32 protein-coding genes and 3 pseudogenes are annotated in these 45,785 nt (G+C 70.8%); 23 read left to right on the top strand and 12 right to left on the bottom strand.

Annotated features, from left to right (window positions below; genetic code table 11):
- Positions 1-82: 82 nt before the first annotated feature.
- The gene (locus ABEA26_RS14180; protein ID WP_345592463.1) at positions 83-2,035 is read right to left on the bottom strand and encodes an SMI1/KNR4 family protein; all 1,953 of its coding nucleotides are present in this window, start codon (positions 2,033-2,035) and stop codon (positions 83-85) included.
- Positions 2,036-2,219: 184 nt separating this feature from the next.
- Between ABEA26_RS14180 and ABEA26_RS14185 the strand changes: the two genes are divergently transcribed.
- Positions 2,220-2,432 (top strand): hypothetical protein, encoded by a 213-nt coding sequence (locus ABEA26_RS14185; RefSeq protein ID WP_345592464.1) that lies wholly within the window; start codon positions 2,220-2,222, stop codon positions 2,430-2,432.
- 22 nt (positions 2,433-2,454) lie between these two features.
- Here the strand turns inward: ABEA26_RS14185 and ABEA26_RS14190 are convergent, their stop codons facing one another.
- Complete coding sequence (locus ABEA26_RS14190; protein WP_345592466.1) at positions 2,455-2,877, bottom strand: DUF2267 domain-containing protein; 423 nt, start codon at positions 2,875-2,877, stop codon at positions 2,455-2,457.
- 290 nt (positions 2,878-3,167) lie between these two features.
- On the opposite strand from ABEA26_RS14190, the gene ABEA26_RS14195 reads away from it, so the two are divergent.
- Both ABEA26_RS14195 and ABEA26_RS14200 read left to right on the top strand, forming a co-directional pair.
- Positions 3,168-3,875, top strand: a complete 708-nt coding sequence (locus ABEA26_RS14195; RefSeq protein ID WP_345592467.1) for a dienelactone hydrolase family protein — start codon at positions 3,168-3,170, stop codon at positions 3,873-3,875.
- Between the two features lie 19 nt (positions 3,876-3,894).
- Positions 3,895-4,557, top strand: coding sequence for a phosphoribosyltransferase (locus ABEA26_RS14200; protein WP_345592469.1), 663 nt, complete (start codon positions 3,895-3,897; stop codon positions 4,555-4,557).
- Between the two features lie 273 nt (positions 4,558-4,830).
- Here ABEA26_RS14200 and ABEA26_RS14205 read toward each other — a convergent pair whose 3' ends face one another.
- Entirely contained in the window at positions 4,831-5,865 is a 1,035-nt protein-coding gene (locus tag ABEA26_RS14205) for a LacI family DNA-binding transcriptional regulator (protein WP_345592470.1), read from the bottom strand.
- A 138-nt stretch (positions 5,866-6,003) separates the two neighbouring features.
- Here ABEA26_RS14205 and ABEA26_RS14210 point away from each other — a divergent pair, with 138 nt between their 5' ends.
- From ABEA26_RS14210 to ABEA26_RS14230, 5 genes are all read left to right on the top strand, one after another.
- Positions 6,004-7,308, top strand: coding sequence for an ABC transporter substrate-binding protein (locus tag ABEA26_RS14210; protein ID WP_345592471.1), 1,305 nt, complete (start codon positions 6,004-6,006; stop codon positions 7,306-7,308).
- Positions 7,309-7,318: 10 nt separating this feature from the next.
- A complete protein-coding gene (locus ABEA26_RS14215) occupies positions 7,319-8,275 on the top strand; it encodes a carbohydrate ABC transporter permease (RefSeq protein WP_345592473.1) in 957 nt (318 codons plus the stop codon).
- Positions 8,272-9,090 (top strand): carbohydrate ABC transporter permease, encoded by an 819-nt coding sequence (locus ABEA26_RS14220; RefSeq protein WP_345592474.1) that lies wholly within the window; start codon positions 8,272-8,274, stop codon positions 9,088-9,090. The genes ABEA26_RS14215 and ABEA26_RS14220 overlap by 4 nt, the downstream gene beginning before the upstream one ends.
- The gene (locus ABEA26_RS14225) at positions 9,087-11,468 is read left to right on the top strand and encodes a beta-xylosidase/alpha-l-arabinosidase (protein ID WP_345592476.1); all 2,382 of its coding nucleotides are present in this window, start codon (positions 9,087-9,089) and stop codon (positions 11,466-11,468) included. The genes ABEA26_RS14220 and ABEA26_RS14225 overlap by 4 nt, the downstream gene beginning before the upstream one ends.
- Before the next feature lie 177 nt (positions 11,469-11,645).
- On the top strand, positions 11,646-12,263 hold the full coding sequence (locus ABEA26_RS14230; protein ID WP_345592478.1) for a DUF6629 family protein: 618 nt from the start codon (positions 11,646-11,648) through the stop codon (positions 12,261-12,263).
- Between the two features lie 4 nt (positions 12,264-12,267).
- Here the strand turns inward: ABEA26_RS14230 and ABEA26_RS14235 are convergent, their stop codons facing one another.
- Positions 12,268-13,926 (bottom strand): PucR family transcriptional regulator, encoded by a 1,659-nt coding sequence (locus ABEA26_RS14235; protein ID WP_345592480.1) that lies wholly within the window; start codon positions 13,924-13,926, stop codon positions 12,268-12,270.
- A gap of 360 nt (positions 13,927-14,286) precedes the next feature.
- Between ABEA26_RS14235 and ABEA26_RS14240 the strand changes: the two genes are divergently transcribed.
- The 4 genes from ABEA26_RS14240 to ABEA26_RS14255 all read left to right on the top strand — a co-directional run bounded on the left by ABEA26_RS14240 (position 14,287) and on the right by ABEA26_RS14255 (position 22,468).
- Positions 14,287-15,555, top strand: coding sequence for an aspartate aminotransferase family protein (locus ABEA26_RS14240; protein ID WP_345592482.1), 1,269 nt, complete (start codon positions 14,287-14,289; stop codon positions 15,553-15,555).
- A 211-nt stretch (positions 15,556-15,766) separates the two neighbouring features.
- Positions 15,767-17,206, top strand: coding sequence for an NAD-dependent succinate-semialdehyde dehydrogenase (locus ABEA26_RS14245; protein ID WP_345592484.1), 1,440 nt, complete (start codon positions 15,767-15,769; stop codon positions 17,204-17,206).
- 45 nt (positions 17,207-17,251) lie between these two features.
- A complete protein-coding gene (argG, locus tag ABEA26_RS14250) occupies positions 17,252-18,697 on the top strand; it encodes an argininosuccinate synthase (RefSeq protein WP_345592486.1) in 1,446 nt (481 codons plus the stop codon).
- Positions 18,698-19,084: 387 nt separating this feature from the next.
- On the top strand, positions 19,085-22,468 hold the full coding sequence (locus ABEA26_RS14255) for a CARDB domain-containing protein (protein ID WP_345592488.1): 3,384 nt from the start codon (positions 19,085-19,087) through the stop codon (positions 22,466-22,468).
- A 90-nt stretch (positions 22,469-22,558) separates the two neighbouring features.
- On the opposite strand, the gene ABEA26_RS14260 is transcribed toward ABEA26_RS14255, so the two are convergent.
- The 5 genes from ABEA26_RS14260 to ABEA26_RS14280 form a co-directional block, all read right to left on the bottom strand.
- Positions 22,559-24,799, bottom strand: a complete 2,241-nt coding sequence (locus ABEA26_RS14260; RefSeq protein WP_345592490.1) for a phosphoinositide-specific phospholipase C-related protein — start codon at positions 24,797-24,799, stop codon at positions 22,559-22,561.
- Positions 24,800-24,899: 100 nt separating this feature from the next.
- Positions 24,900-25,919, bottom strand: a complete 1,020-nt coding sequence (locus ABEA26_RS14265; protein WP_345592492.1) for an oligopeptide/dipeptide ABC transporter ATP-binding protein — start codon at positions 25,917-25,919, stop codon at positions 24,900-24,902.
- Positions 25,916-27,892 carry a dipeptide/oligopeptide/nickel ABC transporter permease/ATP-binding protein gene (locus tag ABEA26_RS14270; protein WP_345592494.1) on the bottom strand — a complete coding sequence of 659 codons (1,977 nt, stop codon included), beginning with the start codon at positions 27,890-27,892 and terminating at the stop codon, positions 25,916-25,918. Before ABEA26_RS14270 ends, ABEA26_RS14265 begins: the two co-directional genes overlap by 4 nt.
- Complete coding sequence (locus ABEA26_RS14275) at positions 27,892-28,842, bottom strand: ABC transporter permease (RefSeq protein WP_345592495.1); 951 nt, start codon at positions 28,840-28,842, stop codon at positions 27,892-27,894. Before ABEA26_RS14275 ends, ABEA26_RS14270 begins: the two co-directional genes overlap by 1 nt.
- 265 nt (positions 28,843-29,107) lie before the next feature.
- Positions 29,108-30,661, bottom strand: coding sequence for an ABC transporter substrate-binding protein (locus ABEA26_RS14280; protein ID WP_345592496.1), 1,554 nt, complete (start codon positions 30,659-30,661; stop codon positions 29,108-29,110).
- A gap of 216 nt (positions 30,662-30,877) precedes the next feature.
- Between ABEA26_RS14280 and ABEA26_RS14285 the strand changes: the two genes are divergently transcribed.
- From ABEA26_RS14285 to ABEA26_RS14310, 6 genes are all read left to right on the top strand, one after another.
- Positions 30,878-31,597, top strand: a complete 720-nt coding sequence (locus tag ABEA26_RS14285) for a FadR/GntR family transcriptional regulator (RefSeq protein ID WP_345592498.1) — start codon at positions 30,878-30,880, stop codon at positions 31,595-31,597.
- 274 nt (positions 31,598-31,871) lie between these two features.
- Positions 31,872-32,888: an acetylxylan esterase gene (locus ABEA26_RS14290; protein WP_345592500.1), complete on the top strand. Its 1,017-nt coding sequence runs from the start codon at positions 31,872-31,874 to the stop codon at positions 32,886-32,888.
- Between the two features lie 26 nt (positions 32,889-32,914).
- Positions 32,915-34,387, top strand: coding sequence for an exo-alpha-sialidase (locus ABEA26_RS14295; protein WP_345592502.1), 1,473 nt, complete (start codon positions 32,915-32,917; stop codon positions 34,385-34,387).
- Positions 34,388-34,524: 137 nt separating this feature from the next.
- Positions 34,525-35,484 carry a dihydrodipicolinate synthase family protein gene (locus tag ABEA26_RS14300; RefSeq protein ID WP_345592504.1) on the top strand — a complete coding sequence of 320 codons (960 nt, stop codon included), beginning with the start codon at positions 34,525-34,527 and terminating at the stop codon, positions 35,482-35,484.
- Entirely contained in the window at positions 35,481-36,428 is a 948-nt protein-coding gene (locus tag ABEA26_RS14305) for an ROK family protein (RefSeq protein ID WP_345592506.1), read from the top strand. The genes ABEA26_RS14300 and ABEA26_RS14305 overlap by 4 nt, the downstream gene beginning before the upstream one ends.
- Positions 36,425-37,105: an N-acetylmannosamine-6-phosphate 2-epimerase gene (locus ABEA26_RS14310; RefSeq protein WP_345592508.1), complete on the top strand. Its 681-nt coding sequence runs from the start codon at positions 36,425-36,427 to the stop codon at positions 37,103-37,105. The genes ABEA26_RS14305 and ABEA26_RS14310 overlap by 4 nt, the downstream gene beginning before the upstream one ends.
- A 204-nt stretch (positions 37,106-37,309) precedes the next feature.
- Here ABEA26_RS14310 and ABEA26_RS14315 read toward each other — a convergent pair.
- Together ABEA26_RS14315 and ABEA26_RS14320 are read right to left on the bottom strand one after the other, a co-directional pair.
- Positions 37,310-37,531: pseudogene (locus ABEA26_RS14315) on the bottom strand (transposase family protein); the annotation flags it as partial.
- 131 nt (positions 37,532-37,662) lie between these two features.
- A complete protein-coding gene (locus tag ABEA26_RS14320) occupies positions 37,663-38,442 on the bottom strand; it encodes a class I SAM-dependent methyltransferase (protein WP_345592510.1) in 780 nt (259 codons plus the stop codon).
- Positions 38,443-38,590: 148 nt separating this feature from the next.
- On the opposite strand from ABEA26_RS14320, the pseudogene ABEA26_RS14325 reads away from it, so the two are divergent.
- The 5 genes and pseudogenes from ABEA26_RS14325 to ABEA26_RS14345 form a co-directional block, all read left to right on the top strand.
- Positions 38,591-39,127, top strand: a pseudogene (locus tag ABEA26_RS14325) (transposase); the annotation flags it as partial.
- Positions 39,128-39,577: 450 nt separating this feature from the next.
- Positions 39,578-39,943, top strand: a complete 366-nt coding sequence (locus tag ABEA26_RS14330; protein WP_345592512.1) for a hypothetical protein — start codon at positions 39,578-39,580, stop codon at positions 39,941-39,943.
- 29 nt (positions 39,944-39,972) lie between these two features.
- Entirely contained in the window at positions 39,973-40,653 is a 681-nt protein-coding gene (locus ABEA26_RS14335) for an ABC transporter ATP-binding protein (RefSeq protein ID WP_345592514.1), read from the top strand.
- Positions 40,653-43,253 (top strand): hypothetical protein, encoded by a 2,601-nt coding sequence (locus tag ABEA26_RS14340; protein WP_345592516.1) that lies wholly within the window; start codon positions 40,653-40,655, stop codon positions 43,251-43,253. Before ABEA26_RS14335 ends, ABEA26_RS14340 begins: the two co-directional genes overlap by 1 nt.
- Before the next feature lie 300 nt (positions 43,254-43,553).
- Positions 43,554-44,929: pseudogene (locus ABEA26_RS14345) on the top strand (IS1380 family transposase).
- A gap of 375 nt (positions 44,930-45,304) precedes the next feature.
- Here the strand turns inward: ABEA26_RS14345 and ABEA26_RS36335 are convergent.
- Positions 45,305-45,616 carry a LysR family transcriptional regulator gene (locus ABEA26_RS36335; protein ID WP_425587838.1) on the bottom strand — a complete coding sequence of 104 codons (312 nt, stop codon included), beginning with the start codon at positions 45,614-45,616 and terminating at the stop codon, positions 45,305-45,307.
- Positions 45,617-45,785 lie beyond the last annotated feature (169 nt).

Genomic DNA, 45,785 nt, shown 5'->3' on the forward strand with positions numbered 1-45,785 from the left:
CGGGGTTTCCGCTCGGCCTGCTTACCGTCCGCCCTTGAGCTGCCGCGGCCGGGCGTTCGTCCTCTGCGGTCCGGGTGGGTCTCTACCTGCTTCCTGGCTCCTGATCTGCCGCGCGCTCGCCGTCCGCCGAGCGCACGGGTTCGTAGTGCGTGCTGATCACCGTGTACGTCTCGCCGTCCATCGGTGGCCGTGTCCAGGAGCGGGTGGTGAACGTGTGCAGCCGTCCGCTCGTGATGGCATGACGCGGCAGACGGGTACCGAACTCCCCGGCCACCGCTTCCAGCAGCGAGTGCTCCACCTCGGCGCGGTCTTCCAGGTCGCCGAAGAACCGGCTGGGGTCCAGGGCCTGCGGTATTTCCCCACTGCGCCGGATCTCTCCGTCCGCGTAGGTGAACGCGTACTGCTCGGCTCCGTCCCGCGCCACCGAAAGATGGAAGAACGGTTCCCCGTGCCGTGTCCTCAGGCCGCTCCACACCACCACTGCGCGGGTGCCCGTGCTGGCAATCGGGGCGGGGGAGACGAAGCGCCGCCGGCCGAACGGGGCGGGGTCGCCGTCGAAGGCGAAGCTCCAACGGGGGCCGGCCCGCCCGACCGCCATGAGCGCCCTGTCGTCGTAGGACGAGAACTCCCTCTGGTCGTGCGTCAGCCTCTGGCGCGCCTCCCGGAGGGTCATGGGTTCGTTCAGCATGGTGCCGTCCCCGTCCGAAAGACGGGCGGGCAGCTCCTCCGGTCCCACCCTCTCCACCAGGACGAGCCGGTAGGACGCGCGGTTGTCGCCGGGGTCGTGCTCCGCGAGCCACGCCAGGCCGCCCGGGTCGGGCCCGGCTGCCGGCTCCGGTGCCTCACCGGTCTGCCCGCCCCGTGGGGCGGACAGCAACTCGACGCCCCGCTCGGGCGTCAGCAGCGGCCCGAGTACGGGGTCGGCCACCCACCCCAGCGGAGCCAGGTGGTCCGGTCCCAGCGGTTCCCACAGGGGCAGAGCGTTCCTCAGCGTCCGCCATGCAGTGTCGGTGTCTCCCCACCGTGCCCGCTCCCGAGCCCGCTCGACCGCTTCCCCGAACGGTCCGGTCGCCGTGTACCGGTACGTGCCGCCGCGCACCTGCTCCAGCGTCGTGTAGGCCAGCGCCACCAGGTCGTCGTCGGCGCCCCGCAGCGGGAATCTCAGCGTGGAGTCGTCCCAGTACGAGTGAGCCGCGTGCTCGGCGACCAACGGCGGCAGGAGTTCGGGCGCGTACCGCGGGTCCGTCACCAGGTCGTCGAAGTGCACCATGGAGGTGTGCCCGAGCAGTCGGCGTATCTGGTCGCCCAGCCCTGCGGCCCGCGGTCTGCCGTACGCCTTGGCCTCGTCCAGCGCCTTCACGGCCCGTGCCCAGCCGCCCCGCAGCGCCTCCAGCCGGGCCTCCTCCACCAGGGCGTCCAGCCTTCGCGTCGTGTCGTTGACGAACACCGGCTTTCCGTCACTCGGTTGCGCCCGCAGACGGTGGAACTGCCGGTGCATGTCCCGCATGAACGCGAGGAAGCTCGCGTGCCGCTCGGGTGACTCGGCCCGCCAGCCCGCCCACGTGTACACGGCCCACTCACCGTCCTCGTCCACGTCCTCGGGATCCAGGAGGACGTAGGTGGCGTCGGACTCGACGTCGAGCTGCAGCCCTCGCCGCCAGAGGTCCGCCTCCCGCCACTCCTCGGGCTCGGATTCCTCGTCGAGGTCTTCCTCGAACAGGTCCGCGAGCTCGGACTCGTTGTCGTGCCAGTGCGCGCCCTCGGTCCCCGCCAGCAGCGACACGAATCCGCCCGCGTGCCGCCACCCGTCGCTGACCGCGAGGAACTCCCGGTAGGACGGGGGCATCCGGCGGCCGAGGCGCTCCTCCATGAACGCGATCCGCTCCTCGGACGCGGGCGGGAACCCCAGCCACCGCGCCTGCCGGGCGGCCTCTCGATCCTCGACCCGTGTCTCGTCGTCCGGGAGGGAGTCCACCCACTCCCCGCTCCACCTGAGCAGGAAGTCCCGCCAATCGAATGCCGTGGTGTCCTTCATGCGCCCGATGTTGCCACCCGCCACTGACAGCGCTCCGCGGTCTGCGCGGGTGTTGTTCTTCGATGGGGTGTCCTCGGCAGAGGGAGGGGACCTCCGGTGTGTCAGTGGGGCGGGTGAGTCACTGAGTCAGGAGACGCCGGTGAACGTCCAGGTCCCGGATCGCGCCGGGCGTCGCGGGGGCTGGGTGAGCGACGCGCCGTCGGAGGCGCACGCCGTCGGTGTTTCAGCCCCGGATGCCGACGGCGCAGTGAGCCGGTTCGCGCTCGCGGAAACCGTCGGCCTTGTCGTACTCGGCGAGGGCACTTTCGGTGTGGTGCGGACGATCGTGTCGCCGCCGATGTCCGAGACGGTGTTGCCGCGGATCACGACGCCGGTCTGCGGTGTCCACGTACCGTAGGTGGACCCGCAGTAGGCGTTGGTCAGTCGCCGTCCACGGTGCGGCCGGCCGGCAGGAGTTCGCGGATGTCCGCGGGCAGTGCCCCGGCCACCTTCTCCGTCAACTCCGGAGTGAGGGCGGCGTCGAGCACCTCCAGCACGGCGGCGGCCTCGCGCAGGGCCTGCTCCTCGTCCGTCGCCGCGCGGCTTGCGATCCGGCCGGCGAACACGGTGAGGTCGAATCGTTCGGCCGACGTGTCCGAGTGGCCGTCGGTGAAGGAGCCCGTCACCTGTCGCATGGCGGTGGCCAATGGGGGAGGCAGCTGGGCGGCCGTGTGATCCGCGAGCCCGGACGGCAGCCGCTCGGCCAGTGTCTCCAGTACGGCCCGCGTCGCCTGCTCGGCAGAACCCCGGTCGGGCAACTGAGCGAGCGCCTGCACTTTTCCGATCATTTCGTCGTGCTGCATGAGGTGGGTGTCCTTCCCCATGGTGCGATCCGGCCGGGAAAGGCCGGTAGCCGGTTCAACGGGCGAGTACCCGGAGTTCCGCCGCTACACCGGAGGTCCGGGGGGAGGACGGGGCCGAGCGTCGGGCCTCGCGTGTCTTCCTCGTCGACCCGGCGTCGCGGCGACCCGGCCGGTATGCCTGGCCGTCCGCATGCCCGTGCATCCGATGTGCCTGGTATGTCCGGTGTGCCCGACCGCTCAAGCGGGTACTCGTCAGCGGCATCGAACAGCACCAGGGGAGATGAACCCGCGTGATCTCCGAATCCGTACTGGTCACCTCGGGCGACGTCGCGCTGGACGGAGACCTGGTAATCCCCGGCGGGGCGCGGGGAATCGTCCTGTTCGCGCACGGAAGTGGCAGCTCGCGCCTCAGTCCCCGTAACCGGGCGGTCGCCACCGGACTGCGCAGGGCGGCCTTCGGCACGTTGCTGCTGGACCTGCTGACCGGGGACGAGGAGCGCGAGGACGTGGCGACGGCCGGGCATCGCTTCGACATCGCGCTGCTGGCCCGGCGACTCGTGGATGCCGTCGACTGGCTGGAGCGACGCCCGGACACCGCGGACCTGCCCGTGGGTCTGTTCGGGGCGAGTACAGGGGCGGCGGCCGCCCTGGTGGCCGCGGCGGAGCGGCCCAAGCAGGTGGCGGCGGTGGTGTCGCGGGGTGGCCGGCCGGATCTTGCCGGTGACGTGCTGCCCAGGGTCGTGGCCCCGGTCCTGCTCGTCGTCGGCGGCAGCGACGCGGTGGTGCTCGACCTCAACCGCCGAGCCGCGGAAAGACTGTCCGTACCCCACCGGACCCGTGTCGTGGCCGGGGCCACGCACCTCTTCCCGGAACCCGGTGCTCTGGATCAGGTCACCGAGGCCGCCGCGGACTGGTTCCGCGACCACCTGACCGAGCGGGCGGACGACGAGCGCTTCGGCAGGTCACGCAACACCGTGCGAGGCCACTCTCCCCCGTGAGAAAGGCAGATACCCGGTCATGCGATTCCACGACCGCCGGGAAGCCGGCCAGGCACTCGCCGTCCGCCTCATGGAACGGGCGTCCGGCGGCGACTTCCCCAACCCCCTCGTGCTCGCGCTGCCCCGGGGCGGCGTCCCCGTGGCCGCCCAGGTCGCCCGGGCGCTCGGAGTGCCACTTGACGTGCTGGTCGTACGGAAGATCGGTCTTCCGGGCCGACCCGAGACGGGCATCGGCGCGATCGTGGGCGAGGACCCGCCGCTGTTCGACCGGCGGGCACTCGACATGCTCGGCCTGGACGAGGACCGCCTCATTGCGGACGTGGCCCGCGAGCGCACCGAACTGCGCCGACGCGCACTGCTGTACCGGGGCGAACGGCCACCGCCCCGGGTCGAGGACCGGACCGTGATACTCGTCGACGACGGACTGGCCACCGGTGCCACCGCCCGCGCCGCCCTGCGCCACCTGCGCCGTCTGCGTACCGCCCGACTGATCCTCGCCGTTCCCGTCGGCGCTCCCGAGACCGCGGCCGAGATGGAATCGGAGGCCGATGAGGTGGTCTGTCCGCACCGGCCGCCGGACTTCCGGGCGGTCGGCCACTGGTACGAGGACTTCGAGCAGGTGAGCGACGACGAGGTCATCGAGGTTCTCCACGAACACGATGCCTCTCCTCAAAGGGACTGATGCCGCCGTCACAAGGATTGCTGCCGCCCTCACAAGGACTGCTGCCTTCCCGTAGTACAACGGCCGGAGTACGAGGCCGTGTTGGCCGCCCGGGCTGCTTGTCGCCCGTCGCCCGCCGCGGGTGGTGACCGTCGGGGTCGGCCGCCGCCGACTCCGCCCGGTGGGGTTTGTGTCCCCGGTGCCTTCAGCCGCACCCCCGCCGAGGAACGGAACCGGTCCCGCAGAATGACGAGTAGCCCCCGGGGGTGGCCGGCGGTGACGGCCAGTTCTTCGTCAGGCGCCGGCGGCACCTCCTTCCGGTGGCGCAGTGCTCTGCCGTACGACGAGGTGCGAGGCCAGTTCGATGCGCTGGGCGGCGCGGCCCGGGCCGTCCGGGCGGAAGAGCATCCGGGTCGCCTCCTCGGCCATGTGCCGCAGTGGCTGGTGGACCGTGGTGAGTGGCGGGCTCGACCACTGGGCCAGCGGTACGTCGTCGTAACCGACGACCGAGAGGTCCTCGGGCACGCGCAGGCCCCTGACCCGGGCCGCCTCCAGCACGCCGAGGGCATGCAGGTCACTGCCCGCGAAGATCGCCGTCGGCCGGTCCGGGCCGGCCAGCAGGTCCATCCCGTGCTCGAAACCGCTCTGCACGTCGAAGTGGCCGAAGCGGACGAGGCGCTGGTCGATCGTCAGGCCCGCCATCGTCATGGCCGACCGGTATCCGTCGAGACGGGCCAGTGAGCACAGCATGTCCTCGAACCCGGTGATGATCGCCACGCGTTGGTGTCCGTGGTCGGTGAGATGACGCGTCGCGGCGAGACCCCCGGCCCAGTTGGCGGAGCCCACGGACGGTACGTCGGGGTCCGGGTCGCCGGCCGGGTCGACGATGACGAAGGGGATGTCCCGCGACCGCAGTCGGTGTTTCATCTCGGCGGGGAGCGACGAGAAGACCAGCACCACGCCCAGTGGCCTGCGCCGGAGCACCCCCTCGATCCAGTCGGGCGCGGGTGCGTGCCGGGTGCCGCTCCTGGTGAGCACCACGGTCGCCCGGTTCGCCTTGGCGGCGGTCTCCACACCCTGGACGAGTTCCATCGCCCAGACGCTGTCCAGCTCGTGGAAGACGAGTTCGACGAGCGGGGAGCGTGACGGACTCGAGGTCCGGCGACGGTAGCCGTGGGCCTCCAACAGCCGCTCCACCTTGACCCGGGTGGTGCTGGAGACATCCGAACGACCGTTGAGGACCTTCGAAACTGTCGGAGGAGAGACCCCCGCTTCTTTCGCCACCTCGGCCAGGGTGACTCTCGCTCCCACCTCAACTTCATCGTGCATGCAGGCAGGATAGGCCATCCGATCGATAACGTTTTGAGTCGGCACCCGCACGACCATTGACCGGAAATCCCGTCTGACTTTACTGTCCGACCAGCATGGACTTTCGGTGTTGATGCCGAAACTTTCGAAAGGCGAACGATGAAGACACGTGCGCGCTTGCCCAGACTGGTCGCCACCGGTGCGACGCTCGCCATGGCGCTGAGCCTGTCCGCCTGCGGTGACGGGAGCGGCGGGGCGTCGTCCGACGACGGCAAGATCCATGTCCTGGTCTACGGGGACGCCACCAACAAGGTCGAGCAGAAGATCGTCGACACGTTCAACAAGACGTCCGACGTCAAGGTCGTCCTCGACACCATCCCGGGTGCGGACTACCAGAAGAAGCTGCAGACGATCATCAACACCCCCCAGGCTCCGGACGTCTTCTTCAACTGGGGCGGCGGCAGCATCAAGCCGTTCGTCAAGGCGGACCTGCTGCTGCCGCTCGACGACTTCATCAAGAAGAACCCGGACCTGGAGAAGAAGTTCCTGCCGAACGTCTTCGAGAGCGCGGTCGTCGACGGCAAGCCGTACGGCATCCCGATGCGCGGCACCCAGCCGGTCCTGCTCTTCCACAACAAGGCGGTCCTCGACAAGGCCGGCGTCCAGCCGCCGAAGACCTGGGACGAACTGCTCGCCGCGGTGGAGAAGCTCAAGGACGAGGGCGTCACGCCGATCGCGCTCGGCGGCGGCGATGTCTGGCCCACCCAGATGTGGTTCCAGTACCTCTACGACCGCATCGCCGGCCCGGAGCTGTTCGCGAAGGCCGTCGGGGGCGACAAGGCCGCCTGGGAGAGCGCGGACAGCAAGGAGGCCCTGGACAGGATCAGGGAGCTCGTCGACGCCGGCGCCTTCGGCAAGAACTACGACTCCGTCAAGTACACCAACGGCGGCTCGGTCCAGCTGGTGGCCTCGGGCAAGGCCGGCTTCGAGCTGATGGGCTCCTGGTACTACTCCCAGCAGCTGACGGACCACCCGGACTTCGCCGAGAAGGACCTCGGCTACACCGCCTTCCCGGCCGTCGAGGGCGGCAAGGGCGACCCGGGCAACGTCGCCGGCAACACCAACAACTACTACTCGGTGATGAAGAAGACCAAGCACCCCGAGGCCGTCGCCGAGTTCCTGAAGCTCATGTACTCCGACGACTTCGTCAAGGCGCAGTTGGACATCGGCAACCTGCCGACCACGACCAACACGGACAAGTTCATCGAGACCTCGGGCACCCCCGAGTACTCGCGCTTCCAGTACGACCTCGTCTCCGACGCCCCGTCGTTCCAGCTCTCCTGGGACCAGTCGTTCCCGCAGAAGGCGAGCTCGGACATGCACAAGGCCATCCAGCAGTTCTTCAACGGACAGCTCGACACGGACGGCTTCATCAAGGCCATGCAGGCCCTCCCGACCGAGTGACGAACGGCTCATGACCACACAGATCACGAGCGCCCGGCCGGCCGCCGGACCCCGCAAGGGGTCCCGGCGGCGGCCGCCCGCCTCGTCCGCAACGCAGGTAGGCCGCCCGGGCTTCGCCTGGGCGCTGCCCGCCGCAGTCTTCTTCGCCCTCTTCGCGATCGTTCCGCTGATCATGGTGGCGGTGCTGTCCTTCATGAGCTGGGACGGGCTCAGCTCGCCCGAGTTCGTGGGCATGGACAACTGGTCGCGCCTCATGGACGACCCGGTCATGCTCAAGAGCATCTGGCTGACCCTGCTGCTGACCGCGCTCGGCGTGGTCCTCCAGACCCCGCTGAGCATCCTGCTCGGTGTCTGGGCCGCCGGTCACCAGCGCAACCGCGCCGTCCTGTCGGTCATCTACTTCATCCCACTGCTGCTGTCCGCGACGGCCGTGTCCGTGCTGTGGCGGGCGCTGCTCGACCCGAACTTCGGCATCCCGGCCGAGGCCACCTGGCTGTTCGGCGACGGCAACCTGTTCGGCGAACAGGCCACTGCCATCGGGGTGCTGGCCTTCGTCAGCACCTGGCAGTTCACCCCGTTCCACACGCTGATCTACCAGGGTGCCGCCCGCGCGATCCCGCCGGTGCTGTATCAGGCCGCGGAGATCGACGGGGCGGGCCGCTACCGGCAGTTCTTCCACATCACGCTGCCGCAGCTGCGCACCTCCATGGTCACCTCGGGGATCCTGATGATCGTCGGCGGTCTGACCACGTTCGAGACGGTCCTCATCCTGACCCAGGGCGGCCCCGGCACCGACACCACTATCAGCGCCTACTACATGTACGACAAGGCGTTCAAGAGCTTCGACTACGGCACCGGCTCCGCGATCGCCCTGGCCCTGGTCGTCGCCGCCACGATCATCTCGCTGATCGTCGTCCGGGTCTCCGGCTACGACAAGATGCGCGGCTCAGCGGAGGGTGTGTCATGAGACGCCGACCGAACTACCTGGCCGGCGCCGGCTCGCTCTTCTGGCTCCTCCTGGTCGGCCTGCCGCTGTACGTGATGCTGTCCGCGACCCTGCGCACCCGTCAGGACTACGCCGAGAACGGCCCCGTGTCGTTCCCGGACAGCTTCACGCTGGACAACTTCACCGGTGCCTTCGACTCGGGCTTCGGCCAGTACTTCTTCAACACGCTGGTCGTCACCGCCTCGGTGATCGGCATCGTGCTGCTGCTGGTCCCGCCGCTCGCCTACGCGATCGTCCGCAGCCGCGGCCGGACCACGTCGGCGATCTTCCGGCTGTTCCTGCTCGGCCTCGCCATCCCGGCCCAGGCCGTGATCGTGCCGATGTTCTACCTGATCAGCGAAGCCGGGCTGTACGACAACCTTCTCGGCGTCATCCTGCCCACGGCCGCGTTCTGCCTGCCGATGTCCGCGCTGATCCTCAGCGGCGCGATGCGTGACATCTCCGCGGAGCTGTACGAGGCCATGGCGATGGACGGCGCCAGCCCGCGCCGCATGTTCTTCCAGCTCGTCCTGCCGCTGTCCCGCGGCGGACTGTCCACGATCGTGGTGTTCTCCGCGCTCCAGGCGTGGAACGGCTTCCTGTTCCCGCTCGTCCTGACCCAGTCCGAGTCCACCAAGGTGGTCACCCTGGGCCTGTACAACTTCCAGACCGCGCACGGCATCGACATCCCCGGTCTGCTGGGAGCCGTGGTGCTGTCCATGGTGCCCATCCTGCTCGTCTACCTGTTCGCCCGTCGCGCCCTGGTCCAGGGTCTGATGGGTGCCGGAGGAAAGTGACCGCCAACGTGGCCGTAGAGACCACCCCCGAAGTGCCCCTCTGGAACGACCCCGCCCGATCCCTCACCGACCGGGTGTCCGCGCTGATCGAAGCGATGACCCCCGAGGAGAAGATCGCCCAGCTGTACGGCGTGTGGGTCGGCGCGTCCAACGAGGGCGGAGACGTCGCCCCCCATCAGCACGACATGGAGGAGGCCGTCGACCTCGACGCCCTTCTGCCCATCGGGCTGGGACAGCTCACCCGCCCCTTCGGCACCGCCCCCGTCGACCCGGCGCTCGGCGCGCTCTCCCTCATGCGTACCCAGGCCCGTATCGTCTCCGAGAACCGCTTCGGCATCCCCGCCGTCGCGCACGAGGAGTGCCTGGCCGGCTTCGCCGCCTGGGGAGCGACCGCCTACCCCGTCCCGCTGTCCTGGGGCGCCACCTTCGACCCGGACCTGGTCCGGCGCATGGCCCTCGCCATCGGCCGCGACATGCGGGCCGTCGGCGTCCACCAGGGCCTCGCGCCCGTCCTGGACGTGGTGCGCGACGCCCGCTGGGGCCGGGTGGAGGAGACCATCGGCGAGGACCCGTACCTGGTCGGCACCATCGGCACCGCGTATGTGCGCGGCCTGGAGGACGCCGGCGTCGTCGCCACCCTCAAGCACTTCGTCGGCTACTCGGCCTCCCGCGCCGGACGCAATCTCGCGCCCTCCTCCGTGGGCCCGCGCGAGCGGGCCGACGTCCTGCTGCCTCCCTTCGAGATGGCGATCCGGGAGGGCGGCGCCCGATCGGTGATGCACGCCTACACCGACATCGACGGCATGCCCGCCGCCGCCGACGAGGACCTCCTCACCGGGCTGCTGCGCGACACATGGGGCTTCGACGGCACGGTGGTCGCCGACTACTTCGGCATCGCCTTCCTCAAGACACTGCACGGCATCGCCGCCGACTGGGCGGGTGCCGCCGGCGCCGCGCTGCGGGCGGGCGTGGACGTCGAACTGCCCACGGTCAAGACGTTCGGGGCGCCCCTGGTCGAGGCGGTCGCCGACGGCCGCCTGCCGGAGGCGGTGATCGACCGCGCCCTGCGTCGGGTACTCACCCAGAAGGCGGCACTCGGGCTGCTCGACCCGGACTGGGACCCGGTGCCGCCCGCCCTCGACGGCGTCGACCCGGACGACCCGGTCGCCCTGCGCGGCAGCATCGACCTCGACGGCCCGGAGAACCGCGAACTGGCCCGCACGGTCGCCGAGGAAGCGGTCGTGCTGCTGAGCAACGACGGCACCCTGCCGCTGGAGAGGCCGCGCCGCATCGCCCTGGTCGGACCCAACGCCGACGAGGCCACCGCCGTACTGGGCTGCTACTCCTTCCCCCAGCACATCGGCGTCCACCACCCCGAGAACCCGGTCGGCATCGAACTGCCCACCCTGCGCGACACCCTGGCAGCCGAGTTCCCCGACGCCGAGTTCACTCACGTGCGCGGCACGGGGGTCGACGACGGGGACGTCTTCGGCATCCCCGAGGCCGTCCGGGCGGCCCACGACGCGGATGTCGTCGTCGCCGTCCTGGGCGACCGCGCAGGACTGTTCGGCCGCGGCACCAGTGGAGAGGGCTGCGACGTCGAGTCGCTCGCCCTGCCCGGCGCCCAGCAGCAGCTCCTCGACGCCCTGCTGGACACCCGCAAGCCGGTCGTGACGGTGCTGCTCGCCGGCCGGCCCTACGCGCTGGGCCGCGCCGTGGCGGAGTCCGCCGCGATCGTGCAGTCCTTCTTCCCGGGCGAGGAGGGCACCGCCGCCATCGCCGGTGTGCTCAGCGGGCGCACCAGCCCCACCGGTAGGCTGCCCGTCAGCGTGCCGCGCGGTGCGGGTGCCCAGCCGACCACCTATCTCGGGGCGCGGCTCGCCCATGCCAGCGAGGTGTCCAACATCGACCCGACACCGGCCTTCGGTTTCGGGCACGGCCTCACCTACACGACGTTCGCCTGGAGCGACCTCACGGTGGACACCGAGGAGGCGCCCACCGACGGTGGGTTCGAGCTGGAACTCACCGTCCGCAACACCGGCGAACGGCACGGAACCGAGGTCGTCCAGCTCTACCTGCACGACCCGGTCGCCTCCGTCGTCCAGCCGGTGCAGCGCCTCGTCGGCTACACCCGGGTACCGCTGGCCCCCGGCGAGGGACGCCGCCTGCGTGTCACGGTCCCGGCCGACCTGGCCTCCTTCACCGGGCGCGACGGCCACCGTGTCGTCGAGCCGGGCGACCTGGAACTACGGCTCGCCGCGTCCAGTACCGATCCGCTCCTGACGGCGACGGTGACCCTCACCGGCCCGGAACGCCGTGTCGACCACACGCGGCGGCTGCACGCCGCCTTCGTGCAGGAAGCCGCTGCCGAGGCCTGATCCGCCGGCAGTTCCGCGAGCGGTGCCACCCGGCGACTCCCGGGTGGCACCGCTTCTCCTTCTCCCTGGCCGGCGGGCCGGCGGGGCGACTCCCGGCGGTGCGGCCGTGTCGACGCGGCCGGACCCCACCGGATCGGTGAGGATGGAGGGCCCGTCGGCCGACCCGAGGACGCAAGGATGTGCTGGAGCGCGGAGGCCGACCTCGTCGCGGGCGTCGCGGTCGCCGCCGTCGGCGTGGCCTGCGTGGCGCGGACCCGGCGGGTCCGTGACCTTCCGACGGCCGCACTGCCCCTGCTGCTCGGAGTCCATCAGATGGTCGAGGCGGCGGTCTGGGCCTCGGACGGGGGAACCGGTCCGGCCACCCTGGCCTGGACGGTCATGGCCCTCCCGCTGCTCGCGCTCTGGGTGCCGGCGAGCGTGCTGTGTGCCGCGCCGCGGTCCGCACGGCGTCGACTTGTCGTGCCGCTCGCCGCCGGAGTCGCGACGGCGACGGTGTTCTCGTACGCACTCGCAACGCGCCCTGTGCGGGCGGAGATCCGCGGCCACACCATCGGCTACGCGGTGGACCTGCCCCACGCCGAGCTGCTGGTCGTGGGCTACCTGGTGGCCACGGTCGGCCCCCTGCTGCTCTCCGGTGACCGGGGCCTGCGTGTGCTCGGGTACCTGGCCGGCATGGGCGCCCCGATCTGCTGGGCCCTGTGGCGGATGGAGTTCGTCTCGACGTGGTGCGCGTTCGCGGCGGTGTGCTCGATGGTCCTGCTCGGCTGGGTGAACGGGCGCCGCGTCAGGCGGTGATCGGTCAGCGGCCGCGCAGGGTGTCGAGCGCGTGCAGCGCCACGTGGAGTTCGGTGCGCTGCTCGCCGGATTCGAGGTCGCGGCCGAGTAACCGTTCGATCGCGCGCAGCCGTTGGTAGACGGTCTCCCGGGACAGACCGCCGGCGCGCGCGGCGACGGTCTTGTTGCCGGCGGCGTCCAGGTAGCCGCGCAGGGTGGCCAGGAGCTCGGTGCCGTGCCGGGCGTCGTGGTCGAGGAGCGGGCCCAGCCGTCGTTCCGTGAAGTCCTGGACGCGGGGATCGTCGCGGAGCGCGAAGAGCAGGCGGCGCAGGCCGATGTCGGACCGCTCGTGGAAGGAGCGGTCCGGCGGGAGGGACTGACCGGGCTCGGTGGCCTCGGCCACCCGGGCCGCCTCGCGGAACGAGCGGGCGACGTCGGCGAGGTCCGAGGCCGGGGAGCCGACGCTCACGGTCGTGCCCGGGACCGTGCCCCTGGCGCTGCGGCTCAGCCGTTCCACGGCCTGCCGCCAGGGCTGGGACGGGCGCAGCGCGAGCAGGATGCCGAGGCGGGAGGGGGCGAGGCGGCCGACGAGCGCCTGGGCCCCCGTCGTCCCCAGCTCCTCGGTGAGGCGGGTCTCGGCTCTCACGGTGTCCTCTTCGTCCTCTTCCGCGGGCACGTCCGCGAGGACGGCGACGAAGCGGGCGTGCTCCGTCGGAAGGCCCAGGGCCGCCACCCGGGCGCGCGCGTCCGCGGGGGAGTGGTGCCGCTGCTCGACGAGGTCCCGCAGGGCGTTGCGGTGTGCGGTGCGTTCCCAGGAGGTGGGGTGGGTGAGGCGGGCGATGGTGAGGGCCATCGCGGTCCTCTCCAGCACGGTGACGTCCTCGGGGCCGAAGGCCTCGGACACGGACGTGCCGGACGGCCCGGACGTGCCGGACGTGCCGGACGGCCCGGACGTGCCGGACGTGCCGGACGGCCCGGGCGTGCCGGGCAGCATGACCACCCGCCCCCAGCATTCGCCCTGGTACTCCACCGGGGCCACGAGCCAGCCCTCGGGACCGAGGAGCCCCGTACGGTCGGCCGGTGGGGTGGCCCGGGAACGCTGTTCCCAGTCGGTGAGCGCTGCTTCCGTCGTACTGCCCAGGGGCTCGCAGAGCAGCGCCCGGTGGACCAGGCTCTCCAGCACGACCGTGCGGCCGCACATCCGAGCTGCGGCGCTCAGCACGTCCTCGGGACCGGCGCCGCGCAGGGTGAGGGCGGTGAACGCCTCGTGGACGCGCTGGGTCCTGCGCATCGCTTCCGCCTGGTTGCCGAGGATGAGCGTGTGGACGACCTGGGTGACCTCCAGGAAGTTGACGTCCTTGGCGAGCGTGACCAGAGGGAGGCCGCGGGTCCGGCAGGCGTCGACGAGGGCGTCGGGCGGCCGGTGATAGCGGCGTACGAGTTCGATGACCAGGGCCGCGGCACCGACGGCGGAGAGTTCGTCGACGTAGCGGCGTACAGCGGTGGGGTCGTCGGGCAATGGCATGCCGGTGGTGAGGACGAGTTCGCCGCCCTTGAGGAAGGAGGCCGGGTCCGTAAGTTCGGTGATGTGGACCCAGCGGACCGGCCGGCCGACGTGGTCCAGGCCGGTGACCACCCGCGGCTCTCCCGCGGCGAGGACGGGCAGCGCCAGCGTGTCGGCCACGGTGAGGCAACGTCCCACCGGCTCCGGGCCCGGGCTCGGGCACCGAACGGGTGCCGAGGCGCGGGGACCGCCGGTGCCGCCGGAGCTTTCGGAGTCGCCTCCCCCGTGCTCCGGGGCCGGGTGCCGCTTCTCGCCCACTGTGCCTCCTCGCGCGCCTGGCGTCACTCTGACAAGCGTCACTGACCTGCGCAAGAGCGCTCGGGCGGGCGGCCGTGGCGCGGCCCGGGCGTGCGGCGGAGCCGAATGGTTGGCACAACGTCCGGATACCGCGGCCCGGCCGGACAGATCAGGCGTTGCCGGGCCCGGGGCCGTGGGAAGGCTCGGGAGAGCAGCAGACCGACGATCAGGCCGGGAGACGTCATGACCGCACTGTCGCCGCACCTTCGCCAGGCCACGCCCGTCGTGGCGGTCCGGGGCGAGGGCGTCCACATCCATGGTGAGGACGGCCGCCGCTATCTGGACTTCACCGCCGGCATCGGGGTCACCAGCACCGGGCACTGCCACCCTAGGGTCGTCGCGGCCGCCCGGGAACAGGTGGGCACGCTGGTGCACGGCCAGTACACGACCGTCATGCACCAGCCGCTGCGGCACCTCGTCGACAAGCTCGGCGAGGTACTGCCGGACGGCCTGGACAGCCTGTTCTTCATGAACTCCGGCAGCGAGGCCGTGGAAGCGGCGCTGCGACTGGCCCGCCAGGCCACCGGACGGCCGAACGTCCTGGTCTGTCACGGCGGTTTCCACGGCCGGACCGTGGCCGCCGCCTCCATGACCACCTCCGGTACCCGCTTCCGGTCCGGCTTCTCACCGCTGATGAGCGGTGTGGTCGTCACCCCGTTCCCGACGGCCTTCCGCTACGGCTGGGACGAGGAGACCGCCACCCGCTTCGCCCTCCAGGAACTCGACTACACCCTCCAGACCATCTCCTCGCCCGCCGACACCGCCGCCGTCATCGTCGAACCGGTGCTCGGCGAGGGCGGGTACGTACCCGCGACCCGCGCCTTCGTGGAAGGCCTGCGGGAGCGCGCGGACCGCCACGGATTCCTGCTGATCCTGGACGAGGTGCAGACCGGCGTGGGCCGCACCGGCCGGTTCTGGGGGCACGGGCACTTCGGTGTCACCCCCGACATCCTCATCACCGCCAAGGGTCTGGCCAGTGGCTTTCCGCTGTCCGGCATCGCCGCTCCCGAGGAACTGATGCGCAAGGCGTGGCCGGGCTCGCAGGGCGGCACGTACGGCGCCAACGCGGTGGCGTGCGCTGCGGCCTGCGCCACGCTCGACGTCGTACGCGACGAGAAGCTCGTGGAGAACGCCGAGGCCATGGGGGCGCGGCTGCGCAGCGGGCTGGAGGCGGTGGCGGCCCGCACGCCGGCCGTCGGGGACGTACGGGGGATGGGCCTGATGCTGGCGAGCGAGTTCGTCACCGAGGACGGCGGCCCGGACCCCGAGACCGCCGCCCGCGTCCAGCGGGCCGCCGTCGACGAGGGCCTGCTGTTGCTGCTCTGCGGTGCCTGGAACCAGGTGGTCCGGATGATCCCGGCGCTGGTGATCGACGAGCCGGCCGTCGACGACGGGCTTCGGGCGTGGGCGGCGGCGGTCGAGGCCGGCACGTCGGGGGCGGCCGACCGGTGACGGTGACGGCGACCGTACGGGCCATGGTGACCACACAGGCACGGTGACCGCACGGGACATGACGACCGCGCCCCGGCTACCGGCCCCCGGCTGCCGGCCCCCGGTGCTCGGGCGCCCCGGCCCCGGCATTCCGGCGCCCCGGCACACAAGAACCGCACACCGGCACACGGAGACCCAGCCCGGCCCGCCGGCCGGGCGCCAGGAGGGACCCATGACCGACACCCCGACCCAGTTGTTCATCGGCGGTGCCTGGGCGGACGCCGCGGACGGCGCCACCATGCCCGTCGACGACCCGGCGACCGGCGAGATCCTCCGCCATGTCGCCGACGCCGGCCCCAAGGACGCCCGGCTCGCCCAGGACGCGGCGGTCCAGACGCAGGAGGAGTGGGCCCGTACGGCACCGCGGGCGCGCAGCGAGATCCTGCGCCGCGCGTACGAGATCGTCCTCGACCGCACCGACGAGCTCGCCCGCCTGATGACGTCCGAGATGGGCAAGCCGCTGGCTCAGGCCAGGGGAGAGGTGGCGTACGCGGCCGAGTTCCTCCGCTGGTTCTCCGAGGAGGCAGTCCGCATCGGCGGCGGCCACGGTGTCCTCCCCGACGGAGGCAACCGCATGCTGCTCTCCCGGCGTCCGGTCGGCCCCTGCCTGCTGATCACCCCCTGGAACTTCCCGCTGGCCATGGGCACCCGCAAGATCGGCCCGGCGGTCGCGGCCGGCTGCACGATGGTGCTCAAGCCCGCCCCGCAGACCCCGCTCTCCAGCCTGGCCCTGGCCGCCATCCTCAAGGAGGCGGGACTGCCGGACGGCGTGCTGAACGTCGTCACCACCTCCCGGGCCGCGGAGGTGTGCGAGCCGCTCCTGCGCGGCGGACTGATCCGCAAGCTGTCCTTCACCGGCTCCACGCAGGTCGGCCGGCTCCTGCTCGCCCAGTGTGCCGACACCGTCGTACGCGCCTCGATGGAACTGGGCGGCAACGCGCCGTTCATCGTCTTCGGCGACGCGGACCTCGAGGTGGCCGTGGACGGCGCGATGATCGCGAAGATGCGCAACATGGGCGAGGCGTGCACCGCCGCGAACCGCTTCTTCGTCCACCGGTCGGTGGCCGGGGAGTTCGCGCGGCGCCTGGCCGCGCGCATGGGCTCGCTCGTCGTGGGCCCCGGCACCCGGGACGGCGTCGACGTCGGCCCGCTCATCGACGCCGCCGGACGCGCCAAGGTCGAGGAACTGGTCCTGGACGCGGTGGAGCGCGGCGCCCGCGTCCTCGTCGGCGGCCGTACGCCCGAGGGCCCCGGCTGCTTCTACCCGCCCACGGTGCTCACCGACGTCAGTGCGGACAGCCGTCTGATGGGCACGGAGATCTTCGGTCCCGTGGCGGCGATCCTCACCTTCGACGACGAGGACGAGGTCGTACGCCGGGCCAACGACACCCCCTGGGGACTCGTCGGCTACGTCTTCACCGAGGGCCTCGACCGCGCCCTGCGCGTCAGCGAGCGTCTGGAGGTCGGCATGGTCGGCCTCAACACCGGCCTCGTCTCCAACCCGGCCGCGCCCTTCGGCGGCGTCAAGCAGTCGGGACTGGGCCGCGAGGGCGGAACGGTGGGCATCGAGGAGTTCCTGGAGTACCAGTACGTGGCGATGCCGGCCCGGTGACCACCCGGCTTTGCATGGTCATGCGTAATCATGCATACTCTTCCTATGTCCAAGGTCCTCACCTCCCTCCCCACCGGCGAGCGCGTCGGTATCGCCTTCTCGGGCGGCCTCGACACCTCGGTCGCGGTCGCGTGGATGCGTGACAAGGGCGCAGTTCCCTGCACGTACACCGCCGACATCGGCCAGTACGACGAGCCCGACATCGCCTCGGTGCCCGACCGTGCCAAGGCCTACGGTGCCGAGATCGCGCGTCTGGTCGACTGCCGCGCGGCGTTGGTCGAGGAGGGCCTGGCCGCGCTCACCTGCGGGGCGTTCCACATCCGCTCGGGCGGGCGTGCCTACTTCAACACCACGCCGCTCGGCCGTGCCGTCACGGGCACGCTCCTCGTCCGGGCGATGCTCGAGGACGACGTCCAGATCTGGGGCGACGGCTCCACGTTCAAGGGCAACGACATCGAGCGGTTCTACCGGTACGGCCTGCTCGCCAACCCGCAGCTGCGGATCTACAAGCCGTGGCTGGACGCCGACTTCGTGACCGAGCTCGGCGGCCGCAAGGAGATGTCGGAGTGGCTCATCGCCCACGACCTCCCCTACCGGGACTCCACGGAGAAGGCGTACTCCACCGACGCCAACATCTGGGGCGCCACCCACGAGGCCAAGACGCTGGAGCACCTCGACACCGGCGTGGAGACCGTGGAGCCCATCATGGGCGTGCGGTTCTGGGATCCGTCGGTCGAGATCGCCGCCGAGGACGTCACGATCGGCTTCGACCAGGGCCGCCCCGTGACGGTCAACGGCAAGGAGTTCGCCTCCCCGGTCGACCTGGTGATGGAGGCCAACGCCGTCGGCGGTCGCCACGGCATGGGCATGTCCGACCAGATCGAGAACCGGATCATCGAGGCGAAGAGCCGCGGCATCTACGAGGCGCCCGGCATGGCCCTGCTGCACGCGGCGTACGAGCGCCTCGTCAACGCGATCCACAACGAGGACACCCTCGCCCAGTACCACACCGAGGGTCGGCGACTGGGCCGGCTGATGTACGAGGGCCGCTGGTTGGACCCGCAGTCGCTGATGATCCGCGAGTCGCTGCAGCGCTGGGTCGGCTCGGCGGTCACCGGCGAGGTCACGCTGCGGCTGCGGCGCGGTGAGGACTACTCGATCCTCGACACCACGGGCCCGGCGTTCAGCTACCACCCCGACAAGTTGTCGATGGAGCGTACCGAGGACTCCGCGTTCGGCCCGGTGGACCGGATCGGCCAGCTCACCATGCGCAACCTCGACATCGCCGACTCCCGTGCCAAGCTGGAGCAGTACGCCGGGCTCGGTCTGATCGGCACCGCCAACCCCGCCATCGGTGCCGCCCAGGCCGCCTCGACCGGGCTGATCGGTGCCATGCCGGAGGGCGGCGCGCAGGCCATCGCCTCCCGCGGCGAGGTCTCCGGCGACGACGAGCTGCTGGACCGCGCCGCGATGGAGTTCGGCACCGACTGATCCAGTCCTCCCCGGGGGACCCCGCACCGGCAAGGGCCGGCTCGACGCCTACTGGCGCCGGGCCGGCCCTTCTGTTTCTCGTCCCCGTATGCCGCTTGCGTTCCTCACGAGGTTCGGAAGACGCGTCCAGACGCTCTCGGTGGCACTGGGCCAGGTCAAGGCCAACGCAAGTCCTTAGCAAGCGACGCAAGCCGCTTGCGTCCCAAATCCCGCTGCAACGAGGACCGTTGACAAACTGGTGACGCACTAGAAATCTGATGACGCACTTTCCGCAAAGAATCGACTGTCCTGCTCAATTGGTGCGCATGGTCGGTGCGTCGGTGCTTCCCCCTCCCCCTTCCGCCGGCCTGCCGCGCTCCCCGACTCCCCAAGGAACAGAGGACTCTCATGAGATGGAGATCCCTCGGCCGACGGTCGCCGACGGGCGCCGTCGTGGCCGGCCTGATGACGGTCGGGCTGCTCCCGCTGCCCCTCGCGGCCACCGCCTCGGCGGCGACGGCCGCCGCCGACGTCAACCTCGCCCTCGGCCGCCCGGCCACGGCGGGTGGCTCGCACGGCGCGTACCCCGCCGGTCACACCACCGACGGCACCCAGGCCTCCTACTGGGAGGGCCCGGCCGGCTCCTTCCCCCAGTGGGTGCAGGTCGACCTCGGCGAGGCTCGGAACGTCGAACGGGTGGTCCTCAAACTGCCCGCCGGCTGGGAGAGCCGCAGCCAGACCCTCTCCCTCCAGGGCAGCATCGACGGCACCACCTTCGGCAGCCTCGCCGGATCCGCCGCACGGGCGTTCACCCCCAACCGGGCCAACACCGTCGCCGTCGACCTCGCCTCCCCCTCCGACGCGCGTTACGTCCGCGTCCACGTCAGCGGCAACACCGGCTGGAACGCCGCGCAGCTCTCCGAACTGGAGGTGTACGGCGAGGAAGTGGTCACCGAGCCACCGCCCGTCGGCACCAACCTGGCCCGCAACAAGCCGGCCGAGGCCACCTCGTCGGTGCACTCCTACGTCGCGGCCAACGCCACCGACGACTCCACCTCCACCTACTGGGAGGCGGCCGGCCACCCCGCCGACCTCACCGTGAAACTCGGCGCCGACGCGGACGTCAGCGCCGTGGTCGTCAAGCTCGACCCGGACCCCGTATGGGCGTCCCGGACCCAGAGCATCCAGGTCCTCGGCCGTGAGCAGGGCCAGAGCGGCTTCACCTCGCTGCGCGCCCGTGCCGACCACTCGTTCAGCCCGGGCAACGACAACACGGTGACCATCCCGGTCACCGGCCGCGTGTCCGACGTACGGCTCAGGTTCTTCGCCAACTCCGGCGCGCCCGGCGGTCAGGTCGCCGAGTTCCAGGTCGTCGGCACCGCCGCGCCCGCACCCGACCTGACCGTCACCGGCCTCGACTGGTCACCCACCGACCCCTCCGAGCGGGACGAGGTGACCGTGAACGCCACGGTCCGCAACGCCGGCACCGCGCCCTCGGCCGCGACGACCACCGAGGTCACCGTGGAGGGGGCGACCGCCGGCAGCGCGGAGGTACCCGCGCTCGACCCCGGCGAGTTCGCCGAGGTCGCCGTCGCCACCGGCACCCACGCGGCCGGTGACTACGCCGTCGCCGCGGTGGCCGACCCGGGCGACACGGTCGCCGAACTGGACGACACCAACAACAGCCGCACCGCCTCCGGCCGGCTGGTCGTCGACCGGGCACCCGGACCCGACCTGGAGGTGCGCTCCATCACCACCGATCCGGCCAACCCGCCCGTGGGCGCGCAGGTCTCCTTCACCGTCGCCGTGCACAACCGAGGCACGAGCGCCGTCGAGGCCGGCTCGGTGACCCGGCTCCGGGCCGGCACCACCACCCTGGACGGCACCACCGGCGCGGTGGCCGCCGGTGCCACCGTGAACGTGCCGGTCAGCGGCACCTGGACGGCGACCGGCGGTGGTGTCACCCTCTCCGCCACGGCCGACGCCACCGGCGTCGTCACCGAGACCAACGAGAACAACAACGTGCTCGCCAAGTCCCTCGTCGTCGGACGCGGCGCCGCCGTGCCGTACACCGAGTACGAGGCCGAGGACGGCCGTCACAACGGCACCCTGCTCACCACCGACGCCAAGCGCACTTTCGGCCACACCAACTTCGGCACCGAGTCGTCCGGCCGCGAGTCCGTCCGCCTCGACTCCACCGGCGAGTACGTCGAGTTCACCTCCACCACACCCACCAACTCCATCGTGGTGCGGAACTCCGTCCCCGACGCCCCCGCCGGCGGGGGAGCGGAGGCCACGATCAGCCTCTACGCCGACGGCGACTTCCTACAGAAGCTGACCCTGTCCTCCAAGCACAGCTGGCTGTACGGAGACACCGACGACCCCGAGGGGCTCACCAACCGGCCCGGCGGCGACGCGCGGCGGCTGTTCGACGAGTCCCACGCGCTGCTGGACAGGACCTTCCCCCAAGGCACCGAGTTCCGCCTCCAGCGCGACGCGGGCGACACGGCCGCCTTCCACGTCATCGACCTGATCGACCTGGAGCAGGTCGCGCCGCCCGCGGCCAAGCCCGCCGACTGCACGTCCATCACCGAGTACGGTGCCGTCCCCGGCGACGGCCTGGACGATACCGACGCCATCCAGCGTGCCGTGACCGCCGACCAGAACGGCGAGATCCCCTGCGTGTGGATCCCGGCCGGGCAGTGGCGCCAGGAGCAGAAGATCCTCACCGACGACCCGCAGAACCGCGGCCAGTTCAACACGGTCGGCATCCGTGACGTCACCATCCGCGGCGCGGGCATGTGGCACTCCCAGCTCCACACCCTGACCCCGCCGCACGAGGCGGGCGGCATCAACCACCCGCACGAGGGCAACTTCGGCTTCGACATCGACCACAACACCCAGATCTCCGACATCGCCATCCTCGGCTCGGGCACCATCCGCGGCGGCGACGGCAACCACGAGGGCGGCGTGGGACTCAACGGCCGCTTCGGCAAGGACACCAGGATCAGCAATGTCTGGATCGAGCATGCCAACGTCGGCGTCTGGGCCGGCCGCGACTACTCAAACATCCCCGAGCTGTGGGGCCCCGGTGACGGCCTGGAGTTCACCGGCATGCGCATCCGCAACACCTACGCCGACGGCATCAACTTCGCCAACGGCACGCGCAACTCCACGGTCTACAACTCCTCCTTCCGCAACACCGGCGACGACTCGCTCGCGGTGTGGGCCAGCAAGTACGTGAAGGACACCTCCGTGGACGTCGGCCACGACAACCACTTCCGCAACAACACCATCCAGCTCCCGTGGCGGGCCAACGGCATCGCGGTCTACGGCGGCTACGGCAACACCATCGAGAACAACGTCATCTCCGACACGATGAACTACCCCGGCATCATGCTCGCCACCGACCACGACCCGCTGCCCTTCTCCGGACGGACCCTCATCGCGGGCAACGCCCTGCACCGGACGGGCGGCGCGTTCTGGAACGAGGACCAGGAGTTCGGCGCCATCACCCTCTTCGCGCAGGGGCCGGACATCCCCGGCGTGACCATCCGGGACACCGACATCCTCGACTCGACCTATGACGGCATCCAGTTCAAGACGGGAGGCGGCGCGATGCCGGACGTGAGGATAGAGAACGTCCGCATCGACCAGTCGAACAACGGCTCCGGCATCCTGGCGATGGGCGGCGCCCGCGGCAGCGCCACCCTGACCGACGTCACCATCACCAACTCGGCCGAAGAGGACGTCACCATCGAACCGGGATCGCAGTTCAAGATCAACCGGTGAGACCGGCCGGCGGTACCGCAAGGCACCGCCGGCAGCACCCGCCCGGCGACGCGGAGCACCAACGCGTCGCCGAGCGGCACGCCGTCGTCCTCACTCGCCGGGAAGCTTCTCCGGTGACCGTCCGGCGGGATGGCGGGTGTCGTCCTGGCGGCGTTCGGCGTTGAGTTCCTGCACCGCGCCTAGCGCGTCGCCGATCGTCGCGTAGTCCACCGCGATGAAGTTGACCGGTCTGCCGCGCCGTCGCTCGCAGGTGTGCGCCCGCTCCAGCACCCGCTGCCGGGAGTTGACGACCCCGGCGTCCAGCCGCCGTCCGCCGCCGGCCGTGACGAAGTGGTTGAGCAGGAACAGCCGCTTGTCCGCGCCGCCCCGGTTCGGCAGGCAGGACATCTCGTCGGGGCTGCGGAACGCGAAGGGCGTCTCCATGCCGTACCGGTAGAAGTTCCGGTACCACGGCGCGGGCCCGTCGGCCTTCTCCGCGAAGACGACCAGACGCCGGCCGTCGTCGATCATGTCACCCAGCTGTGGCCACGGGCGGTCCGGATCGGCGTCCGGTTCGTACAGCAGGTCGGACAGCCCCGCCCGCTCGAAGGCGCTCTGGCTCTCCACGGAGCCGACGCCGTCCTGCAGGATCAGCGTGACGACTTCCGTGGGGTTCGCGCGCAGCCACTCACCGACCTGGCGCAGTGTGGGCTCCAGTTCGAGGGCCCCGGCCCCGCACACCGAGTGGCACAGCCACAGGCCCGGGTGGGGAGGATTCACCCGCTCCAGGATCCCGGTGAGCCGCCGGCGCAGTGCCGGGGAGAAGTCCGAGGTGCTCAGTCGGTCCGCGACCTCCTCGGGCCGTTCCCACCGGTGCGTGTCGAGCAGCAGGACGCGCACCCCGGCGTTGAGCTGACCGACGATGTCGGGGTCCTGGAGGGGGCCGATGAACCGGTCCGCCGTCGTGGCCATCGCGTTGTGCGACGCGAGCTGGGCGATCTCGTCGTAGCGGGCGTCGCACAGCTCGGCGCTGCCCTGGCAGACGCGCGGCGCGGAGCCGGTGAGCGCCACCGGCGCCAGCATCGTACCGACGAGCGCGCACGCCGTGACGGCGAAGGTCAGGGTGGGGCCGTGCCGCGGATCGGTCAGGACCGGCACGCCGGGCCTGGTCTGCCAGACCCAGCCGACGGTGATCAGCAGGGCGCCGGCCGCCAGCAGGATCACCGCGACCACGGTGGCGCTGGTCAGGAGCCGGTCGAGAGCCGTCGCCCGGACGTCAGCCAGGAGGGAGGACGCAGCCGGGGGCCAGGACGACGGGGTGTCGAACAGCGCGTCGCCCAGCGCGAGACGCAGGAGGAGCACCGTCAGCGCCAGCAGCGACGCGGCGACGGCCGGTACCCAGCCGAGCGGCATCAGCCGGCGCTTTGCCGGGGAGGGTGTGGAGAACCACAGCAACGTGAGCGCGGCGGCACAGAGCACGGCCGCCGCCGGTTCCACCACCTCCTGGAAGAGGCGGGTGACGGCACGCGCGCGGTCCACCGGAGCGAGCGCATCCTGCCGGGGGTCGAGATGGACGGTGATGACCCACGTGCCGTCGTTCGCCTCCCGCAGGAACTCCGCGGTGGCCGCCCGGACCCGGTCCGTCAGGGCGACCGGCGCGACCGCGGCCAGGGCCGAGGCCACGTCCCCCCGGTCCAGCGCAGTCTGCACGCCGGGTCTGGCGTCGCCTCGGGCGGCCGCCGGCACCAGTCGCATCAGCGCGTCCGTGGCCGCGACCGCCTGGTCGTGGGAGAGCGGCAGCGACGGCAGGCCCTCCAGCGGCGCCTCACCGGCCACCACCTGTGCCGCCAGTTCGGACAGCCGCTGCACGAAGGCCTGGAAGTCGGGTTCCGACCGCTGCTGCAGGGCGGCGACGGCATCACCGAAGTAGGCCTGGCTGAGCCGTTCGACGTTCGCGATCACGGGCTCCAGGTCGACCGTGACCCGCAGCCGGTCACGGTCGCCCTCCAGGTAGTGGATCACCTCGGCGATCTGCTGGTCGCCCATGGCCCGCAGTGTCTCCGGCGGGATTACGACCTTGAGGTTCGAGGTGATGGTGGACTGCGGGACGGGCAGCCGGTCCAGCAGTTCCTGGGCCAGTGGCGTACTGGCCGGGTCGACCAGTACCTCGTCGTAGAACCGCTGGTAGGCCCGCTCGTCCTCCAGCACCTGGCCGTAGAACTCCGGATCGAGCACGGTGCTGCGCACGACGGCGGCCGCGGCCAGGACGGTCAGGCTCAGCACCGCCACGCACCAGGTCAGCACCTCGACCCAGGGCGAGCGCCGGGGCGGGCGCCGAACCAGTCCGTCCATGGCCCCATTCTCGTTTCAGCCGATCGTCGTGCGACACGGCGTCCGAGCCAAGGACGCCATCACACGCATGCCCCGGCCCGGTCGGCCGATGCCGCCCGGGTCAGCCTCCGTTCAGGGCTTTCTCCGTCATCATGCTCGCTCGAGGATGCACACAGTGCCAACGATGGCCGCCCGGGCCCTCCGTCGACGCCGGAAAGGCGGTGGCGCACGCGTCGTCCGCCTTCCAGCAGCGGGTGCGGAACGGGCAGCCGGAGGGCGGGTTGGTGGCCGAGGGGACCGGGCCGTGCAGGACGATCCGCTCCGGACGCTCCAGCAGGCTGGGCGTGGCCGACAGCAGGGCCTCGGTGTACGGGTGGCGGGAGGCGCCGACGACCTCGGCGGCACCGCCCTCCTCGACGACGCGGCCCAGGTACAGCACCGCGATGCGGTCCGCCAGATAGCGCACGGTCTGCACGTCGTGGGAGATGAACACCATGCCCAGACCGAGGCGGGCGCGCAGGTCCACCAGGAGGTTGAGGATCTGGGCGCGCACCGACACGTCCAGCGCGCTGGTGGGTTCGTCGGCGACGATCAGCTCCGGTTCCAGGGCCAGGGCGCGGGCGATGGCCACGCGCTGGCGCTGACCGCCGGAGAGCTGTCCGGGCAGTGCCTCCATGGTGTGACCGGGCAGACCGACCAGGTCGAGGAGTTCCTCGACGCGGCGCTCCCGCTCGGCGCGGGTGCCGCGCCGGTGCACGTCCAGCGGGTCGCGCAGGATCTGCCGGACGGACAGCCGCGGGTTCAGCGCCGTGGAGGCGTCCTGGAAGATCACGCCCACGGCGGAACCGAAGTCGTCACGGCGCTCGGCGGCGCTCATCCTCCACAAATCACGCCCCTGGAAGTACACCTGGCCCTCGGTGGGCCGCTGGAGCCCGGTGACCACGCGGGCCAGCGTGGACTTGCCGCAGCCCGACTCACCGACCAGGCCGAGGATCTCGCCGCGCCGGACCTCCAGAGAGGCGTCGGTCAGGGCGTGCACCGCGTCCCGGCGCAGAATCCCGCCGCTGCGGGCCCTGTGCCGCACGTGGATGTGGTCGAGCCGGATGAGGGGGTCCATGGCGGTGTCCTTCTGCACGGTCATCGGGCGCTCTCCAGCGACTTGGCCGACCGCTTCTGGGGCGCCGGGTGGTGGCAGGCGAAGAGGTGGTCCTGCCCGGCGTCGCGGTCGGTGGCGGGTGGCGGGGTGGTGGCGCACAGATCGGTGGCGGCGGCGCAGCGGGAGGCGAACCGGCAGCCGGGGCCGAACGCCTTGGGCGCCGGCACGACACCGCGGATCTGGTGCAGCCGCTCGGCACCCGACTCCAGCGAGACCACCGAGCCGAGCAGCCCCCGGCTGTAGTGGTGCGCCGGGTCGGTCAGCAGCGAACGGGTGTCGCCGGCCTCGGCGACCTGACCGGCGTACATCACCGCGACCCGGTGGGCGAGGTCGCCGACCAGGGCCAGGTCGTGCGAGACGAGGACCATCGCGAAGCCGAGTTCGTCGCGCAGCCTGATGAGCAGTTCGACGACCTGGGCCTGCACGGTGACGTCCAGGGCGGTCGTCGGCTCGTCCGCGATGAGCAGCCGCGGGCTCCGGGAGAGCGCCATGGCGATCAGCACGCGCTGGCGCTGGCCGCCGGACAGCTCGTGCGGGTAGCTGCGCAGGGTGCGCTCGGGGGAGAGGCCGACCAGTTCGAGCAGTTCGGCGGGGGTGCGGGTGCCACCGCGGGAGGTGAGCCAGGTGAGCTGGGTGCCGATCAGCACGGAGGGGTTGAGGGACGACATGGCGTCCTGGTAGACCATGGCGATCTCCGGGCCCATGAGCGCCCGGCGTTCCTTCGGCGACAGCTTCAGCAGGTCGCGGCCCCGATAGAGGATCTCACCCTCGGCCTCGGCGTTGCGGGCCAGCAGGCCCATGATCGCGAGGCTGGTGATCGACTTGCCGCAGCCGGACTCGCCGACCAGTCCGAGGGTCTCGCCCTCGCGGACGGTGAAGGAGATGCCGTCGACGACCCGGGTGTCGCCGTAGCGGTCGGGGAACCGGATGGACAGGTCGCGCACGACCAGGAGTTCGGAGGCGTCCTCGCTCAGCGGCGGCACCGCGGGCTCCGTGGCCGCGAGTCGTGCGGCGAGCTCGTCGAGCGAGGCGTCCACGCCGGTGGTGTCGGCGTCGGGGGCGGCGACGGTGGTGTTCTCGTCGGAGTCGGTGCCGCCGGTGCGGGACTTGTCCGGAGAGGCCGCGGCGTCCGTCAGGCCCTCGGAGAGGACGTTCAGCGCGAGCACCGTGAGCAGCACGCACAGACCGGGGAAGAGGGTCGCCCACCAGCCGCCCGACAGCAGGATCTGCCGGCCGTAGGCCAGGACGCTGCCCCAGCTCGGGTCGGGGTCCTGCACACCGGCACCGATGAAGGACAGGCTCGCCTCGAAGATGATGGAGTCGGCCACCATGACGGTCGCGAACACCAGGATCGGCGCCGCGCAGTTGACGGCGACGTGCCGGGCCACGATGTAGCCGCGGCGGGCGCCGATGACCTGCTCCGCGGCGACGTAGTCCTCGCCGTACTGCTCCAGCACGTTGGCCCGTACGACGCGGGCGAGGGAGGGCGAGTAGACGAAGGCGATGGTGAAGATGATGACCGGGACGCTGGGCCCGAACACGGCGACCAGCACGGCGGCCAGCGCGATCGGCGGGAACGACATCACGACGTCGAGCGTGCGCATCACCGACTCGTCGGCGAGCTTGCGGGAGGTCGCCGCCAGCGCGCCCAGGGCCGAACCGAGGACCAGGGCGAGGAGGGTCGCGCCCAGACCGATGACCAGGGAGTAGCGCGCGCCGTGGACGACCCGGGCGAAGACGTCGCGGCCGGCCCGGTCGGTGCCGAACCAGTGGTCGGCGCCCGGCGCCTGGGCGGGTATGCCGGTCGCCAGGGGGTCCTGGGTGAGCAGGGGGGCGAAGACCGCGCCCGCCACGACCACCAGCAGGATCCCCAGGGCGATCCGGGAGGGCACGGGCAGGCGGCGCAGGCGGGTGCCGGGCCGGGAGAGCCGCGCGGCGAGGGAGCTTGGGGCGAACATCACACCGTCCTGATGCGCGGGTTGACGAGCAGGTAGAGCAGGTCGACGACGACGTTGACCACGAGGAAGGCGACCGCGATGGTGAGTACGGTGCCCTGGACGAGCCCGACGTCGCCGCCGTTGACGCCTTCCAGGATCAGCTTGCCCATGCCGGGCAGGTCGAAGATCGCCTCGATGACGACGGCGCCGCTGAGCATGTAGCCGACCTTGACGCCGAGCACGGTCAGCGGGGTGACCAGGGCGTTGCGCAGTACCGACCGGATGATGAGGAAGGGCGGCAGGCCGCTGCCCCGGGCGGTGCGCACGTAGTCGCGGTCGAGTTCGGTGACCATCGAGGTGCGGATCAGGCGGGCCAGCGAGGCGGCGACGGGCAGGGCGAGGGACAGCGCGGGCAGGGCCATGCTCTCGAGCCAGCCGGAGAAGGAGTCGGCCGGGTTGACGTAGCCGCCGGTCGGGAAGATCGGCATGTTCAGCGAGAACTGCTGGATGAGCAGCACACCGACCCAGAAGGAGGGCAGGGCGACCCCGGCCATCGACAGCACCCGGAAGACCTGGTCCGGCCAGCGGTCCCGGTAGACGGCGCTGAGGACGCCGAAAGCCAGCGCCAGCACGATGGCCAGCGTGAGACCGAGCAGCGTCAGCTGAAGAGTGAGCGGGAAGGCGGTGGCGATCCGGTCGATGACGGGCTGGCTGGGCGACATCGTGACACCCAGGTCCCCTTGCACCAGGTCGCCCAGGAAGGCGAAGTAGCGCACGGGCAGGGGGTCGTTGAGTCCGTTGGCCTCGGCGAACGCGGCTCGCGCCTCGGGGCTCGCAGAGTCGCCGAGCGCGTTGTACGCGGGATCGGTCGGCGAGAACTGCAGGACGACGAAGACCAGCAGCGCGATGCCGAGGACCATCACCGGCATCATCGCGACGCGGCGCAGCGCGAGCCGGAGAAATGCAACCATCGTGAGGTTCCTAGAGATTGGGGCGAGGGCCGCCGCCTGCGGTGGCGCGGCGGCGGCCCGGCGGCCTGGGCGTGCGGGTCGGGGAGTGTCGTTCGGATCAGGTCGGCTCCGGAGAACGGTGCCTTGCCGACGGAGCCGAGCGAGGTCTGGTGCGTGCAGCCGCAAGGCGGAGGGGAGCGGCAGGGCGAAGCCCTGGCAACCGACGCCGACACGGCAGATGTGCGTGCCGGGCCCCGCGCCCCCGGCAGGATCCGAACGACACCCCCTATGCCCGGCCGACGTCGATGAAGGACAGCCCGGTGGTGGGAAGCGGCTTGAACCCGGTCAGCGTTCCGTCCCGCCATGCGGTGGGCAGCTTGCGGTGCAGCACCGGATACAGGGCGGCCTCGTCGGCGACCAGGTCGGTGACCTGGCTCCACAGCCGCTTGCGCTTCGCCTCGTCGGCCTCCGCCGCCGCCTTGTCGAGCAGCGACCTGGTCTGCTTGTAGGGCGCGGAGCCCTTCCACCCGTAGCGGTTCTCCGGCCAGAAGCCGTAGTAGAACCAGCGCAGCAGCAGGTCGGCGTCGTTGCCGAAGACGGACGGGTCGCCCGGCGCGGCCAGCGCGTCGAAGTCACCCTTGTCGACCTTGGCGTACTGGGCCGCGGACTGGGCGATGTCCAGTTGGGCGTCGACCCCGATCGCCGCCCAGCTCTCCTTGATCAGGGGTGCGATGTCCTTGACCCAGCCGTTGTCGGTGAGCAGCAGCGTGAAGGAGAGCTTGCCCACGCCCGCGTCGGCGAGCAGCTTCTTGGCCCTGGCCGGGTCGTGCCGGTAGACGGTGGCGGCCTTCTGGTGATCGGGGTGCGTGGCCGGCACGTATCCGGTGGCGGCCTCGGCGTTGCCCAGCAGCGCCGTGGAGATGATCTTCTCGGTGTCGAGCGCGTAGTGCAGGGCCTGCCGCACCCGCTTGTCCTCGAAACGCTTGTCGGCGCAGTTGAACATGAGGAAGAGCAGCCCGAAGGACTGGACGGACTCCACCTTGTCCTTGCCGGTGAAGCCCTTGACGTCGATGTAGGGCACGTCCTCGATGGCCTGGACCCGCCCGGACTTGAGCGCGCTGACCCGCGCGGACGGGTCGGACATGAGACGCCAGACCATCTTCTTGGCCTTGGCCGGGTGCGGGCCGTTGTACTTGTCGTACGCCTCCATGACGATCTTGTCCTCGCGGACCGCCGACACGAAGCGGTACGGGCCCGAGCCGACGGGCTTGGCGTCGAAGGCCTTGGCGTCGGCGCCGGCAATCTTCTTCGGCACGATCCGCACCACGGATATGCGCGACGGGAAGAGCGCGAAGGCGTACTTCAGCTTGAACTCGACCGTCGAGGTGTCGACCGCGGTGACCTTGTCGATGAACGGGACGAACTGCGCCATCAGCGAGGCGTTCTTCTCGTCCAGCACGCGCTCGAAGCTGAACACCACGTCGTCCGCGGTGACCGCCGAACCGTCGTGGAACGTCGCCCCCTCCCGCAGGGTGGCCCGGTACGTGGTCGCGTTGATCTTCTTGGGCATCCCGGTGGCCAGGGTCGGCCGCGCCGCCAGCGTGGCCGGGTCGAGGTCCACCAGGCCCTCGAAGATGTGCATGTTCGCGGCGAACGGGGTCGCGCCCGAGGTGATCATCGGGTCGAAGCCCGTGGAGAGGGGATAGGAGAGCCCGGCCTCGATGGTGTCGCTGCCACTGCCCGAGTCGCCGCTGCCGTCTCCGCTCGAGGCCGGGCCTCCACAGGCGGACAGGCCCGCGGTGACGGCGGTCGCCACACCGATGGCGCTGGTGTATCTCATGAAGGTGCGGCGATCGACGCCGGCTGCACTGCGCGCGGACAAGGAGTCCTCCATGCGGGAGATGAGGGTCGAGCGGGAGAGGAGGCGAGTGTGATCGGCGCCTCACCGACAGTGCATCAGACGTCTGATGTCTGATGCTTGGTAGTGTGGGAACGTAGCTGGGCAAAGGAGAGGGGTCAAGAGGTGGCGGTGGGTCAAAGGGCGATTCGGCATACGATGCCGGAGCCCAAAGCGGCACGACAACCGTTGCGGCAGGAGGTCGTCGACGGAATCAAGGCCTACATCCTGCGCAACGAACTGCGTCCGGGGGATCCCCTGCCGACCGAGCCCGCCCTGTGCGAGGCGCTCGGCGCGAGCCGCTCCAGCGTGCGGGAGGCGATCAGGATCCTCACCGCGCTCGACATCGTCGAGGTGCGGCACGGACACGGCACCTATGTGGGGCGGTTGAGCCTGTCCGCCCTGGTGGAGAGCCTCACCTTCCGCGGTCTGCTCAGCCCGGACGACGACTTCCAGGTCATGTCCGACCTGATCGAAGTGCGTGAGCTGTTCGAGCGGGGCATGGCCGAACGTCTCGTCTCGTCCCTCGACCAGGCGCAGATCGACCGCCTCGGGAGCCACGTCGACGAGATGCGCAGGGCCGGCGCCGGGGAGGGGCACGGCTTCGTCGAGGCTGACCGCGCCTTCCACACCCTGCTCCTCGCTCCGCTCGGCAACGACCTCATCGGCCAGCTGTCCACGGCCTTCTGGGACGTCTACGTCATCGTCGCGCCGCACCTCGACGTCTTCACGCACGAGCACGAGGCGGCCACCATCGCCAACCACCAACGCATCGTGGACGCCGTTTCCGACCGTGATCCGGCCGAGTTCGCACTGGCGCTGACCGAACACTACGCGCCAGTACGACTGAGAATCGCCGAGGCCCGCGCCCGACGCTGACCGACTCCGGCCGACGGGCCGACCGACTCCCGTCGATGAATCGGCCGACTCCGGTCCGCGACGCGGGCGCTCCCACCGTGCGGGAGTGCCCGCGTCGTGCGTGTGACCGGCCGACGTCCCGCCGGAACAGGGGTACTTGACGGTCGTCGTCCGGATCTCTAGTGTCCCAGGGCAACAGACATCAGACGTCTGCTCTTGCGGGTGCCGGCTCGACCGGCCCTCTCCGTACCTCCGCGCTGCGCCGCGCGCACGCCTCACCCATCGGGGCCCCTTCATGCCACTGACGGACCTCACCCTCGCCGAGTGCCTCGCACTGCGGCCCGACCTCGACGAGCCCGCCGACCTCGACGCCTTCTGGGACCGGACCGTGCGCGAGGCCCGGGCAGGCGGCGACGCGCCCCTCTTCGTCCCGGTGGACAGCGGTCTCACCGGAGTCACGACCTACGACGCGACCGTGCCCGGCTTCGCCGGGGAGCCCGTCCGGGGCTGGCTCCACCTGCCCGTCGGCGCCGACGGACCGCTCGGCTGCGTCGTGGAGTTCCTCGGCTACGGACGCGGGCGCGGCCTGCCACACGAGCAGGTGCTCTGGGCCAACGCCGGCTACGCGCACTTCATCATGGACACGCGCGGCCAGGGCTGGTCCACCGCCGGTGGGGACACCCCCGACACCGCCGCCCTGAACGGCACCGTGCCCGGCTTCCTGACCCGCGGCGTCGAAAGCCCCCACGACCACTACTACCGGCGCGTGTTCACCGACGCGGTGCTCTGCGTGGAGGCCGTACGTGAGCACCCGGCCGTCGACCCGGCCAGGGTCGTCGTCACCGGTATCAGCCAGGGCGGCGGCATCGCCCTCGCCGTCGCCGGGCTCGTGCCGGGCCTGGCGGGCGTGATGCCGGACGTCCCGTACCTGTGCGACATCCGGCGCGGGGCGCGCATCGCGGCCCAACCGCCCTACACCGAGGTCGCCGAGTACCTCCGCCTGCACCGCGACCGGACCGAGACCGTCTTCACGACCCTGTCCTATGTGGACGCCGCCCTGCTGGCCGCCCGCGCCACGGCCCCGGCGCTCTTCTCCATCGCCATGATGGACGAGATCTGCCCGCCCTCGACGTGCTTCGCGGCCTACCACCGCTACGGGGGCCCCAAGGACCTGCGCGTCTACGAGTTCAACGGTCACGAGGGCGGCGGCGGACACCATCGGCGCGAACAACTCGCCTGGCTGCGGGAGCTGCCGGCCCCACCCGGCACCCACACCGCTCTCTCCGCCCTGCACGACCCCCAACTCGCCTGACCCCTCACCCGAGAAGAGGCCTGTTCATGCAGCGAAGAGTCCTTCTGACCATCGGCACCGCCTCCCTGCTCACCCTGGGGGCCATGGCCCCCGCCGCCCACGGTGCCTCCGAGGCAGGGACCGCCGGCACCCTCACCTCGCAGGACATCGCCACCGCAGGTACCGGCTCCCCCTACTACCGCATCCCCGCCCTCGCCCGCACCGCCGAGGGCACCCTGATCGCCGCCTACGACGCCCGCCCCACCCTCGGCGACCTGCCCGGCAACCTCGGCGTCGTCCTGCGACGCAGCACCGACGGCGGCACCACCTGGCAGGCCCAGCAGGTCGTCCGCAAGGAGGCGGCGCCCAAGGGCTTCGGCGACCCCAGCCTCCTCGTCGACCGGGAGACCGGACGGATCTTCGTCTTCTACGCGGCCTCGGTGAACCAGGGCTTCTTCGGCTCGGCGACCGGCAACGACGAGAGTGACCCCGACGTCCTCCAGGCCGACTACAGCTACTCCGACGACGACGGCCTGACCTGGAAGCACGAGCGGATCACCGCCGAGATCAAGAACCCGGCCTGGGCCGGCATGTTCGCGGCCTCGGGTGAGGGAATCCAGCTGCGGCACGGCACCCACAAGGGCCGCCTCATCCAGCAGTACGCCATCCGCCACAACGGCCTCAACTACGCCGTCAGCGCCTACAGCGACGACCACGGCACCACCTGGAAGATGGGCGAACCGGTCGGACCCGGCGGCGACGAGAACAAGACGGTGGAGCTGTCCGACGGCCGCGTCATGCTGAACAACCGCTCCAAGCCGCACCGCACGGTCGCCTACTCGACGGACGGCGGAGTCACCTACACTCCCTTCCAGAGGGACACCGAGCTGCCCGACCCCGCGAACAACGGCTCCATCGCCCGCTTCGCGCCCGACGTGGCCGCCTCGCACCCGCGCGCCTCCTGGCTGCTGTTCAGCAACACCGCGACCACCGGCAGCCGCAGCAACCTCACTGTCCGCCTGTCCTGCGACAACGGGCAGAACTGGCCCGTCCGCAAGACCGTCGAGGCCGGTTCGGCCGCCTACTCCACGCTCACCCCGCTCGACGACGGCACCGGCGCCAACTCCCGCGTGGGCCTGCTGTGGGAGCGCGACGACTACCGGCACATCACCTATTCGTCCTTCGACCTCGGATGGCTCGGCGGAGTCTGCGCGCCCGTCACCGTCACCCCGCCCGCCTCCCTGCCCGCCGGGAAGACCACCGACGTCACCGTCCGCGTCGTCAGCCAGAACGACGTGAACCTCCCCTCCGGCTCGGTCTCCCTGAAGCTGCCGCAGGGCTGGAGCGCCCCGAGCACCACCGTGCCCGCGCTCGAGCCCGGCCAGGGCGCCGACGTCAGGATCCCCGTCACCGTGCCCGCCGACGCCACCGCGGGCGGCGTGGCGACCACCGCGACCTACCAGGCCCGCGGCTCCCAGCACTCCTACGGCGACTCGACGCTCACCGTCACCGCGCCGTAGCCCGACCACGGGCCGCCCGCACGCCGGCCTCCGACGCGACGGCGGGCGGCCCGTTCCACCCCCTGACCACCGACATTCCACCCTTTGACCACCGACGTTCCACCCCGTACCACCACTCGCACAGCCCAGGAGACACCATGTCCTCGTCCCAGCCCCTGAGCGGCGTCGTGCCGCCCGTCTGCACCCCCCTGGATGCGTCGGGCGAGGTCGACACCGCCTCGCTCGCCCGGCTCGTCGAGCACCTCGTCAGCGGGGGAGTGCACGGGCTGTTCGCCCTGGGCTCCAGCAGCGAGGTCGCCTTCCTCACCGACCGGCAGCGGGCCGTGGCCCTGGAGACGGTCGTCGAGGCCGCCGCGGGACGCGTGCCCGTACTCGCCGGCGTCATCGACATGACCACCCCCCGGGTGCTGGAACACGCGGATGCCGCCCGGAAGACGGGCGCCGACGCCCTCGTGGCCACCGCGCCCTTCTACGCCCGCACCCACCCCCGCGAGATCGCCGCCCACTTCCGCACGGTCCGCTCGGCCGTCGACCTCCCCCTGTACGCCTACGACCTCCCCGTCTCCGTCCACAGCAAGCTGTCCGCCGCCCTGGTGCGCGAACTGGCCGAGGACGGCACGCTGGCCGGCCTCAAGGACAGCAGCGGCGACGAGGGCGGGCTGCGCAGGCTCCTCGTCGAACTCGGCGGACGCCACGGGCGCGCCGACGGCCCGGCACCCTCCTTCAGCATCCTCACCGGCTCCGAAATCACCGTGGACGCCGCCCTGCTGGCCGGCGCCGACGGCGTCGTCCCCGGCCTGGGCAACGTGGACCCCGCGGGTTATGTGCGCCTCTACGACGCCGTGCGCGGCGGCGACCTGGACGGCGCCGTGAGGGAACAGGAGCGGCTCGTCGAGCTGTTCGGCCTGGTCGACGCCGGCCCGGAGGCAGAGATGGGCCGCAACTCCTCGGCCATCGGCGCCTTCAAACACGCGCTGCGGCTGCTCGGGGTGTTCACGCACGGCACCACCGCCGCACCGCAGATCCAGCTGGGCGACGACTCGGTCGCCCACGTCGAGCGGCACCTGCGCGGTGCCGGACTGCTGCCGGCCCGATGACCCGACGTCACCGCGACGCGCCGGTGATCGGCCTCGACCTGGGCGGCACGAAGATCGCCGCCGCCCTGGTCGGGACCGACGGCACGGTCCTGGCCCGGCGCACCCTGCCCACCCCGGCGACGAGCGGCGCGGACGCGGTGCTCGACGCGCTGGCCCAGGCCGCCCGCGCGGTGTGGGCGCCGGGCGCCGCCGCGATCGGCGTCGCGGCGGCCGGCGTGATCGACCCCGCCGCCGGGACCGTCACCAGCGCCACCGACACGATCCGCGGCTGGGCCGGCACCGCCCTGGCCACCGGTCTCGCCACCCGTACGGGCCTCCCCGTGGCCTGCGACAACGACGTACGCGCGGCCGCGGCGACGGAACTCGCCGGGCTGGGCGCCGACGGCACCTTCGTCTACGCCGCCGTCGGCACCGGAGTCGGCGGCGCCGTCGCCGCCGGCGGCCGCATGCTGCACGGCGCGGCCGGCATCGCGGGCCACCTCGGGCACCTGCCGAGCCCCGAGGCGACCGGGCTGCCCTGCACCTGCGGCGCCACCGGCCACCTGGAGGCGATCGCGGCGGGCCCCGCCATCACCGCGCACTACGGACGGATCAGCGGGGAAAGCGCCGACCGCCTCCAGACCGTCGCCGAGCGCGCGGCCCACGGCGACGCGCACGCCAGGTCCGCCATCACGCTCGGCGCCCGGGCGGTCGGCCGCGCCCTCGGTGGCCTCGCCAACGCGCTCGGCCCGCACCGCGTCGTCGTCGCCGGCGGCGTACCCGGGATAGGTGCCCCGTACTGGGAGGCCCTGTGCGCGGCGTTCGCGGCGGAGCTCATGCTTCCGCTGCGCGCACTGCGCCCCGCCGCGCCGAACGGCGGCGCCGACGCCGCGGTCCTCGGCGCGGCCGAACTGACCCGCACCCTGCCCCTGCACGACCCCCTCACCACTGGAGTCCGTCCATGACCTCGGCCCCGTCCCTGGCCGACGCCCTCAAGGCCCGCCTGATCGTGTCCTGCCAGGCGCCGCCCGGCGACCCGATGCGCCACACCGACACCCTGGTCCGCATGACCCTCGCGGCGCGGTCAGGCGGCGCGGCGGCCGTGCGCGTCAACGACCCGGAGGTCGTCGCGGCCACCGTCGCGGCCGTCGACCTTCCGGTGATCGGCCTGTGGAAGGACGGCGACAGCGGCGTCTTCATCACCCCGACCGTGCGCCACGCGCTCGCCCTCGTGGAGGCCGGTGCCGCGGTCGTCGCGGCCGACGCCACCGCGCGCCCGCGTCCCGACGGCAGTACCTTCGCCGATCTCGTCGAGGCCGTCCACGCGGCGGGCGCCCAGGTCATGGCCGACGTGTCGACGTTCGACGAGGGGGTCGCCGCCGCCGGCCGGGGCGCCGACCTCATCGGCACCACCCTGTCCGGCTACGTGCCGGGTTCCCCGGTGCAGACCGCCCCGGACCTGGCCCTCGTGGCCGACCTCGCGGCCGCGCTGACCACCCCGGTGATCGCCGAGGGCCGGATCGCGACGCCGGAACAGGCGGCCCGGGCGCTCGCGGTGGGCGCGCACGGTGTCGTCGTCGGTACCGCCATCACCGCGCCGACCGTGCTCACCCGCGTGTTCGTCGAGGGCCTCACGCCCTGACCCTGCACGCGCGAGGGGCGGGGGGACATCGCGTCCCCCGCCCCTCACGCACTCCCCCTCCGCCCTCGGTGTAGGTTCCGCAACTGCGTGAGCACGGGTTCCTGCGGAAACGCCGCAATCCAGGTGCATTGAGCAGTGAAGGCGTCGGTCGATGCTGAGCAATCGGCAGCCTCCTTTCAGTCTGATCGATAACACAGAGTGAAGGTGGACCGCGCCGGGTAGTGCAGGCGATGCCCACACCAGTCGCTCGGCGGGAGCGGTGATGATCTGCACGTTCATGCCGTGCTTCTCATGTTTCCCAGAGTAGAAGGGCCGGTCGGCCGCGATTCGGTCGATCGGCAACAGCGTGTCGTCCAGGATCACGAACGCCTTGGTGGAGGCGGTGCAGGTCGCGGTCCGCAGGTCGGAAGCCAGCACGGCGAGGACCGCGCCCGCGGTAACTGCTTCAAGCGCTGAACACTTCGCGAAGAACCCGCTGCAGGCGGTCGCGAGCCGGTCGGTCGGCAACGACAACGACAACGACGAAAGGCGGATCAGCGCGCTGGCTCAGACGTGCCTCATGCCTGGTCGCGGCTGGCGACCACCAGGTATCCATCGCTCTCGGGGTCGAAAGTGGTGGACTGCATCGTGAGCCCGACACTCCGCAACTGCGTCACGAGGTCCTCGTACCGGTAGGGCCAGACGGACAACCGCTCCGAGCAGGCTCGCACTGCCCCACCCGGCTCGATCTGGGCGACCACGATCTCGAGGAAGTGTTCCTGCTCCCAGCGCTGCTCGATCTGCCAGTAGTAGCTGACGACCGCATCGCGTTCGTCGCGGCGGATGAGTCGATCACGGACGTCTACCCGTGAGCCGGCGGAGCGCACGAGCTCCCAGTTGCGTGAGTGGAGCACAAGGCGTCCGCCCGGATTCAGCAGCCGCGACATCGCTTCCAGTGCGGTCAGGCGCCCGGCTGCGCCCTCGGCGTGTCCGAGCGAGTTGCCGACGCAGAACACCAGGTCGAACGTGGAGTCCTCCAGGTGGTCGGGCAGCTCGTCCCAGTTCGCGCGGAGCGCCCGAAGCGAGACACCCTGCTCGTCGGCGGCCTTCTCGGTCCGGCGAACCATCCCGCTGCTGGCGTCTGCGGCGACCACGTCAAGGCCAAGACTCGCGAGACCGACGGCGAGCTGGTCGGTTCCACACGCGCAGTCGAGGACGCGCGCGTTGGGCGGCAGAGAGCCCACGACATCGCTGTAGTAAACCGCGGCTGCCTTGGCGGGGGTCAGCCTGTCGTCCCCGATCAGCCACTCGTATACGTCGGAAAGCGCCCCATAACCAGCCACCGCGACAACCTCCATCACTCGACGACACGCGGGCTAACCTCGCGCTTTCATGGGGACGCTGTCCGAGGCTTGATCGAATAAGCGGAGATGCTCCTGACCTGTAACGATGGGACTTGTCTAGGGTCCTGTCAGCTGCACGGAAGAAGCACTCTCCAGGTGAAAAATTATCGGGTCCTGCCCGCGGGCCCGCAGCGGGGGAGGCGGCCGGGCGGTGGTCTCCCAGGCCGGGAGCGTGCTGCTGGTCGAGACCGTCCGCAAGGCCCGCCTGGACACCGCGATATCCGCAGCGCTGATGCCGTGGCGCAAGCCGCGGGCCGTCCATGACCCGGGCAAGGTCCTCCTGGGCGTCGCCCTGGCTGTGGCCTTGGGCGGGGACTGCCTCGCGGATGTCGGCATGCTGCGGGCCGAGCCGACTGTATTCGGGCCGCCTCGGACCCGACGGGGTGCCGGTGATCGCGCATTCCGAGAAGGAGGACGCCGCATCCACGTGGAAGCGGACGTACGGCCACCACCCACGTCACCGCCACCCGGCTGGCCCTGGCGCAGTTGCCGAAGGAGTACCGGCGCGGGTACCTCCGCCGGCGGCATCCATACCTTCCTCACCGGGCTCACACAGCGCGGGAGGTGGCTGTCCTACACCGTCGGCATGGCTGTCACCGAACAGGCCCACAGCCACGTGCTGAAGGTTCCGGCCTCCGCCTGAACGCCGATACCGTTGAGCGCCCAAGGGGCGGCTATTCGCCCCCTCGCTTGCGCAATTGAAAGGCCGTGCCAAGTCCGTCGGCGATAATGCAACACCGCGCAAGAATTGGCCTGTGGTCGCTGGTGTTATGTAGGCGTGAACCGGGGCATTTCACACGTCGGCGTTTACTGGCAGGTCGTCCGGTGGTCCGTTCCGAGGGTCAGGCGAAGAGCGGCCACTGGGTGAAGCCTGGCAGGGGCGCGTAGTTGCTACGGTCCCTTTGCGTCGCGCTGTCTGAAACTGAGCGTTGTCGAACTGCTCCGCTACGTGATTGTATCCGATCTTGCAAGCACCTGGGGGGGAAGTTTCTGCCGGTACGGACGAGGCGTTCGTGCTGTGCAACGCGGCTTGCCTGACGGCGTGATCCCGAGGTGCCTGTGTACGTGCAATGTCGGGAATCGAGAGCACGTGAAGATCAAGAAGGCTATCGCTACCGTCATGCTCGTCGGCTCCGCCCTGATGGTCACGCCCGTGGCCAATGCGGCGATAAGCGACTGCAACAACAACAACATGTGCCTGTGGGGCAACAACGACTACCAGTGGATGCTCGACGAGCGGTACCACGGCAGCAGCACGCTCGTCAATCTGAGCGGCGACGAGGACAACGCGATGGACTCGTGGTCCAACGAGTCGGGCACCCACGAGGGCTGCATGTACGGCGCCAGGAACGGCACCGGCGACAGGCAGGGCATGGCTAAGGAAGCCAATGACAACAACGTCTCGCCGCTGAACAGCGACGAGGTCAGCTCGTGGCGAACCAGGTACGGCTGCTAAACCGCTCAGAGAGCAGAAGGACTGACGACATGACCGGAGCACCGCTGATCCAAACGCGCGACCTGTGTAAAGCCTACCGATCGGCAGTGGAAACGGTGTGGGCCGCACGGGAGGTGAACTTCACCGCCAGCGCGGGCGAGTTCGTCTGCGTGTACGGGGCGAGCGGCTCCGGGAAGTCGACCCTGCTGAACCTGCTGGCCGGCCTGGATGTCGCCGATACCGGTGACATCCAGGTCGCCGGTGTCGACGTCGGTGCGGCGGATGAGGCCCGGCGCGCGCGGCTGCGGTTGGATGCCGTCGGCGTGGTCTTCCAGCACCACCAGTTGGTGGAGGAGTTCACCGCCGCCGAGAACGTTGCGTTGCCGCTGGAGGCGCGCGGGGATACGTCCTCTGCTGCCCGTGCGGAGGCTGTCGCCCAATTGGCCCGCGTGGGCCTGGCCGGGCTGGAGGACCGACTTCCAGGTCAGCTGTCCGGCGGTCAGCGGCAGCGGGTGGGTATTGCCCGCGCGCTGGCCGGTGACCGCGCCGTGCTCCTGGCGGACGAGCCGACAGGAGCGCTGGATTCGGCCGCTACGAGGGAGATGTTCACGCTGCTGCGGAAGTTGTCCGACGAGGGGGTGCTGGCAGTGGTCTGCTCCCACGATCCCCGCTGCCGGGAGTTCGCCGACTCGGTTTACGAAGTCGTCGACGGCCGCCTGGAACACCGCTGATGGCGCGGCAGCCGAAGCAGGCAGATAAGGGCACATCGGTCCTGCCGCAGCCACGGCTCGCGGCACGGCTGGCATGGCGGCTGGGCCGGCGCCCGGGCCAATGGATCGGTGCCTCTTCAACGGTGTTCGTGGCGGGTCTGTTCACGATGGCCATGTTCATCGCGTTGTCGACGTTGTCACTCTCAGGTGCTCAGGAGGCCGATCGCGACTTGGGCCGTTTCGACGCTCTCGCGAGCGCTGAGATGACGCTTCCCCCCGGCAGTAAGACGCCGGCCCCAGCCATGGCCGGGGCGGCTCAGCAGGCCGGTGCGAACGAGTCCGCCGCCTTCCTCACCGCACTCGACGTGCAGCTCGCCGTCACTCCGGCACGGAACGTGACCCTGCTGGAGGGGCAGTGGACGCCCAACCCGTACCCAGATATGTACGAGTTGACGGCCGGGCACTGGCCGCAACAGCCGGGCGAGATCGTTGTGACCGACCCCGGGGACGTCAAAGCCGCGCCCGGCCAGACGCTCACCGTGCTCGGTGACGTTCGGCTGCGCGTGGTGGGCGTCGCAGACAACCACTACGCGAACACCTCGGCCCTGCTCGCCGCGCCAGGCACGTGGAGCAGTCTGGACCCGAAACTCGCTGAGGGCTACCCCTCCCTGGCCGCACAGCCCTACCTGCTGTGGACCGGGGGTCCAGAACAAGCCGTCATGGACGCGGTAACCAAGACGCTTACGCCGTACAGCGATGGCTCCGGCTCACAGGAGGCCAAGGGCGGACCGGAACTTCTGCCCGGCCCGCCGATCCTTCGGGCACAGCTGGAGACCAAAGCAGCCGATTACTGGATCGAGAAGTCCCCCGCCGGATACACCATCCCCGCCGTTCTGGTCCCCATCGGCGCAGTGCTGCTGATGTTCGGGCTCGTCGACCGACGCCTGCGGCGCACCACGGAGACCATGGTCTCCTTGGGGCTGCGACCCGCCACCACGGTAGCGGCCGTGAGCTTCGCCTGCGTGGCATGGTGCCTGGCGGCAGCTACCGCCGGTGCCGCCGCCGGAGTTGCCACCGGCTGGGCCCTACGACCTCTCCTGGCGCACCTGCAAGACCGGCCGGCGGGAGATGTCGAAGGAATCACAGACGCTGCTACGCAGCTCCTCGCTCTGGTCGCGGCAACCGGAGTGCTGACCGGCGCGGGACTGCTCCTGGCCCGCCGGACACGCAGTGAGCAGCCTCACCCCACCACCACGTCACCGGCACACCAGCCGCAGGCGAAGAATCTCCGCAAGAAGAGTGCCGCGACGGTTGTCCGCGACGTCCGCCAGCTGGCCGCGCTGGGCGTCTGGTGCGTCTGCATGGTCTACACGGCGACACGCCTCGACACCCCGTCCGAGGGCATGTTCCTGACCGCCCTGATCACGGCCGCGGTGGTGCTGACGTTGCCGGAGTTCTTCGGACTCGCGACCCGCCTGCTCACGGAGCGTGACGCCCGCCGCAGGCTGGCCCGCCGTCAACTGCAGGCCGACCGAAGGCGGGCACAGGCCGCCCTCGCCGTCCTTACCGTGATCATCGGCGCCAGCCTGGGCATGCTCGCCCTTCTCGACACCCTGATCCGCAGCAGCGAGAACACCGTGCAACCGGAGGTCCTGCCCGGCCAGGTACTACTGGCGCACCGGGCCAGCAGCGCCTTCGCACCACCCGAGCGGGTGCTCACCGTGCTCAAGGAGAGCAAAGTTCTCGAAGGCCTTCCCCAGGTGGAACTCCACCGCCTCTCGAAGGAGTCCGTGGACGAAACCGGCCCCGTCCCCAGCACAACTCGCCAAGGCAACGACGGCGGCATCCTAGCCGTTGACTCACCCGACGACGTCCCCGTCCTGACCGGCCGCCCCCTTACCGCCGACCAGCGTGCGCTGCTCAACCGCGGCGGCCTCCTGGTCTGGGCGGACCGCGACAACGCCCCGCCCCCCGAAGGACAGCCGACCCGACTTGTGGTGGCTGAGGACGACCGCATCCTCAGCAAAACCCCTCCCCTGCCCTCCAAGCCACTGGAACTGGCACCCACGGGCTGGCGCGCCGGCACGGACGGGATCCTTCTCGTCGACACCGCCCGCCGCCTTGACCTCCCCATCGCCGTGCGGGGCCCGATCATGGTCGCGGACGCCGACGACGGCCAGGACGCGCGCGTGCAACAGATTCTCCAGGACCACGCGATCGACGCGCGCGCCGCCTACATCCATGTCGAGCCAGAACCACCGGTCCCGGATACAGCGCTCTACGTCTCCGCCGCGGCCTTGGCCCTGCTTGCGCTCACCACCGTCCTCACCGCGCTCCGCGGCCAGACCCGAGCACTGAAGACCTACATCGACAGCCTCATCGCGCTCGGCATCCCGCCGTCCTGGGGCCGCCACATCATCCTCTGGCAGTACGCCCTGCTTCTGGGCACCGCCACTCTCCTCGGGCTCTTCATCGCCATCGTCCCGACCGTGGCTCTGGCCACCCAGATCACCGACTTCCAACTCAGCATTCCCTGGGGACAGATGAGCCTGCTCCTCGCCACTCTCGGCCTGGCCTCCGTACTCGCCGCAACCCGATCGACGCTCGCTCTACGCCGGTAGGGGCAGCGTCGTCCATCATGGATCGTTCTCAGGGTGAGCGAAGCGACCACCGGCCCGGCGGACCCATGCGGTCACAGCAGTAGCCGGTGCAGCGCCGACGCGGGCCCGGGGCAGCTCGTCCCCCGTGGAACCGTCGTCCTGGTGCGATAGCGCACCAGGACGATCGGGACTGCTGCAGGGTTGGGCGACACCTGACCTGGCTTGCTGAGAGGCGGTCAGGAAAGCAGAAAGTTGCTCTGACGAGCAAGAATGGGGATTGCCGAGGTCCCTGTTCCTGCCATCGTCGGAGGCACTTCCCAGGTGAAGAACTCTATCGGGACCTATCCCCGTGTCCATGTTCAGGACGATGGCCGCCAGGTCGTGTCCCAGGCCGGGTCGGTTCGCCTCGTCGAAACGGCCTGCAAGACCGGTCTCGACCAGGCGATATCCCGGGCTCTGGCTCCATGGCGCAAGCCGCGGGCCGTTCACGATCCCGGCAAGATCCTCCTGGATGTCGCCCTGGCGGTCGCGCTGGGCGGGGACTGCCTCGCGGACGTCGCGATGCTGCGGGCCGAGCCGGCCGTCTTCGGCCCGGTCGCCTCCGACCCGACCGTCTCCCGCCTGATCGACACCCTCGCCGCCTCCGGCGAAAAGGCCCTGCAGGCCGTCAGGTCCGCACGGGCCGAAGTCCGCAACCGAATCTGGTCGTTGGCCGGCAGACACGCCCCGGACACAGACGGCCAGGTCACCGTCGACCTCGACGGAGTCCTCGTGATCGCCCACTCGGACAAGGAGGACGCGGCAGCGACCTGGAAGAAGACCTACGGCCATCACCCGCTCACCGCCTTCGTCGACCACGGCCCGGGCGGAACCGGAGAACCGGTCGCCGCGCTCCTCAGGCCGGGGAACGCAGGCTCGAACACGGTCGCCGACCACATCACCACCGCCCGGCTGGCCCTCGCCCAGCTGCCGAAGCACTACCGGCGAGGGCGGCAGACGCTGATCCGCACGGACTCCGCCGACGGCACCCGGGAGTTCCTGTCCTGGCGCGCCAGGCGAGGACGGTGGCTGTCCTACTCGGTCGGCATGACGGTCACCGGGCAGGTCCACGAACACGTCCTGAAGACCCCCGCCCAAGCGTGGACCCCGGCCGTCGAGACCGACGGCTCGGTCCGTGACGGTGCCTGGGTCGCCGAACTCACCGGCGGGCTCCTGGACGGCTGGCCGAAAGGCATGCGGCTAATCGTCCGCAAGGAACGGCCTCATCCCGGAGCCCAGTTGCGGATCACCGACGCGGACGGCATGCGGATCACCTGCTTCGCGACCAACACCCCCGACCGGCCGATCGCCGAACTCGAACTCGTCACCGGCTGCGTGCCCGCGCCGAGGATCGCATCCGCGCCGCCCGGGCCACCGGCCTGCGCGACCTGCCCCTGCACTCCACAGCCCAGAACAAGGTCTGGCTGGAGATCGTGCAGACTGCCCTCGATCTCCTGGCCTGGATGCCGATGCTCGCCCTGACCGGCGGGGCCAGACTCTGGGAACCCCGCCGCCTGCGCTTCCGGCTGTTCACTGCGGCCGGACAACTCGTGACCACCGGCCGCCGGCGGATCCTCCGCCTCGCCCGGCACTGGCCCTGGACCGGCGAGATCACCGCAGCCCTCGAACGGCTCGCGCTCCTGCCGAACCCCGGCTGACCAGCAGATATTTCGCCCCTACGACGACAGCCCGATACCGGAGCAGTGGAGCCCGGCGCCACCCCGGGACGACACTCGGGCCCTCAACCTGCCCAGCCTTCCCCACCCGCAACGAGACGGTCCGCCGACGGAGTCGGCGAACATCAAGAAAGATCGAGGCTAACCGCGCCTACGATTCGGACCTTGCGCCTCGCACTGTGCCGGGCCGTGTCAGCGAAGCATTGAGCAGGACTCAACCACTTCCGGCCGCTGAGACTCCACCGGATTTCGTGGGAAACCGCGACACGCCGCGCCGACGCAGGTCCTCACTCCACCGGCGCCTCATCGGCCACGATGGGGACCGCGGCCGGCAAGCGTGCGTTCACTGCGGAGCTTTCAAAAGGCTTGGGGATCTCCAGCCTCGCTAACCGAGCCGGACCGGCGTCGGTTCGCTCTGTTGTCGAGAAGGGCAATGAGCTGACGCGCCTCATCGAAGAAGGCAGCTCCCGACGGAACGATCGACAGCGGGTTGGTGTGTGCGATCACGGTGGCGCCCAGGACAGCTTCGATGCTTCGAAGCTGTCTGCGGAGGGTGGTTGGAGGGATGTCGAGCGATTTCGCGGCAGCCGTGATGCTGGGGTGCCCGGGTATGTGCAGGAGGTTGCGTAGCCGTGTCAGGCAATTTCGAGTTCTGCTCAGACGATGCATTGCAGGCGAGAGAGTGACATTCAGTGAGGCAAAGGGATTCGAATAGGGGCCCTCGGGGCGTCGCGGGATGCCCCACCGTTGGAGCTGACCGGACACGCTGTCTTTGTGAACTCCAACCAAGTCGGAGGCCAAGCGGTCTTAGGAAGACAATTCACGTAAGCAACTCCTT

Origin of the sequence: Streptomyces marokkonensis, from assembly GCF_039539045.1 — a bacterium.
Classification (GTDB): domain Bacteria; phylum Actinomycetota; class Actinomycetes; order Streptomycetales; family Streptomycetaceae; genus Streptomyces; species Streptomyces marokkonensis.

What these genes read in the sequence shown, in the direction of transcription:
- ABEA26_RS14180 (WP_345592463.1), bottom strand. Translation starts at nt 2,035, where the DNA reads ATGAAGGACACCACGGCATTCGATTGGCGGGACTTCCTGCTCAGGTGG.
- ABEA26_RS14190 (WP_345592466.1), bottom strand. Translation starts at nt 2,877, where the DNA reads ATGCAGCACGACGAAATGATCGGAAAAGTGCAGGCGCTCGCTCAGTTG.
- ABEA26_RS14200 (WP_345592469.1), top strand. Translation starts at nt 3,895, where the DNA reads ATGCGATTCCACGACCGCCGGGAAGCCGGCCAGGCACTCGCCGTCCGC.
- ABEA26_RS14205 (WP_345592470.1), bottom strand. Translation starts at nt 5,865, where the DNA reads ATGCACGATGAAGTTGAGGTGGGAGCGAGAGTCACCCTGGCCGAGGTG.
- ABEA26_RS14210 (WP_345592471.1), top strand. Translation starts at nt 6,004, where the DNA reads ATGAAGACACGTGCGCGCTTGCCCAGACTGGTCGCCACCGGTGCGACG.
- ABEA26_RS14215 (WP_345592473.1), top strand. Translation starts at nt 7,319, where the DNA reads ATGACCACACAGATCACGAGCGCCCGGCCGGCCGCCGGACCCCGCAAG.
- ABEA26_RS14220 (WP_345592474.1), top strand. Translation starts at nt 8,272, where the DNA reads ATGAGACGCCGACCGAACTACCTGGCCGGCGCCGGCTCGCTCTTCTGG.
- ABEA26_RS14230 (WP_345592478.1), top strand. Translation starts at nt 11,646, where the DNA reads ATGTGCTGGAGCGCGGAGGCCGACCTCGTCGCGGGCGTCGCGGTCGCC.
- ABEA26_RS14240 (WP_345592482.1), top strand. Translation starts at nt 14,287, where the DNA reads ATGACCGCACTGTCGCCGCACCTTCGCCAGGCCACGCCCGTCGTGGCG.
- ABEA26_RS14245 (WP_345592484.1), top strand. Translation starts at nt 15,767, where the DNA reads ATGACCGACACCCCGACCCAGTTGTTCATCGGCGGTGCCTGGGCGGAC.
- argG (WP_345592486.1), top strand. Translation starts at nt 17,252, where the DNA reads ATGTCCAAGGTCCTCACCTCCCTCCCCACCGGCGAGCGCGTCGGTATC.
- ABEA26_RS14255 (WP_345592488.1), top strand. Translation starts at nt 19,085, where the DNA reads ATGAGATGGAGATCCCTCGGCCGACGGTCGCCGACGGGCGCCGTCGTG.
- ABEA26_RS14260 (WP_345592490.1), bottom strand. Translation starts at nt 24,799, where the DNA reads ATGGACGGACTGGTTCGGCGCCCGCCCCGGCGCTCGCCCTGGGTCGAG.
- ABEA26_RS14265 (WP_345592492.1), bottom strand. Translation starts at nt 25,919, where the DNA reads ATGACCGTGCAGAAGGACACCGCCATGGACCCCCTCATCCGGCTCGAC.
- ABEA26_RS14270 (WP_345592494.1), bottom strand. Translation starts at nt 27,892, where the DNA reads ATGTTCGCCCCAAGCTCCCTCGCCGCGCGGCTCTCCCGGCCCGGCACC.
- ABEA26_RS14275 (WP_345592495.1), bottom strand. Translation starts at nt 28,842, where the DNA reads ATGGTTGCATTTCTCCGGCTCGCGCTGCGCCGCGTCGCGATGATGCCG.
- ABEA26_RS14280 (WP_345592496.1), bottom strand. Translation starts at nt 30,661, where the DNA reads ATGAGATACACCAGCGCCATCGGTGTGGCGACCGCCGTCACCGCGGGC.
- ABEA26_RS14285 (WP_345592498.1), top strand. Translation starts at nt 30,878, where the DNA reads ATGCCGGAGCCCAAAGCGGCACGACAACCGTTGCGGCAGGAGGTCGTC.
- ABEA26_RS14290 (WP_345592500.1), top strand. Translation starts at nt 31,872, where the DNA reads ATGCCACTGACGGACCTCACCCTCGCCGAGTGCCTCGCACTGCGGCCC.
- ABEA26_RS14295 (WP_345592502.1), top strand. Translation starts at nt 32,915, where the DNA reads ATGCAGCGAAGAGTCCTTCTGACCATCGGCACCGCCTCCCTGCTCACC.
- ABEA26_RS14300 (WP_345592504.1), top strand. Translation starts at nt 34,525, where the DNA reads ATGTCCTCGTCCCAGCCCCTGAGCGGCGTCGTGCCGCCCGTCTGCACC.
- ABEA26_RS14305 (WP_345592506.1), top strand. Translation starts at nt 35,481, where the DNA reads ATGACCCGACGTCACCGCGACGCGCCGGTGATCGGCCTCGACCTGGGC.
- ABEA26_RS14310 (WP_345592508.1), top strand. Translation starts at nt 36,425, where the DNA reads ATGACCTCGGCCCCGTCCCTGGCCGACGCCCTCAAGGCCCGCCTGATC.
- ABEA26_RS14320 (WP_345592510.1), bottom strand. Translation starts at nt 38,442, where the DNA reads ATGGAGGTTGTCGCGGTGGCTGGTTATGGGGCGCTTTCCGACGTATAC.
- ABEA26_RS14335 (WP_345592514.1), top strand. Translation starts at nt 39,973, where the DNA reads ATGACCGGAGCACCGCTGATCCAAACGCGCGACCTGTGTAAAGCCTAC.
- ABEA26_RS14340 (WP_345592516.1), top strand. Translation starts at nt 40,653, where the DNA reads ATGGCGCGGCAGCCGAAGCAGGCAGATAAGGGCACATCGGTCCTGCCG.
- ABEA26_RS36335 (WP_425587838.1), bottom strand. Translation starts at nt 45,616, where the DNA reads ATGCATCGTCTGAGCAGAACTCGAAATTGCCTGACACGGCTACGCAAC.